General features: G+C 74.3%; 20 protein-coding genes and 1 pseudogene (2 of these 21 cut by a window edge). 13 read left to right on the plus strand and 8 right to left on the minus strand.

The genetic code is table 11. The annotated features are described in order from the left end of the window. The 4 genes from AB0N17_RS14350 to AB0N17_RS14365 all read right to left on the minus strand — a co-directional run. Positions 1–371, minus strand: partial view of an NHLP family bacteriocin export ABC transporter peptidase/permease/ATPase subunit gene (locus tag AB0N17_RS14350; RefSeq protein WP_366011596.1) — the beginning only. 1,849 nt of this gene lie to the left of the window's left edge; 371 of the gene's 2,220 nt are visible here — the first part of the coding sequence; the start codon lies at positions 369–371; its stop codon lies beyond the left edge, outside the window. Further along, positions 368–1,174, minus strand: coding sequence for an HlyD family efflux transporter periplasmic adaptor subunit (locus tag AB0N17_RS14355; RefSeq protein ID WP_366011597.1), 807 nt, complete (start codon positions 1,172–1,174; stop codon positions 368–370). Before AB0N17_RS14355 ends, AB0N17_RS14350 begins: the two co-directional genes overlap by 4 nt. Before the next feature lie 101 nt (positions 1,175–1,275). Next, positions 1,276–1,491, minus strand: coding sequence for a type A2 lantipeptide (locus AB0N17_RS14360; RefSeq protein ID WP_366011598.1), 216 nt, complete (start codon positions 1,489–1,491; stop codon positions 1,276–1,278). 428 nt (positions 1,492–1,919) lie between these two features. Next, positions 1,920–2,333 (minus strand): PaaI family thioesterase, encoded by a 414-nt coding sequence (locus tag AB0N17_RS14365; RefSeq protein ID WP_366011599.1) that lies wholly within the window; start codon positions 2,331–2,333, stop codon positions 1,920–1,922. A 199-nt stretch (positions 2,334–2,532) separates the two neighbouring features. Here AB0N17_RS14365 and AB0N17_RS14370 point away from each other — a divergent pair, with 199 nt between their 5' ends. Next, complete coding sequence (locus AB0N17_RS14370) at positions 2,533–3,990, plus strand: S1 family peptidase (protein ID WP_366011650.1); 1,458 nt, start codon at positions 2,533–2,535, stop codon at positions 3,988–3,990. Positions 3,991–4,054: 64 nt separating this feature from the next. Here the strand turns inward: AB0N17_RS14370 and AB0N17_RS14375 are convergent. Beyond that, positions 4,055–5,106, minus strand: a pseudogene (locus AB0N17_RS14375) (GAF domain-containing SpoIIE family protein phosphatase); the annotation flags it as partial. Positions 5,107–6,406: 1,300 nt separating this feature from the next. On the opposite strand from AB0N17_RS14375, the gene AB0N17_RS14380 reads away from it, so the two are divergent. The 10 genes from AB0N17_RS14380 to AB0N17_RS14425 all read left to right on the plus strand — a co-directional run bounded on the left by AB0N17_RS14380 (position 6,407) and on the right by AB0N17_RS14425 (position 54,650). Further along, a complete protein-coding gene (locus AB0N17_RS14380; protein WP_366011600.1) occupies positions 6,407–7,615 on the plus strand; it encodes a cytochrome P450 in 1,209 nt (402 codons plus the stop codon). 94 nt (positions 7,616–7,709) lie between these two features. After that, positions 7,710–9,062 (plus strand): serine hydrolase domain-containing protein, encoded by a 1,353-nt coding sequence (locus tag AB0N17_RS14385; RefSeq protein WP_366011601.1) that lies wholly within the window; start codon positions 7,710–7,712, stop codon positions 9,060–9,062. A gap of 163 nt (positions 9,063–9,225) precedes the next feature. Continuing rightward, positions 9,226–27,990, plus strand: coding sequence for a non-ribosomal peptide synthase/polyketide synthase (locus AB0N17_RS14390; protein ID WP_366011602.1), 18,765 nt, complete (start codon positions 9,226–9,228; stop codon positions 27,988–27,990). Between the two features lie 13 nt (positions 27,991–28,003). Further along, positions 28,004–47,992, plus strand: a complete 19,989-nt coding sequence (locus AB0N17_RS14395; RefSeq protein WP_366011603.1) for a non-ribosomal peptide synthase/polyketide synthase — start codon at positions 28,004–28,006, stop codon at positions 47,990–47,992. A 136-nt stretch (positions 47,993–48,128) separates the two neighbouring features. Then, complete coding sequence (locus tag AB0N17_RS14400) at positions 48,129–48,332, plus strand: MbtH family NRPS accessory protein (RefSeq protein ID WP_366011604.1); 204 nt, start codon at positions 48,129–48,131, stop codon at positions 48,330–48,332. Between the two features lie 129 nt (positions 48,333–48,461). Beyond that, complete coding sequence (locus AB0N17_RS14405; protein ID WP_366011605.1) at positions 48,462–49,043, plus strand: GNAT family N-acetyltransferase; 582 nt, start codon at positions 48,462–48,464, stop codon at positions 49,041–49,043. Further along, positions 49,040–50,293, plus strand: coding sequence for an MFS transporter (locus AB0N17_RS14410; protein WP_366011606.1), 1,254 nt, complete (start codon positions 49,040–49,042; stop codon positions 50,291–50,293). Before AB0N17_RS14405 ends, AB0N17_RS14410 begins: the two co-directional genes overlap by 4 nt. Positions 50,294–50,334: 41 nt before the next feature. Continuing rightward, positions 50,335–52,803 (plus strand): SpoIIE family protein phosphatase, encoded by a 2,469-nt coding sequence (locus AB0N17_RS14415; RefSeq protein WP_366011607.1) that lies wholly within the window; start codon positions 50,335–50,337, stop codon positions 52,801–52,803. A 69-nt stretch (positions 52,804–52,872) separates the two neighbouring features. After that, on the plus strand, positions 52,873–53,148 hold the full coding sequence (locus AB0N17_RS14420; protein WP_366011609.1) for a hypothetical protein: 276 nt from the start codon (positions 52,873–52,875) through the stop codon (positions 53,146–53,148). 71 nt (positions 53,149–53,219) lie between these two features. Next, entirely contained in the window at positions 53,220–54,650 is a 1,431-nt protein-coding gene (locus tag AB0N17_RS14425; protein ID WP_366011651.1) for a ubiquinol-cytochrome c reductase cytochrome b subunit, read from the plus strand. Here the strand turns inward: AB0N17_RS14425 and AB0N17_RS14430 are convergent. Together AB0N17_RS14430 and ctaD are read right to left on the minus strand one after the other, a co-directional pair. Further along, positions 54,586–54,969 carry a cytochrome c oxidase subunit 4 gene (locus tag AB0N17_RS14430; protein ID WP_366011610.1) on the minus strand — a complete coding sequence of 128 codons (384 nt, stop codon included), beginning with the start codon at positions 54,967–54,969 and terminating at the stop codon, positions 54,586–54,588. The two genes, AB0N17_RS14425 and AB0N17_RS14430, sit on opposite strands and share 65 nt — an antisense overlap. Next, positions 54,966–56,630, minus strand: a complete 1,665-nt coding sequence (gene ctaD, locus AB0N17_RS14435; protein WP_366011652.1) for a cytochrome c oxidase subunit I — start codon at positions 56,628–56,630, stop codon at positions 54,966–54,968. The genes AB0N17_RS14430 and ctaD overlap by 4 nt, the downstream gene beginning before the upstream one ends. Positions 56,631–56,744: 114 nt before the next feature. Between ctaD and AB0N17_RS14440 the strand changes: the two genes are divergently transcribed. Continuing rightward, a complete protein-coding gene (locus AB0N17_RS14440) occupies positions 56,745–57,116 on the plus strand; it encodes a DUF6479 family protein (RefSeq protein ID WP_366011611.1) in 372 nt (123 codons plus the stop codon). A 17-nt stretch (positions 57,117–57,133) separates the two neighbouring features. Then, positions 57,134–57,319 carry a hypothetical protein gene (locus AB0N17_RS14445; protein WP_366011612.1) on the plus strand — a complete coding sequence of 62 codons (186 nt, stop codon included), beginning with the start codon at positions 57,134–57,136 and terminating at the stop codon, positions 57,317–57,319. 118 nt (positions 57,320–57,437) lie between these two features. Here AB0N17_RS14445 and AB0N17_RS14450 read toward each other — a convergent pair whose 3' ends face one another. Then, a protein-coding gene (locus tag AB0N17_RS14450) for a hydrolase (RefSeq protein ID WP_366011613.1) crosses the window boundary here: on the minus strand, positions 57,438–57,671 show its end. Its footprint extends 351 nt past the window's final position; 234 of the gene's 585 nt are visible here — the last part of the coding sequence; its start codon lies off the right edge, out of view; the stop codon is at positions 57,438–57,440.

Raw genomic sequence — 57,671 nt, forward strand, 5'->3', positions numbered from 1 at the left:
AAGCGGCGGCCCATGCCGTCGTAGACGACGTAGTGGTTGAACTCCCAGAACAGGATGGCCGGGACCTGCACCTCGGCGAGGGCGGCCAGGTCCATCTGCATGCCCTTGGCGGTCAGGCCGTAACTGCGGGCCGCTTTGAGCAGGTTGGAGGCGCGTGAGCCGTCACGGGAGACGCCGCAGGCGATGCGCAGCTCCTCCAGCGGGACGTGCCGGCCGTGGTGGCCGAGCACCATGGCGAGGGAGGCGGCACCGCACTCGACGGCCTCCATCTGGAGCACGGTGGGCGTACGGACCGTGCCGGCCCGGGACTTGGGGACCGGCCGCTTGGCCGGGGCGGCCCGTCTGCGGCGGTTTTCCTGCGTGGTGGTCACGGGAGCAGCCAATCGACGGGGCGCTGGTCGGCGAGCCGGACGGAACCGGTGGCGAAGGTCATCGAGTCGAGCCCGAACGGCGGCCCGTCGGTGGTGGACCACCGGTAGCCGCTCTTCGTCGCCTTCGACCGCTCCAGCTCCACCAGGACGGCCACCGGCCGGCCCTTGCGGGTGAACTGCTCGCCGAGCTGGCTGTCGCCGAGGAACGCGGAGATCGACTGGGCGGACTGAGCGGTGCGGTCCACCGCCTTCACCCGGCCGCGCAGCACGCCGTACCGCTGCGCCGGGACCGAGGACACGGTGAGGTCCACGGTGGCGTGCGCCGGGATGGCGGCGGCGTTCTCCGCGGGGACGTACACGGTCGCGTACAGCGGGTCGGAGGCGTGCGCGACCCGTTCCACCGCGGCGACGTTCGTGCCGGTCTGGATGATCTGCCCGATGGTGGCGGCGAGGGTGGTGACGCGGCCCGCGGCGACCGTGCGGACCACCGAGTCGCCCTGACTCGTACGGACCTTGAGGACCGGGGCGTTCGCGGGCAGCCGCTCGCCCTGCCGGGCGAGGACGGCCGTGACCTGGCCGGCGACCGGGCTCTGCAGCAGATAACTGCCCTGCCCGTGTGTGAGGACGGCCTGCGCGCTCACCGTGGAGGCGACCGAACCGGTCACCGCCCATACGGAGGCCGCCGCCATGACGACGACGGTGATGCCGAGCGCGAGCCAGCCCTGGGGGCGGGCGAGCCGCACGGGGAGGTCCAGCTCCTCCGGCGACTGGAGCTTGGCGAGGGCCTGTTGGCGGAACTGCACGGAACTTCCCTCACCTGTGGGAGAGACGCTGGTGTTTCAGGGCATCCGAGAGTCCCGGAGCCGCGGGACGGCTCCGGGACTTCGGCGATGCCCGGGGGCGATCAGAGGCCGGCGACCAGGCCGGTGACCGGGGCGACGTTCAGGCCGGTGACACCCTCGACGGTGCCGATGGCCGTGTCCACCACGCCGGAGACCGGGGCAACGCCGTTCACGGCGCCGGTGACGGTGTTCAGGGCGTTCAGGGACAGACCGCCGGAGACGTTGTCCAGCTCGGCGTCCGAGATCTCGACGGTCTCAACCTGGGGGGTGGAGTTCATGGGGGAACTTCCCTTCGTATGGATATTTCACAAGGGGGAGAGCGGCCCCCTCTGGGAACAGACGGACCGCCACGACCGCCGGGGGGCGACCCCTGCGGTGCGATGGATCAAAGCACGCACGCGGGGCGCGCTTCCAATCAACCAGGGCTCTCACCAGGGCACTTGCGCTACGAAGAGACTCATCCGTGCAGGTGTGCGCACGGCACGTCGGCGACTCCTTCACATGCCGCACCGCATCGCCGCATCCGGCCTCTTGCCCGCCGCGCGGCGAATCCGGCACTCCGCGCCAAAGGCGTACCGGGGGGCGCACGATTGTGCAGATCCGCTGACGGCGGTGACTTGGTTGAGTATTCAATGTGCAGATTCCCTGAAGCAGGGATTCCGCCTTGTGTTCGCAGCTGACCGTTACCGACCGGTAGCCGAGCGTGTCAGCCCAGGATCGCGTAGACCGTGCTCGCGCGTGCCGCGAGCGCGCCCGAACCGGCGTCGCTGAGGGCGATGTCGGCGAACGCCGTCCGGCGGCCCAGCTTCGTCAGCACCGCCTCGATCAGGACATCGGATCCGGTCACCGCGCGCTGGAACGACGTCGATTGCTGCACCGTCGTCATCGGCACGAACGCGCCCCGCGCCGCCGACACCGCGATGACCGTCGCCGTGTCGGCCGCCGCCATCAGCGCCTGCCCCGACAGTCCCCCGCCGTCCCGGGCCAGCCGGTCCGACCAGGGCAGACGCAGCACGGCCCGGTCCTCGCCGAGCGACTCGACGGACAGGGCGAGGTCGAGCACCCAGGGGGCGAAGCGGTCGGAGAGGATCTTGTCGGCTTCGGCGGGGGTCATCGTCATATGGGGGATTGTTCCCGGCCGCCCGCCGCGACACGCGGAACGTGGCCGATTCGCCGCCGCGGTACGGCCGTTGGGAAACGGAATTGAACACACCGCGCGGCCGGTGCGTACCTACGGCCATCCAGGCGCCCCGATACGAACTGCCCGTGAGCGGCAGACCCCCGTCCCCAGGAGGTCGAGAAGTTTGAGTCACAAGCGAATGCCCAAGCGCAAGGCGGCGATAGCGGTGGGCGGTGTCGCGGCGCTCGGAGCGGCGGCTCTCCTGCTGCCCAACGCCCACGCGTCCCAGGACAAGGACCAGGCCGCGGACGGCGCCGGCACCGCGAAGACCCTGAAGGCCACCGAGGCCTCGGGCCTCGCCGCCCAGCTGCAGAAGGCCCTCGGCGACGCCTTCGCGGGCTCCTACTACGACAGCGGCAAGCAGCAGCTGGTCGTCAACGTGGTCAACGGCGACAGCAACACCGTCGTCCAGGCGAAGAAGGCGGGCGCGGTCGTCCGCCAGGTGAAGAACAGCACCCGCGACCTCAAGGCCGCGGCCGGGACGCTGAAGACGAAGGCGACCATCCCCGGCACCTCCTGGGCCGTCGACCCGCGCACGAACAAGGTCCTGGTCACCGCCGACTCCACCGTCACCGGCGCCAAGTGGAACAGACTGCAGTCGACCGTGCAGGGCCTCGGAACCGGCATGGCCACCCTGAAGAAGTCCGCCGGCACCTTCAAGACGTTCGTCTCCGGCGGCGACGCGATCTTCTCCCAGGTGCAGGGCGGGGGCGTGCGCTGTTCCCTCGGCTTCAACGTCACCGCCTCCGACGGCAGTCCGGCGTTCCTGACGGCCGGTCACTGCGGGGTGGCCGCCAAGGACTGGTCGGACTCGCAGAACGGCCAGCCGATCGCCACCGTCGACCAGGCGAAGTTCCCCGGCAACGACTTCTCGCTCGTCAAGTACAACGACGCCAGTACCCAGGCGCCCAGCGAGGTCAACACCGGCAACGGCCAGACCGTGCAGATCACCCAGGCCGCCGACGCCACCGTCGGCGAGACGGTCTTCCGGATGGGCTCCACCACCGGTCTGCACGACGGCCAGGTCACCGGCCTCGACGCCACCGTCAACTTCCAGAGCGAGACGGACCCGAACGGCGTCGACACCGTCAACGGCCTCATCCAGACGAACGTCTGCGCGGAACCCGGTGACAGCGGCGGCTCCCTGTTCACCCAGGACGGCGGCGCGGTCGGCCTCACCTCCGGCGGCAGCGGCGACTGCACCAGCGGAGGCGAGACCTTCTTCCAGCCGGTCACCGCGGCGCTCCAGGCCACCGGCGCGACGCTCGGCAACGGCGGCAATGGCGCAGGCGGCGGCAACGGCGCAGGCGGCGGCAACGGCGCGGGCGGCGGCAACGGCGCGGGCGACCAGTCGGGTTCCGCCGACCCGTCGGCCTCCGCGAGCGACCCGTCGGGCAGCGGCGCCGGTGACCAGTCCGGAGCCGGCGACCAGTCCGGTGCCGGCGCCGACCCGTCCGCCTCGGCCGGTGACCAGTCCGGCAGCGGCGCGGGTGACCAGTCCGGCAGCGGTACCGGTGACCAGTCCGGCAGTGGTACGGGTGACCAGTCCGGCACCGGTTCGTCGGACAACGGGTCGTCCCTGACCGGCAGCAACTGAGCCGGACTCCCCACGAACCGGCGACCGGTCCGGCCCTCCGGCGGGAGGGCCGGACCACCGCCGGTCAGCCGTCCGGGCGGGCCCGCAGCAGCAGCACCGCCACGTCGTCCCCCGCTGCTGGGCCGCCGCACTGTGCCGGACGACCTCGTCCGCCAGGTCCTGCAGCGGCCGGTCGCCGCACCGTCCACCAGGTCCAGCACCCGTACCCTCCCGTCCGGCCGCCGCAGCGGCGGCGGATGCCCCGCGCGCGCCGACACGGCCGCTCCGCGCGCGGGGTCGTGCCGCAGGTACGGGCAGCCGGCGAACAGGTCCGCACCGAGGTCGATGAGCAGCCGGTCGGTGCTGCCCATCACCTCGTGCGGTGCCTGCCCGACCGCGGTGTACGCGCGCACCCCGGTACGGATCTGCCCCATCAGCCCCGCCGCCGTCACGTTGTGCCCCTGCACGTCCCCGATCACCGCCGCCGCCAGCGGCCGGGTCGGCACCAGGTCGTAGAAGTCGCCGCCGATCTCCATGCCGTGCGTGGCCGGCAGACAGCGGGCCGCCGCCTCGATGCCGGGCGGCGGCGCCGGCGTGTCCGGCAGCAGCGCCTGTTGCGGCCCGTGCGCCGGCCGGTGCTTGGCGTCGTACAGCCGGGCCCGCTCCAGTGCCTGCGCGATCAGCCCGCCGAGCGAGGTCAGCACGGCCCGCTCGTCAACCGGGAAGACATGGGGCTCGGCGTACGCCGGCACACACGTGCCCACCAGCCGCCCGGACGCGATCAGCGGCAGATACGCCCAGGCCGCGAAGCCGTCCGGGGTCCGGTGCCGGCCCGGATACAGCCGCGCGAGATGGTCACCAGCCGGGCGGGATTGCCGTCCGGCCGCGGCGCGCCCCGGGTCAGCTCCTCACCGCCCGGGCCCGGCTGATGCGCACGCTCAGCCCCGTCGTGCTCGGGCAGAGCCGGGACGACAGCCAGTCGCCCGGTGGGCGCGGCGCCACGAACGACGTCACCTGCTGGCTGAGCGGCGCCGCCCCGTAACGGTCCTCGTGCACCGGGTCGTTCAGCCAGGGCACCGACACCCACGGCACCAGGCCGAGCAGCTCCCCGGCGGGTCTGCCGAGCAGCTCGGCGGAGCCCGTGCCGGCGAACCCCCGGCGTGCACCGCCATCTCCAGGACCGGCTCGTCGCGACTGAGCAGGTACACCGTGCCGGAGCGTGCCCGCACCTCCCTCAGCAGGGTGGCCTGCGCCGGCGACAGCACGGGCCGGGAGACCGGCGGCCCGTCGGCCACCGGTGCGCGGCCCGGCCCCGGCCCGTCGGACACGCCGACCACTTGCTCGTACGGCCGCGCGTCGCATCCCGGGGCAAGACTCTCCCGCGAGAGCGGCCCGCGCACGGCGAGCGCCCGGTCGCGGCGGCGTCCGCTACCCCGGTGTGCCGTGTTCACGCGTCCTGAGTCGATGCGCGGTGCGGCGTACGGACGCGGGGTGTGCGCCCTCGTGCGCCCGGATGGCCGATTCCGTGCGCAGGACGCCGAGAGCCGGCCTGGCCCGGCCCGGCACAACGGCGTGCCGCTGCGGGGTGCGGCTCCGGCCGGGCGACGGGGACGGGAAGACCCCGGGGCGCCGGCGCGTGGTGCCCTCGCGGTCCGGACAGACCGCGGCCCCGCCGCCACTGGTGGCTTCCGTCGGCGCAGATCAGCGGCCGGATCCGGTGTCGCACGGCCGTGTGCCCGGCGAGGCCTGGAGCGCCGCCGTCGGAACAGGCCGGAAAAGGCGGAGTCTTTTCCGGCGGTCACGGGTTTGCGGGGGGATCCCCAGGGCACACGCCGGGGCGGACATGCGGTCGCAGTCTTCCGCGTCCACATCCCGCCGAGTCGACGGGGCTGTGACGCAAAAGGATCGCCCAGGCACTCTCCGTTCAACTTCTGGGGGTTGCTTCTGGGAGGAGCCCTGTGAAGACTGTGGCCGAGTTCCATCGAAACGAAGGCGTGGTCGACCGTGTTTCTGCCATTCATGGGCAGTTATCGGTCGGTGGTACGTATTCTTTCGCTTCGTCTTGAGCGGTCGGAGCTGGGCCGCTGTTCCACCAGGAGCCGGGAGGGATCCGCGCGTCCGTCGCGCGGGAGGTCGCCAAGGGGGAAGAGATGTCGGACTGGTCCGCCGGAGCGCACATGGCGGAGTGGGGCCGTGCCCGCCGCCGCAGTCGGCGCGTCGTTCACCGGACGTGTTGAGGCGCCTTCCGTGTCCGACCGAACCGGCCGTCGGCCGACGATGCCTGAACCGTAGGCCGGCCGAAGGAGCTACGCGGGTCAACCGCCCCTGCCCGGCCGCACCCTCGGTGGCCCGAGTGTGTCCCGTTCCGCCGCCGGGCCCCGGCGCCGGGCCTGTGCGTGATCTCTCCGCGTCCGCGCGCCGCTATCAAGGAGACAAGGTGATCAGCAACCAACTGACGGGCGATCCGCTGCTGTTGGAGGTCTTACCCGGCCGCTGGCGGGACTTACGCGAGTCCGGACCCGTCCGCCACGACGAGGCCCAGGGTGTGTGGCAGGTGCTGGACCACGAGACGGTGGCCACCGTGCTCGCCGATCCGGCGACGTACTCCTCGGACCTCTCCGCCCTGGCTCCCAGCCAGCCGGACTTCGACACCTTCACGCAGGGCAACTTCGTGGGCATGGACCCACCGGAGCACCGCAAGCTCCGCACGCTGGTCAGCCAGGCGTTCACACCGCGGGTCGTGCAGGGACTCGGGCCCCGGATCGAGGCCGTGTCCGCCCGCTTGCTGGACGCCGTCGCGGACCATGACCGGTTCGACCTGGTCGACACGCTGGCCTACCCCCTCCCCATCATCGTGATCGCCGAACTCCTCGGCATCCCCGCCGAGGAGCACCGCCTCTTCCAGGAGTGGGCGAGCGTCCTGTTCGGCGGTGACCAGCTCGGCGAGGCCCCGGACATGGCCGACCTGGAGCGGGCGCTGGAGGCCATCGCACCCACGGTGCGCGAGATGAACGGCTACATGCTGGAGCACATCCGTCACCGCCGCGCCCACCCGGGGGACGACCTCACCAGCCGGCTCATCGCCGCCGAGGTGGACGGCGTCGGGCTGCGGGACCAGGAGATGGTCGGCTTCGTCGCCCTGCTGCTGGTCGCCGGGCACATCACCACCACCGCGCTGCTGGGCAACGCCGTCGTCACCTTCGACCGGCACCCCGGCACGAACGCCGCCCTGCGCGCCGACCCCGCCGGGCTCCCCGACGCCATCGAGGAGGTGCTGCGCTGGCTGCCCCCCTTCCCCGAGCTGGGCCGCCGCGTCACCCGTCCGGTGGTCCTCGGCGGTCATGAACTCCCCGCCGACGCGCTGCTGATGGCGCACCTCGGCGCCGCCAACCGTGACCCGGCCCGTTTCGAGGCGCCCGACGTCTTCGACGTGACCCGTCGCCCCAACCCGCATCTGACCTTCGGTCACGGAATCCACTTCTGCTTCGGGGCACCGCTGGCCCGGCTGGAGGCGCGGATCGCGCTGCGCATGCTGCATAAACGATTCCGCAGGCTGGCGGTCCCGTCCTACGAGGACGTCACCTTCCAGAATCCGGCCGTGATCATCGGCGTCCGTCACCTGCCGGTCGAGGTCGGCAGAGCGTAAGGCGGCGCGCACGCGCCCCGGTCGCCCGCGCACCGCTCGCGCTGGGCCGGCCGTCACCCGCACATGAGACCCACGCAACGGGAGTCCCCTTCTCATGCCGTACACCGCCCCCATCGCCCCGGCCGTGTCCTGGGCGTCGTCCCTGTTACGCCAGCAACTGCAGGAGCGTCTCGACCTCCTCGCCCACAGCCACCGGGTGCCCGGCGCACAGCTGCTCCTGGACACCGGCACCGAGGTGCTCACCCTGCACACCGGTACGGCCGACGCCACCACCGGCGCCCCGTTCGCCGCCGACACGGCCGTTCCGCTGGGATCGCTCACCAAGCCCTACACGGCCGCCCTCGTCCTGCTCCTCGCCGACGACGGCGACCTCGACCTCGACGAGCCCGCCGCCGGACATCTGCGCGAACTGCGGGACGTTCCGAGGGTGACCGTGCGCCATCTGCTCAGTCACACCGGCGGCCTGCCCACGGGCCCCGACTCCGACACCGCTGCCGCCCTCACCGGCGCCCGTTACCTGCAGACCGTCTGCACCGCCCGCGACGCCCTGTTCGCGCCGGGCACCGACTTCTCCTACTCCAACGCCGGCTATGTCGCCGCCGGACGGCTGGTGGAGGCGGTCACCGGCATGCCGTGGCAGGAGGCGTTACGGGCGCTGCTCCTCGAACCCTTGGGCGTCACCGCCGCCTTCACCGGTGACAGGCACCCCGCCCGCCCGGTCGCGGCGGGGCACGCCGTCAACACGGCCACCGGGCAACTGCGTCCGGCCACGCAGACCCTGGCACCGGTGGAGGCGCCGGCCGGCGCGCTCCTGGGAAGCGCCGTGGACCTCGCCGCACTGGGCAGGGCACTCGTCGGCCGCTCGGACGTGCTGCCGCCCGCCGTCGCCAAGGTCATGCGCCACGCGGAACCCGCCGCCCGTCCGGGTGCCCTCGCCGACGGATGGGCACCGGGACTGGCCCTGTACCGGCAGGGCGACCGCTGGTGGTGCGGTCACGACGGCAACGCGCAGGGCACCTCCTGCCACCTGCGGGCCGACCCCGAGAGCGGCGTGGTGGTCGCCTTCACGGGCAACGCGGGCGGCGCCACGGCGCTCTGGCGCGACCTTGCCGACGACCTGTCCCGCATCGCCGGCGTGCGCGTGCCCGCCACCGTCCGCCCTGCGCACCGCGGCCGGCCCGTCGAGCTGCCCGACTGCACGGGCACCTACCGCAACGGCGCCACCACCTATCGCGTCGCGCCGGGGCCCGACGGCTCACCGGCCCTCTCCGTGGACGGCGACCTGCCCCTCCCGCTGGTCTGTCACGCCGATCTGTCGTGCGATCTGCTCGACCCCGCCACCGGCCGCCCGGAGCCGGGTGGCCGGTTCCACCGCGACCCCGTCACCGGCAGGATCGACCGGGTGCAGATATCCGGGCGCACGGCCCGCCGTAGCGCCGACGGCTGAGCCGCACGTCTCACCGGACCACCCGCTTCCGCGGCCCCCGCAGCCGCCGCCGGGCCCCGGCACCTCCCGCGCCCCCTCCCCGCATCGCCCCGGCGGGGCCGAGGGCTGCCCGCGCGACCGCGCGGCCCGCGTCGTACCGTCCCCCTCCCGAAGGACTTCACCCATGACGGACCCGCACGACCAGCCCGCACCGGCGTCCCCCCTGCCGCGCGCCGAGCACCCGGACGGCGCGCCGGAGGGCGCCGTGGCACCTGGCCGCCCGACGCTCGGAGCGCTCTTCGCCTCGTGGGTGCGCCGCACCCCGGGCGCCCCGGCGCTCACCGACGGCCGACGGACCTGGACCTACCGGGACCTCGCGGCCCGCGCGGACCGGCTGGGCCGCCACCTCGCCGCACGAGGCGCCGGGCCGGACCGGGTGGTCGCGCTGGTCCTGCCCAGGTCCATGGAGCTGGTCGCGGCCGAGCTGGCCGTCACCCGGGCGGGCGCCGCCTTCCTGCCCGTGGACCCCGCCTACCCCGCCGAACGGCGTGCGCTGATGCTCGCCGACTCCGCGCCGGCGGTGATACTCGACGATCCGCGAGAGGTCCGCGCTCTCCTGGAGAGCGAGGACAGCGCCGTCGGCGCCGCGTTCCCCGCCACCACCGACACCGCGGCCGGCGACGGCACCCCGGTCGCCGGTGACGGCGGCCCGGACGCGCGGGCCGCCGGTCCGGCGGACGCCCGTGCCACCACCGGTGCCCGGACCCCGCTCGGCCCGGCGGACGATCCGGCAGCCGGTCCCGACGCCGATCATGCCGCCTACGTGATCTACACGTCCGGTTCCACCGGCACCCCCAAGGGCGTGACCGTCACACACCGGGGCATCGGCGGCTTCACCGCGGCCGCCGCCGAACGGTACGCCGTGGCGCCCGGCGACCGCGTGTTGCAGTTCTCCTCGCCCAGCTTCGACGCATCGGTGCTGGAACTGTGCGTGTCCGTCCTGTCGGGCGCGACCCTCGTGGTCCCGCCGGACGGCCCCTGGCTCGGCGGCGAACTCGCCGCCGTCCTGGACGAGTACCGGATCACCCACGCCCTCGTCCCACCGGCCGCCCTGGCCACCCTGCCCGACCCGGCGGAGGGCACCGCACGCCATCTGCGCACGCTCATCGTGGGGGCCGAGGCCTGCCCGGCCGGACTCGTCGACCGCTGGGCCCCCGGCCGCCGGATGATCAATTCCTACGGACCGACGGAAGCCACCATCGTCGCCACCTGGACCGGACCGCTCACCGCCGGCCGGGGCGCGCCCACGATCGGCACCGCCCTGCCGCACACCCGGGTGTACGTCCTGGACGCCGGGATGCGGCCCGTACCGCCCGGAGCGGACGGCGAGTTGTTCATCGGCGGAGACGCGGTGGCTCGGGGCTACCTGGGCCGTCCGGGCCTGACCGCCGCCCGCTTCGTCGCCGACCCCTTCGGGCCGCCCGGCGCCCGGCTGTACCGCACCGGGGACCGGGCCCGTCGGACCGCCGAAGGAGAGCTGGAGTTCCTCGGCCGACTCGACCGGCAGGTCAAGATCCGGGGCTTCCGCGTCGAACCGGGGGAGATCGAGGCGGCCCTGCGCCGGACCGGCAGCGTCGGCGAGGCCGTCGTCGTCGTACGCGAGGACGAGCCGGGCCGTCAGCGTCTCGTCGGTTACGTCACCCCCGCAGGTCCCGCGCCGATCCCGGACCCCGCCGTACTGCGCTCGGCCGTGGCCGCCGCTCTCCCGGCCCACATGGTGCCGTCCGCCGTCGTCGTGCTGGACCGGATGCCGCTCACCGCCCAGCACAAGATCGACCGGAGGGCCCTGCCCGCTCCCGGCCGCACGGCCGCGCCGGGACAACTGCCCCCGCGAAGCCCCGAGGAGCGGGCCCTGGCAGAGATCTGGGCCGACGTGCTGGGCCTCGACGCGGTCGGTGCCACGGACGACTTCTTCGAGCTGGGCGGCGACTCGATCCTCGCCGCCCGCGCCCTGGCCAGGATCCGCGAGGATCTCGGCGTCCGGCTCACGGTGCGGGACGTCTTCACCGCGCGCACGGTCGCCGCGCTGGCCCCGCTGCTCGGTGACCCGTCCGCCGCCGCGCCGCCCGAACCGATCCCGCCCGCCCCCCGCGCGGACGCCTTGCCCCTGTCCAGTGCACAGCGGCGGCTGTGGTTCCTGGACGACCTCACCGACGGCGGCACCGAGTACAACACCGGCGTGTCCCTACGGCTGCGCGGCCCCCTGGACACGGACGCGCTGCGCCGGTCCCTGCACCGCCTCGCCACCCGTCACGACTCCCTGCGCACCACGTTCACCACGGTCGACGGACAGGGCGCACAGCGTGTCGGTCCGGAACCCGCGCTGCCGCTGCGGACGGCCGACGTCCGGCCGGTACCCGCGCCCGAGCGCGCCGAGGCGGCCGAACGCCTGCTCACCGAAGAACTGAGCCGCCCGTACGACCTGGCGGCCGGCCCGCTGACCCGGGCCCTGCTGGTCCGGTGCGACGACGACGAGCACCTGCTGCTGCTGGCCCAGCACCACATCGTCACCGACGGTTGGTCGGTGGGGGTACTCACCCGGGAACTCGCCGCCCTCTACCGGGCGGAGGTCACCGGAGGACCGGACGGACTGCCCGAACCCAGCGTCCAGTACCCCGACTTCGCCGTGTGGGAGCAGCGCCGGCGGGCCACGGACCAGGAAGCCGAGGACCTCGCCTACTGGGCGCGGCACCTGGCCGGCATCCAGCACCTGGAACTGCCCACCGACCGGCCCCGGCCGGCGGTCCGCCCCACCGCCGGTGCGGCACACCGGTACCACCTCCCGGCGGAGCTGGTGACCCGGCTGCGCGCCTTGGCCGGGGGCCGGGGAACGACGGTGTTCACGCTGTTCGCTGGAGCCTCCGCGCTGCTGTTCTCCCGCTACTCCGGACAGCGGGACGTCGCCTTCGGCACGATCACCACCGGCCGGGGCCGCAGGGACCTGGAGGACGTGACGGGCTTCTTCGCCAACACCGTGGTGCTGCGCGCGGACGTGGACGAGCGGGCCACCGTCGACCGGTTCGTGGAGTCCGTGCGGACGACGGTGCTGGACGCCTTCGCCCACGACGGTGTGCCGTTCGACCGGGTGGTCGAGGAACTCGCCCCGCCCCGTGACCCCAGCCGCACCCCGCTGGTGCAGGCCCTCGTCGTCCAGCAGACCGCGCTCGCCGTGCCGCCCCTCACCGGAGCCCTGCACTTCGAGGAACACCCGCTGCCCCGCCCGGCTGCCCGCTTCGACCTGGTCCTCGAGTTCCAGCCGGACGCCGCGGGCGGCTGCGCGCTGACGGTCGAGTACAGCACCGGCCTGTTCGAGGCCGCGACCGTGGCCCGCCTGGCCCGGCATCTGCACCGCCTGCTGGAGGGCATGGCCGACGGCCCGAATCGCACCCTGGCCGAGCTGCCCATGCTGTCGCAGGAGGAGCAGCGCACCCTGGTGGACTCCTGGAACCCGCCCGCACGCCACGCACGGCAGACCGGTCGGGACACCCTGCCCGAGCTGTTCCAGGCCCAGGTGGCGCGCACACCGGACCGTACCGCCGTGACGTGCGGTTCCGTCCGGCTGGACTACGCCGAGGTCAACCGGCGCGCCAACCGCTTGGCTCGGCTGCTGGTCGCACGCGGGGCGGGCCCGGAAGACCTGGTCGCACTCTGTCTGCCACGCTCGGCCGACCTGCTGCCCGTGCTGTGGGCGGTGTTGAAGTCCGGCGCCGGGTACCTGCCGGTCGACCCCGGATACCCGGCCGAGCGCATCCGCTACATGCTCGCGGACGCCCGGCCCGCCCTCGTCGTCGCCACCCGGGAGACCGCACCCGCGCTGCCCGCTGAGTGCTCCCCGCTGATCCTCGAGGACTGCGAGGACTGCGAGGACTGCGTGGATAGCGCGGACTGTGCGGACCCCGGTGCCGGACTCGCGTCGGCCGGGAGCGACCCGGCCGACGCCGACCTGACCGACGCCGACCGGATCCGGCCGCTCGCCCCCGGTCATCCCGCATACGTCATCTACACCTCGGGATCGACCGGCCGTCCCAAGGGAGTGGTGATCACGCACCGCAGTGTCGCCGCGCTGGCCGCCTGGGCCCGCGAGCGGTTCGGCGCCGGCCGGCTGGCGCACGTGATCGCCTCCACCTCGCTGAACTTCGACGTGTCGGTCTTCGAGCTGCTCTGCCCGCTGCTGGCCGGCGGCGGCGTGGAGGTGGTCACCGACCTCCCGGCGCTCGCCGACTCTCCGGCGCTCGCCGACACCCTGGGGCCACGGCGGACCGGGCTCGTCAGCGGCGTACCGTCCGTGATCTCCCGCATGGTGGAGGGCGGAACCTCCCCCGTGACGGCGGACACCGTCGTCCTGGCCGGCGAGGCGCTGCCCGCCCAGACGGTGCGCGACCTGCGCGCCGCCCTGCCCTCCTGCGAGATCGCAAACATCTACGGCCCCACTGAGGCCACCGTCTACGCGACGGCCTGGTACGCCGGTGACCGGCTCCCGGATCAGTCACCGCCGATCGGCAGACCGCTGGCGCTCACCCGCGCCTACGTACTCGACCACGCCCTGCGTCCCCAGCCGCCCGGCGTCACCGGCGAGTTGTACCTGGGTGGCGGCGGCCTGGCCCGCGGCTACCTGAACCGCCCTGGGCTGACCGCCGCGAGGTTCGTCGCCGACCCGTTCGGCGCGCCGGGGGAGCGCATGTACCGCACCGGTGACCTGGTGCGCTGGTCGGCCGACGGCGAGCTGGAGTACGTGGGCCGGGCCGACCAACAGGTCAAGGTCCGTGGTTTCCGCATCGAACTGGGCGAGGTGGAGGAGGTGCTGCGCCGCTGCCCGGGCGTCGCGGAGGCGGCGGCCGTCGCCACCGAGACCGACGGGCACCGGCGCCTGGTCGGCTATGTCGTCCCGGCGGCCGGGGAGCACGTGGAGCCGGAGGCGGTGCGCAGGGTGCTCGGCCGCACGCTGCCCGACTACATGGTGCCCTCGACCGTCCTGGTGCTGGACGCCCTCCCGCTGAACCCCAACGGGAAGCTGGACCGCGGCCGGCTCCCCGATGCCGGTCCGGCCTCGCGCGCCGTCCACCACGTCGCGCCGCGCACCCCCACCGAGCGCACGCTCGCCGCAATCTGGGCGGACGTGCTCCACGTGGAGCGGGTCGGCGTCGACGACAACTTCTTCGAACTCGGCGGCGACTCCATCCTCAGCATCCAGGTGGTGGCCCGGGCCCGGCAGGAGGGTCTCACGGTGACCTCCCGCGACGTCTACCGGCACCAGTCGGTCGCCGCGCTGGCCCGCGTCGCGGACACCGCGACGCGCCGGCGGCAGGCCGTGCCCCCGCCCGAGGCGCCCACCGGAACGGCGCCTCTCACCCCCATCCAGCACTGGCTGTTCGGGGCCGCCGGCGAGCGGGCCGGCCACTTCGCCCAGGCCCTGTCCTTCGAGCTGCCCGATGACCTGGACCATGCGGCGCTCGAGGACGCCCTGAACGACCTGGTCGCCCACCACGACGCCCTGCGCTCCCGCTTCGTGACCGGTGAGGGCGCCGCCGAGGCCGACTGGCACATCGACGCGGCGGCACCCCGGATCACGCTGGCCCACCACACCGGGCCGGACACCGACAGCCCCCACTTCGGCTCGTTCGACCTCGTCCGGGGACCGCTGATCCGCGCCGTCCTGCACGACCGAGGCCCCGGACGGCCGCCCGTCCTGCACCTGTCCGTGCACCACCTCGTGGTCGACGGGGTCTCCTGGCGGTTGCTCCTGGAGGACCTCGACCGCGCCTACCGGGCCCGCCGCGCGGGCGCCGACGGCACCGCGGTGCTGCCCGCGAAGTCCTCGCCGCTGCGGCAGTGGGCGCGTCGGCTGCACGCATACGCCGTGGAAGGCGGCTTCGACGACGAACGGGCGTACTGGACGCAGGCCGTGCCGGACGGAGAACCTCCCCTCCCCGCCGACCTGACCGGCGCCGACACCTACGCCTCGGCGCGCGCGGTGACCGTACGCCTGAGCCCCGAGGACACCTCCGTCCTGCTGCGCACCCTGCCCGACACCTACCGCACCCAGGTCAACGACGTGCTGCTCAGCGCCCTCGGCAGAGTGCTGTGCGCCTGGAGCGGACGCGACCGGGTGGTCGTGGACGTCGAGGGACACGGCCGTGAGGAACTCTTCCCCGACGTGGACATCAGCCGCACCGTCGGCTGGTTCACCACCCGCCACCCCGTCGCCCTCACCGTCCCGGAAAAGGCCGGCTGGGACGCCGTGCTCAAGCAGGTCAAGGAGCAGTTGCGGGCCGTACCCCGGCACGGCATCGGCCACGACGCGCTGCGCCACCTGGCCGGTTGCGAGGCGGCACCGCGGACGCCGGCGGCTCAGGTCAGCTTCAACTACCTGGGCCGGATGACGCCGCCTGACGGAGCGGACGGGCTGTTCCGCCGCGCCTTGCGGCCGCTGGAGTTGGACGCCGACCCGCAGGCGGCTCGCCCGCACGCCCTGGAGGTGGTCGGCCGACTCGACGGGGAGGCCCTGGAGTTCACGTGGTTCTACTCCGACCGGGTGCACCGGGAGGCCACCGTCGCGCACCTGGCGGAGCGGTTCGCCGACGCACTGGCCGGGCTGGCGCGTCACGCCGCCGGGCCGGGCGCCGCCGGGCGGACACCGTCCGACTTCCCGCTGGCCCGGCTCGACCAGCGGGAAGTGGACCACGTCGTCGGGGCGGACCCCGGCGCGGTCGAGGACGTCCTGCCGCTGACGCCGACCCAGGCCGGGATGCTTTTCCACGGCCTGGCCCAGGACGACCGCGGAGTCTATCTCCAGCAGCTCACCTTCGTCCTGGACGGCGTGACCGACCCGGGCGCCCTCGCCGCCGCCTGGCAGCACGTCACCGACCGCACCGAGGTGCTGCGCGCCCGTGCGGTGTGGCAGGACGTGCCCGAACCTCTGCTCGTGGTGCAGCGCCGGGCGACCGTGCCGGTCACCCACCTGGACTGGCGGGACCTGAGCGATCAGGAGCGCCGCGACCGGCTGCACGATGTGCTCGACCGCGACCGTGCGGACGGCATCGACCTGACGAAGGCCCCGCTCCAGCGCCTGGTGCTCGTGCGTCTCTCCGCCGACGAGGTGCGCGTGGTGTGGTCCTTCCACCACCTGCTGCTGGACGGCTGGAGTCTGTTCCAGGTCCTGTCGGACGTCTTCGCCCGCCATGCGGGGGCCGGCGACGCGACCCTGCCCGACCGCCGCCCGTACCGGGACTATCTGGCCTGGCTGCGCGAACGGGACCCGGCCGAGGCCGAACGGCACTGGCGGCGCCGCCTGTCCGGGCTGACCGAGGCCACGCCGCTGCCGTACGACCGCGAGCCGCGCGAGACGCATCGCGCCCAGTCCACGCAGGCGGTACGCGCCACGGTTCCCGCCGCCACCACCAGGGCGCTGCAGGACCTCGCACGGACCTCGGGCCTGACCCTGAACACGCTCGTCCAGGGCGCCTGGGCGCTGCTGCTGGGCCGCCAGGCGGGCCAGGACGACGTGGTGTTCGGCACCACCGTGTCCGGGCGGCCGCCCGAGCTGCCCGGCGCCGAGGCCATGACCGGCCTGTTCATCGCCACCCTTCCGACCCGGGTGACCGTCCCGGCCGACGGCACCCTGCTCGACTGGCTGCGCCGGCTCCAGCAGGACCAGAGCGAGGACCGGCGATTCGACCACGTGCCCCTCACCCGGATGAAGACGTTCACCGGACTCCCGGAGCGGGCGAATCTGTTCGAGAGCATCGTCGTCTTCGAGAACTATCCGGTCGACGGCCACCTCGCCGCCGCCCACGGGCTGCGGCTGAGCGACCTGGACGGCGTCGAGACCACCAACTACCCGTTGAGTCTCGTCGCCTACCCGGGCGTCGAGATGACCCTGCGCCTGGGCTACGACCCCGAACTCTTCGACGCCGCCACCGCCCGGCGGATGACCGAGTACCTCAGGACCCTGCTGGACGGCATGGCCACCGCGGCGCACCTCCCGCCCGCACGGCAGAGCATGATGACGCCCGCACGCCGCGAGCAGGTGCTGCACCACTGGAACGACACGGACACCGGACTTCCCGAGGCCACGGCGGCGGAGCTGTTCGCCGCTCAGGTACGGCGCACCCCTGGGGCCGCCGCCCTGGAGTCCGCCGACGAGCGGATCACCTATCGGCAACTCGACATGATGACAGCAGAGTTGACGGAGCATCTGGCCGCGCTCGGCGTGCGTCCGGAACACCCCGTGGCCGTGCTGATGGACCGCTCGGTGCAGCTGATCGTCACCCAGCTCGCACTCGCCCGCACCGGCGGCGTGTACGTGCCGCTGGACGGCAGGGCACCGCGCGAGCGGCTGCGCCGGACGCTGATCGAGGCCGGAGCGGATCTGCTGCTCACGGACGCAGCGTGGGAGGAGACCGCCCGGGACGTGCTCCCCGACGGCGGCGTCCTGCGTGCCGACGGCCTCGTGTCCGCCGTCGGCGGGCACCCCCGTCCGGCGGCGTCCCGGCGATGGACGGTCGACCCGGAGCACGTGCAGTACCTGATGTTCACCTCCGGCTCCACCGGCACTCCCAAGGGGGTCGCGGTGCGGCAGCGGGACGTCGCGGCGCTCGCCCTGGACCGTGCGTTCACCGGGCACGACCGGGTCCTCGTCCACTCCCCGCACGCCTTCGACGCCGCCACCTACGAGGTGTGGGTACCGCTGCTGCGCGGAGGGACGGCCGTCCTGGCCCCGCCGGCCGACCTGGATGCCGCTCTGGTCCGGCGGGCCGTCGCCGAGCAGGGGGTGACGTGCCTCTGGCTGACCGCGGGCCTGTTCCGCCTCCTCGCCCAGGAGGACCCCGCCTGCCTGCGTGGTGCACGGGAGGTGTGGACCGGTGGTGAGGCCGTGCCGGGCGCGGTCGTACGCCGCGTGCTGGACGCCTGCCCCGGACTGACCGTCGTGGACGGCTACGGCCCCACGGAGACCACCACCTTCGCCACCCGGCGGGTCTTCCGCTCCGGCGACCCGCTGCCCGCCGTGCTGCCGATCGGGCGCCCGCTGGACAACACACGCGTGTACGTCCTCGACGGCGCCCTGCAGCCTCAACCACCTGGCATTCCCGGGGAGTTGTACATCGCCGGTGCCGGGCTGGCCCGGGGGTACGCGGGACGCCCCGGTGCGACCGCCGCCCGCTATGTCGCCGACCCCTTCGGTCCGCCCGGCGAGCGGATGTACCGCACCGGTGACATCGTGCGCTGGAGTGCCGACGGCGAACTGCACTTCGTGGGCCGCGCCGACGACCAGATCAAGATCCGCGGCTTCCGCGTCGAACCCGCCGAGATCGAGGCCCGGCTCACCGCGCACCCGGACCTCGCCGAGGCGGTGGTCTCCCTGTACGAGGACGGCGGGCGCAAGCGCCTCGCCGCCCACCTGGTACCCGCCGCCGGGGCCTCCGTGCCGCCCGCCGCCGACGTGCGCGCCCATCTTGCCGCCGACCTGCCCGACTACATGCTGCCCGCCGCGTTCGTCACCGTGCCGGAGCTGCCGCTGACGGCCAACGGCAAGGTCGACCGGCGGCGGCTGCCCGCACCCGACTGGACGGCGGGCGGCGACCGCGCCCACCGGGCCCCGCGCACCGAGGCCGAGCGCGTCCTCGCCGGGATCTGGGCCGATCTGCTCGGCGCGGAGCGGGTCGGCGTGGACGACGACTTCTTCATGCTGGGCGGCGACTCCATTCTCAGCATCCAGGTCGTCTCCCGTGCCCGGGCAGCGGGCCTCGCCCTCACTCCCCGCGACCTGTTCCGGCATCCCACGGTGGCCGCGCTGGCCGCCGTCACCGGTGCCGCCGCCTCCGTCGCCGGCACCGAACCGGTCAGCGGTGAAGCCGGCCTCACCCCCATCCAGCACTGGTTCCTCGACCCGCGTCCGCCGCACGCCGGCTTCTTCGACCAGTCCGTCGTCGTCGAGACGGCCGGCACCGTCGACCCCGAGGCCCTGCGCCGCGCCCTCACCGCCCTGTGGACCCACCACGACGCCCTGCGCTCCCGGTTCGTCCTCGACGGTGACGGCACCTGGCGCCAGTACGTCACTCCGGCGGACGCACCGGCACCGGAGCTGCTCCAGGTCTGTGACCCGGCGACGGAGGCCCGCGTCACGGCGGCCGCCCACGCCGGATTCCGGCTGGACAGCGGTCCCCTGTTCACCGCCCGGCTGTTCACCGCCGACGGTGCCCGGGCCGCCCGGCTGCTACTGGTCGTGCACCACCTGGTGGTCGACGGCGTCTCCTGGCGGGTCCTGCTGGAGGACCTGCAGACCGGCTACGGGCAGGCCGCGGCGGAGCAGCCGGTGCGGCTGCCCGCCCGGACCACCTCCGCCCGGGAGTGGGTCCGCCGACTGCGTGACCGTACCGACGGCGGTGGCTTCGCGGACCAGCGCTCCTACTGGGCGGACGCCGCCCGCCACTGCGCCGAACCGCTCCCCGTCGACGGCGACGGCCCGAACACCGCGGCCGACGTCCGCGCGGTGACCGTCCGGCTCGACCGGGACAGCACCGACGACCTCCTGCGCACGGTCCCCGGGGTCTACCGCACCCGGGTCGACGACGTCCTGCTCACCGCGCTGGGCCGGGTGCTCGCCGACTGGACCGGACGCCGTACCGTCGCCGTCGGACTCGAGGGCCACGGCCGCGAGGACCAGCTGTTCGAGGACGTCGACCTGTCCCGCACGGTCGGCTGGTTCACCTCCCTCTTCCCGGTCGCCCTGCACGTCCCGGCAGGAGACTGGGGGAGCGCGCTGAAGGCGGTGAAGGAGCAGCTGCGGGCCGTCCCCGACCGGGGCCTCGGCTACGGCGCCCTGCGCCACATCGCCCGCGACGAAGCCCTCACCGGTACCCCGATGCCCGGCATCAGCTTCAACTACCTGGGCCGCTTCGACTGGTCCTCCGACGGCGGTGCCCTCATCGGCGCGGTGCCCGGCGGTCTCGGCGGCGCGGAGGCCCCCGGCACCAAGCGGCCCCACCTGCTGGACGTGGTGGCCCGGGTCGAGGACGACCGGCTGGAGATCAGCTGGTACCACAGCACCGGCCGGCACCGCGAGGAGACCGTCACCGCCCTCGCCGAGGGCATGCTCGGCGCTCTGCGGGACATCGTCGCCCACTGCGCCCGGCCGGACGCCGGCGGCCGTACCCCGTCGGACTTCCCGCTGGCCCGCCTGGAGCAGCCGGCCGTGGACCGGATCGTGGGGGACGGGCGCGCAGTGGAGGACGTCCTCCCGCTCGCGCCGATGCAAGCGGGCATGCTCTTTCACAGCCTGCTGGACCCCGACGGCCGCACCTACGTCAACCAGGTGCAGCTGGTGCTGTCCGGCGTCACCGACCCGCACGCGCTGGCCGAGGCCTGGCAGTACACGGCGGACGCCAATCCGGCCTTGCGCACCCGGCTGGTGTGGCAGGACACCCTCCAACCTCTCCAGGTCGTGCAGCACCGGGCCACCGTGCCCGTCACCCACCACGACTGGTCCGGACGGTCCGCCGAGGAGGGTGAGCGCGACCTGGACGAGCTCCTCGCCGCGGACCGGGCGGCTGGGATCGACCTCGGGTCGGCACCGCTGATGAGACTGACCCTGATCCGGCTCCCGGCGGACCGGGTACGGCTCGTGTGGACCTTCCATCACGTGCTGCTCGACGGGTGGAGCGCGGCCCAGGTCTTCGCCGAGGTGTGCGAGCGGTACGCCGCCCTGACCGCCGGGCGCCGTGCCGAGGTGCCCGAGCGCCGGCCCTTCGCGGACTACCTGGGCTGGCTGGCCGGGCAGGACACCGGCCGGGCCGAGCGCTACTGGCGCGACCTGCTCGCCGGGTTCCGCGCCCCCACCGAACTGCCGGCGGACCGGCGGCCAGCCGGGGCCCACCGCAGCTCCTCCTCGGAATCGGTGCGGGTCAGCCTCGACACCGTCGTGTCGGCACGGCTGCGGGAGGCGGCCCAGCGGGCGGGCCTCACCCTGAACACCGTCCTGCAGGGCGCCTGGGCGCTGCTGCTGTCCCGCTACGGAGGCGGCGAGGACGTGGTGTTCGGCACGACCGTCTCCGGGCGGCCCGCCGAACTGCCGGGTGTCACCTCGATGGTCGGACTGTTCATCAACACCCTGCCCACCCGCGCCCGGATCGACGGACGGCGCCCGCTGTCGGCCTGGCTGCGTGAGCTGCAGGCCGCCCAGGCGGAGGCCCGGCGGCACGACTTCGTCTCGCTGGCCCAGGTGCAGGCATGGAGCGAGGTGCCGGGCGGCACCGTCCTGTTCGACTCCATCGTCGTCTTCGAGAACTACCCCTTCGACGAGGAGGCGCCGGCCCGGCACGGCCTGGGCCTGGAACAGGAGCGGGACCTGGAGCCGACCAACTACTCACTCAGCGTGGTCGTCGCTCCCGGGGACACTCTCGACGTCCACCTCGACTACGACCCCGCCCTGTTCGACGCCACGACGGTGACCGGGATCGGGGAGAGTCTGCGCACGCTGCTGACGCGGATGGCCGCCGACCCCGACTGCCGCCTGGCCGACCTGGCCCTGCTGGATCCGGGGCCGGGGCGTGACCTCGTCGGCCGCTTCGCGGGGGTGGTGACGCGAGCGCCGCGGGGCACCCTGCCCGAGGCGTTCGCACGGCAGGCCGCCCGCACCCCTGATGCCCCGGCCGTCGTGCACGGTGAGGACCTCCTGACCTACCGGGAACTGGACGAACGCTCCAACCGGCTGGCCCGCCTGCTCATCGCGGCCGGTGCGGGCCCCGAGCGCTTCGTCGCCCTGTGTCTGCCCCGCACCGCCGACCTGATCGTGGCCCTCCTGGCGGTGCTCAAGAGCGGTGCCGCCTATCTGCCGGTCGACCCCCAGTACCCGGCCGAGCGCGTCGCCTTCCTGTTCGACGACGTACGGCCCGACGCGGTGATCACCAGCGCGGAGACCGCCAGCCGGCTGCCCGACGGGCCGTTCACCCGGATCCTGCCGGACGGCCCCGCACTCCTCGCCGCCTCGCCGGACCCGGTCGGCGACGACGAACGGCACGGCACGCTGCTGCCGGACCACCCGGCCTACGTCATCCACACCTCCGGCTCCACCGGCCGCCCGAAGGGCGTCGTGGTCGCCCACGCCTCCGTGCTGGCCCTGACCGAGTGGGCCGCGGCCGCGTTCACCGGCCGCGGGCTGGAGCACGTCGTGGCCTCCACCTCCCTCAACTTCGACGTGTCGGTGTTCGAGATCTTCTCGCCGCTGCTGTCCGGCGGCCGGGTGGAGGTCGTCCGCGACCTGCTGGCCCTGGCCGAGCGCCCCGAGCCCTGGCGGGCCGGGCTGCTCAGCGCGGTCCCCTCGGCCCTGGGCAGGCTCCTGGCGGAGGACGCCGTGCACGTCACCGCAGACACGGTGGTCCTCGCGGGCGAGGGCCTGCCCGCCCGCACCGTCCGCCAGGTGCGCGCGGCGATCCCCGGCTGCCAGGTCCGCAACATCTACGGCCCCACCGAGGCCACCGTCTACGCCACCGCCTTCTCCTGCGACCCGGCCGACCCCGACCGTGACCCGCCGATCGGCCGGCCGGTCGGCGGCGCCCGTGCCTACGTGCTGGACGACCGGATGCGACCGGTACCGATCGGCGCGCCCGGCGAACTGTTCCTCGGCGGCACCGGCGTGGCCCGCGGCTATCTGCGCCGCCCCGGCCTGACCGCCTCCCGCTTCCTGCCGGATCCCTTCGGGCCGTCCGGCGGCCGCATGTACCGCACCGGCGACCTGGTGCGGTGGACGGCCGACGGCGACCTGGTCTACCTGGGGCGCGGTGACGATCAGGTCAAGGTGCGCGGCTTCCGCATCGAACTCGGTGAAGTGGAGGCCGCGCTGGCCCGCCACCCCGCGGTGGCCGCCGCGGCGGCCCGGGTGGTCGAGCATGACGGCCACCGCCGGCTCGTCGGCTACGCGGTGCCCCGCGGCACCGGGCTCCCGCAGCCGGCCGAGCTGCGCGCCTTCCTCGCCCAAGGCCTGCCCGACCACATGGTGCCCGCCCTCGTCGTGCCCCTCGAGCGGCTGCCGCTCGGCGCCACCGGCAAACTGGACCGGCGGGCCCTGCCGGAGCCGGAGTGGGCGGCCCCGGCCACGGGCGCCACCCGGCCGCCACGCGCCGGGGCGGAACAAATCCTCGCCGCGATCTGGGCCGAGGTGCTCGGCGTGCCCGAGATCGGCGCGGACGACAACTACTTCGCGCTCGGCGGCGACTCCGTCCTGGGCATCCAGATCGTCTCCGCCGCCCGCCGCGCCGGTCTCGCCCTGACCCCACGGCACCTGTTCACCCATCAGAGCCTCGCCGAACTCGCCCTTGCGGCCGAAGAGCTGACTGCGTCGCGGGCCACCGCCGTCGCCGAGCAGGGCCCGGTGACCGGCGAGGCCCCGCTCACCCCCGTACAGCACTGGTTCTTCGACACGCTCACCGACGGCCCCGGCGACTTCAGCCAGACGGTCTCCTACGAGCTGACCGAGGACGCCGACGAGACGCTGTTGCGGGCCGCCCTGGCCGTCGTACTGGAGCATCACGACGCCCTGCGGCTGCGCTACGAGCCGGCCGTCGAGGGATCATGGCGGCAGCACGGCACCGCGCCCGGCCAGGCCCCGCACCTGGAGGTGCATCGCACCGCGCCGTCACGGGAGATCGCCGACACCCTGGCCGCCGGCTTCGACCTGGCCGCAGGACCGCTGCTGCGGGCCGCGCTGTGCCGCCCCGACGGCGGCGGACGGCCGGTACTGCTGCTCGCCGCGCACCATCTGGTCGTGGACGCGGTGTCCTGGCGGCTGCTCCTGGAGGACCTGGACACCGCCTACCGCGCCCTGCGCGTCGGCGACCGGCCCGGCCCGGGCCCGAAGAGCACCTCGTTCCGCACCTGGGCCGAGCGCCTCGCCACCCACACGGCCGGCGGCGGCTTCGACGGGGAACTCGCCCACTGGAGCGGGCTCGACACCGGGGCCGACCTGCCCACCGACGACCCCGGCGGCACCAACACCGCCGCCGACGAGGAGACCGTGACCCTCGGCCTGGACACCGAGGACACCCGGCGGCTGCTCCAGGACGTCCCGGACGCCTACCGCACCCGGATCAACGACGTCCTCCTGTACGGGCTGGGCCGCGTCCTGGCCCGGTGGACCGGCCGGGACCGGGTGGCGGTCACCCTGGAGGGCCACGGCCGCGAGGAACTGCTCGCGGACGTCGACCTGGCCCGGACGGTCGGCTGGTTCACCACGATGCACCCGGTCGTCCTGGACGTGCCCCGCGACGCGGACACCGGCACCGCGCTGAAGTCCGTCAAGGAGAACCTGCGGGCCGTACCGCACGGCGGGCTCGGCTACGGCGCCCTGCGGTACCTGCACCCCACGGCCGGCCGGGAGCTGCCGGACCTGCCGCAGATCTGCTTCAACTACCTGGGCCGGCAGGACGGGCACCCGGCCGCTCCCGGCGCACTGCTGCACGGCCCCCGCGACGGCCTCTCCGGCGGCATGGCCGGCACGGGAGCCCGGCCGTACCTGCTCGACGTACTGGGCCGGGTCACCGGCGGCGAACTGCGGTTCACCTGGTCCTACTCCCGCGAGGTCCACCGGCGCGAGACGATCGCCCGCCTGGCGGCCGAGCTGACGGACGAACTACGCGCCCTGGTACGGCACTGCGCCGAGCCCGGCGCCGGCGGCCGCACCCCGTCCGACTTCCCCCTCGCCCCCCTGGACCAGCCCGCCGTCGACCGGCTGGTCGGCACCGGCGCGGACGTCGTGGACGTGTACCCGCTCACGCCCACCCAGACCGGCATGGTCCTGCACGGCATGGACGAGGCCGCCCACGGCCTGTACGTCGAGCAGATCACCTGCGTGGTGGACGGCGCCCACGACCCGCGGCTGCTGGCCGCCGCCTGGCAGCACGTCGTGGACCGCACACCCGTCCTGCGCACCTCCGTCGCCCTGCACGACGTACCCGTGCCGCTTCAGGTCGTCCACCGGGATGTCGTCCTGCCGGTCACCGAACACGACTGGACCGCGCTGCCGGCGCGGCGACGCGAGGCCGAGCTGGAACGGCTCCTCGCCGACGAGCGGGCCCGGGGCCTCGCCCTGGACCGCGCTCCACTGCTGCGGCTCGCGCTGGTCCGGCTCGGGCCGGACGCGGTGCGCATGGTGTGGACCTTCCACCACGTCCTGCTGGACGGCTGGAGCGTCTTCCACGTCCTGTCCGACGTCATGGCCGCGCACGCCGCGCTCGCCCGGGGCGAGCGGCCCCGGCTGCCCGAGCGCCGGCCGTTCGCCGAGTACGCCGCCTGGCTCGCCGCCCGCGACACCGGCCGGGCCGAGCAGCACTGGCACGACGTCCTGGCGGACCTGGCCACCCCGACAGCGCTGCCCTACGACCGCAGGCCCGCCCCGGGCGGCACGGCCCGCTCCGGCACCTGGCTGTCCCAGCGGCTCGGCGTCGACGCCACCCGCCGGCTGCAGGAGTTCGCGCGCCGGCACCGCCTCACCCTCAACACCCTGGTGCAGGGCGCCTGGGCGCTGCTGCTGGCACGCTGGAGCGGCGAGCGGGAGGTGTGCTTCGGCACCACGGTCTCCGGACGCCCCGCCGATCTGCCCGGCGCGGACGGCATCACCGGTCTGTTCATCACCACTCTGCCCGCCCGCGTCACCGTCGACGGCGCCGCCGGCTGCGCCGCCTGGCTGCGCGCGCTGCAGGAGGACCGCGCCGACGACCGCCGCTTCGACCACGTGCCCCTGAGCACCCTGCACGGCCTCACCCGGCTGCCGTCCGGTACGCCGCTGTTCGACAGCCTGGTGGTCTTCGAGAACTATCCGGTCGGTGATGCCACGGCCGGCGCGCACGGCCTGACGCTGCGGGACCTGGACGCCCGGGAAGCCACCAACTACCCGGTCACCGTCGTCGTCTCCCCGGGTGACGAACTGGCGGTGGAACTCGGTTACGACCCGAGGTACTTCGACGAGGCCACTGCCGGATCGCTCGCCGCGCAGCTGCTGCACACGCTGCACACCCTCGCGGCCTCGGACGGCACCGCCCGTCTGGACGCCGTGGACGTCCTGCCGCCCGGACAGCGGGCCGCACTGCTGCGCGGACCCTCCCGCCCGGAACTCGGACCGGTCCCCGGGGCCACCCTTCCCGCACTCGTCGAGGCCGCCGTCGACCGGTGGCCGACCGCGCCGGCGCTGGAGGAGTCCGGCCGGGTGCTGACCTTCGCCGACCTGGAGGCCACAGCCAACCGGCTCGCCCACCGGCTCATCGCCCGGGGCGCGGGACCCGGGGGCCTCGTCGCGCTCCTCCTGCCCCGCTCGGCGGACATGGTGCTGGCCCAGCTGGCATCGGCGAAGGCAGGGGCCGCGTTCCTGCCCGTGGACCCCGCCTACCCGGAGGAGCGGATCGCGCTGATGCTCCGGGACGCGGATCCCGCCCTGGTCCTCGACGCCAAGGAGATCGCCGGGCTGCTGGCCGCACCGGCGGACGACGTGCCCGGCCACCGGCCCACCGACGCCGACCGGAGCCGCCCGCTCGACCCGGACGACCAGGCGTACGTCATCTACACCTCGGGCTCCACCGGCACCCCGAAGGGCGTCGTCGTCACCCACCGCGGGCTCGCCGCGTTCTCCGCCGCCGAGGCCGCCCACTACCAGGTGGCCCCCGGCGACCGGGTGCTGGCGTTCGCCACGCCGAGCTTCGACGCCTCCGTTCTGGAGCTGTGCATGACCCTGCCGCACGGTGCCCGCCTGGTCGTACCCCCGCCCGGCCCGCTGCTCGGCGCGGAGCTGGCCAAGGTGCTGCGCGAGGGGCGCATCACTCACACGCTGCTGCCCCCGGCCGCGCTCGCCACCGTGCCCCCGGACACGCCCGGCACCCTGCCGGACCTGAAGACGCTGATCGTCGGCGCCGACGCGTGCGGTGCCGAACTCGTCGCCCGCTGGGCCCCGCACCACCGTATGGTCAACTCCTACGGGCCCACCGAGGCCACCGTCGTCGCCACCTGGTCCGCCCCCCTGGAGCCGGACGGAGCGGCGCCGCCCATCGGCCGCCGGCTGCCCGCGACGGGCGCCTACGTCCTCGACACCCGGCTGCGCCCGGTCCCGGACGGCGTGCCCGGGGAGCTGTGGCTGAGCGGGCCGGCCCTCGCGCGCGGCTACCTCGGCCGCCCCGGCCTGACCGCGGCCCGCTTCACCGCCGACCCGTTCGGGCCGTCCGGCACCCGCATGTACCGCACCGGCGACCTGGTGCGCCGAGACGCCCACGGCGAGCTGCACTACCTGGGGCGCACCGACCACCAGCTCAAGCTGCGCGGGCACCGCATCGAGGCCGGGGAGGTCGAGGCGACCCTGGTCCGCCATCCGGCCGTGCTGGACGCCGTGGTGACGGTACGCGAGGACGAGCCGGGCACGCCGCGGCTGGTCGCCCACCTGCTCACGGTCCCCGGCGCCGAGCCACCCACCGGCGCGGAACTGCGGTCGCTGGCCGCCCGTTCACTGCCCGGGCACATGATCCCCTCGGCGTTCGTGGTCCTCGACCGCTTCCCGCTCACCGAGAACGGCAAGACCGACCGGGCCGCCCTGCCCGCTCCGGCACCCGCGGAGGAGCGGCGACCGACCGTGCGGGTGGCACCCCGCACGCCCACCGAGGAGGCTCTGGCCGCCATCTGGGCGGAGATCCTGCGGAGCCCCGTGGGCGCCGAGGACGACTACTTCCTGCTGGGCGGCGACTCGATGCGCGCCCTGCTCATCGCCTCCCGCGCAGGCGAGGCGTTCGGCGTCCCGCTCACCCCGCGTGACGTCCTGGTCTCCCGCACGGTCGCCGCCCTGGCGGAACTGGTGGAGGAGCAGGTGCTGGACGAACTCGAAGACGCCGCGCACGGCGGCCACGACCACGACGAACGGTGAGGACCCGACGACCATGACGTCTTCGAACCCTTCGAACCCGCCCCGGCCCGCGCGGCCCTCCCGGCGGGACCGCGCCGAGGCCCTGCCCGAGGACCTGCGGGAGGCGCTGCGCCGACGGCTGTCCGGACGGGCGGGCGGCGCGGCCCCGGGAGCGGCGCACGGTATACCGCGCGCCGACCGTGACCGCCCGCTGCCGTTGTCCTTCGCCCAGCAGCGCCTGTGGTTCCTGGACCGGCTGCGGCCCGGCGACGCCCGTTACAACAGCGCCGTGGCGGTGCGGCTCACCGGCGCGCTGGACCGGGCCGCGCTGGAAGCGGCCCTGGCCGCCGTCGTGGGCCGCCACGACGCGCTGCGCACGACGTTCGAGGAGACCGACGGCAGGCCGGCCCAGACCGTGCACCCGGCCGGACCGATGCCCCTGACCGTCCGGGAGGCGGCGGACGGCGTCGACGCCGCCCTGCTCGAGGAGTACTCCCGCTCCTTCGACCTGCTGCGGGGGCCGCTGCTGCGTGCCGCACTGCTGCGCGAGTCGACGACCTCGCACGTCCTGCTGCTGACGGCCCATCACATCATCGTCGACGGCTGGTCGATGGGTATCGTCCTGGACGAGCTGTGCACCGCCTACGACGCCCTCGCCCGGGGCGCCGCACCGGACCTGCCCGCGGTGCCCACGCAGTACCCGGACTTCGCGGTCTGGCAGCGCGAGCAGCTCGCCGGCGCCCGGCTGGAGCGCCATCTCGCCCACTGGAAGGAGCGGTTGGCGGGCTCGGTGGCGCCGCAGCTGCCGCTGGACCGGCCGCGGCGCGGCGAGGAGGCGGGCGCGGGCGCGGTCCACACCTTCACCGTCCCCGCCCCGCTCACGGCACGGCTGCGCGACCTCGCGAGAGAACAGCACACCACCCTCCACACGGTCCTGGTCGCGGCGGCCCAAGCCTTGCTGGCCCGCTGGTCCGGCCAGGACGACATCAGCGTCGGCTCCCTGACCCCCGGCCGGTCGAGGACGGAGCTGGAGCGGGCCGTGGGCTTCTTCGTGAACACGGTGGTGCTGCGCACCCCGGTGGAGGCGTCCGGCTCCTTCCGTGAACTGCTGGCGAAGGCCTCCGACACCGTCAACGACGCCTTCGCGCACGGCGACACGCCGTTCGAGCGGATCGTGGAGGCGGTGGGCGCGCGCCGCGAGGCAGGCCGCAACCCGCTGTTCGACGTGATGGTCCTGCTGCACCCCGACCCGCCCGCCGCCACCACCGCGCACGGACTGAAGGCCGCCACGGTCGCCGTACCCCGGCGGGCGGCCACCTTCGACCTGAGCGTCGAGTTCGTCCCCGACGGGGACCGCCTGACCGGCCTGCTGGAGTACCGCACGGATCTGTTCGACCCGGAGACGGCCGAGCGGATGGCCGGACAGCTGCTGCGGCTGCTCCAGGGCGCCGCCACCGATCCGGACCGGCCGCTCGGCACTCTGCCCCTGCTGTCCGAGCAGGAGGTACGGCAGGTCACGCACGACTGGAACGCCACAGCGGTTCCGGTCGAGGACACCACCCACCCCGAGATCTTCGAGCGCAGGGCAGCCCTGACCCCGCACGCGCTCGCCCTGGTCGCCGGCGGCGAACGCCTCGACTACGCCACGCTCAACGCGCGCGCCAACCGGCTCGCCCACCACCTCATCGCCCTCGGTGCCGGCCCTGAACAGCTGGTCGCGCTGCGGTTGCCGCGCACCGCCGACATGATCGTGGCGATCCTCGCCGTCTGGAAGGCCGGCGCGGCCTATCTGCCCCTGGACCCGGCCCTGCCCGAGGAACGCGTCCGCCACCTCCTGGACGACGCCCGTCCAGCGGTGATCCTGGACGAGGCCGCCCTGCGCGAGGTGCCCGGCACGGCACCGGACACCGACCCCACCGACGCCGACCGCCGTGCCCCGCTGCACCCGCAGCACATCGCCTACGTCATCTACACCTCCGGCTCCACGGGGCGGCCCAAGGGCGTCGCCGTCGCACACCGCTCGGCCGTCCACCTGCTGGCAGCCCACCGCGCGGGGTTCGTCGCCGACGCGGGCGGCGGCCCGCTGCGGGTCGCCCTCACCGCGTCCTTCTCCTTCGACACCTCCCTCGAAGGCGTGCTGCTGCTGGCCGACGGCCACCCGCTGCACCTGGTGGACGAGGTCACCCGGATGGATCCGGCCGCCCTGGTCGAGTACGTCGTGGAGCACCGCGTCGACTTCCTCGACGTGACGCCCTCCTATCTGCGGCAACTGCTGCCCGCCGGGCTGCTGACCGACCCCCGGCACCGCCCGCGGGTGCTGATGCTCGGCGGCGAGGCGGTCACCCCGGTCCTCTGGCGCGAGCTGGGCGCGCACCCGGACGTAGCCGCCTACAACTTCTACGGCCCCACCGAGTGCACGGTCGACGCGCTGGCCTGCCGCATCGAGGGCGACGGCCGCCCCCTGGTGGGCCGTCCCCTGCCGAACGTGCGGGCCTACGTCCTCGACGACCGGCTCCGGCCGGCTCCGGTCGGCGTCGGCGGCGAGCTGTACCTCGCGGGGGAGCAGCTGGCCCGGGGCTACGCCCGCCGCCCCGGCCTTACCGCGGCGAGGTTCCTGCCGGACCCGTTCGGCCCGCCCGGCACCCGCATGTACCGCACCGGCGATCTCGCCCGCTGGACGGCGGACGGGCGCCTCGACTACCTCGGACGCGCCGACGACCAGGTCAAGGTACGCGGGCATCGCATCGAACCCGGCGAGATCGAGGCGGCCCTGCTCGACCTGCCGGAGGTCGGCGCGGCGGCGGTGGTCGCCGTGACCGACGCGCACGCCCACACCCGGCTGGCCGCCTACGTCGTTCCCGCGCCCGGGGCGCTCCGTCCCACCCCCGCGGACCTGCGGGCGGCCCTGCGATCCGTCCTGCCGGACCACATGGTCCCGTCGTCCTTCACCGCGCTCGGCACACTGCCGCTCACCACCAGCGGCAAGCTGGACCGCCGTGCCCTGCCCGCTCCGGACCCCGAAGGAGCCGAGTCGCAGCGGGAGTTCGTCGCCGCGCGCACACCTGCCGAGGAGACCCTGGCCGGGATCTGGGCCGAGGTGCTCGGCGTGGCACGAGTCGGCGTCACGGACAACTTCTTCGAACTGGGCGGCGATTCGATCCTGAGCATCCAGGCCGTCTCCCGGGCCCGCGCCGCAGGCCTGCACCTCGCCTCACAGGACGTCTTCCGCCACCAGACGGTCGCCGGCCTGGCCGCGGCGGCGACCCGCCGCACGACCCCCGTACCCGCGCTCCGACGTCCGCACGCCGACGGACCCGCGCCGCTGACGCCGGTCCAGGAGTGGTTCTTCGCCACGCACGGCCCGTTGCGGCACTTCAGCATGTCGATGCTGCTCGACCTGCCGTACGACCTCGACATACCGGCGCTGGAGCGGGCGCTGGAGGCGGTCGTGGTCCGTCACCCCGCGCTGCGCACCCGGTTCACCCGCGACGAGGACACCTGGCAGCAGCACCCGGGCCAGGGGCCGGCCACCGGACTACTGGCCCGGCCCGCCCCGGGGACCACGCCCACCGAGGCCGCGGACGCCGCCCGCACCGCCCTGGACCCGGTCACCGGGGCCCTGCTGCGCGCGGCTCTGCTCCCCGGCGGCGAGCGGCACCAGCTGTTCCTCGCGATCCATCACCTGGTCGTGGACAGCGTCTCCTGGCGGGTACTGCTGGCCGACCTGGAACGCGCCTACCGACAGGCGGCGGCGGGCGAGGACCCGCGACCGGAGCCCGAAGGGACCCCGTTCACCCACTGGTCCCGGCGGCTCGCCGAACGGGTGCGCGCCGGCGACCTGGACGACGACCTGCCGTACTGGACCGCCGAGGCCGCCGTGGAGCGCACCCCGCTGCCCGTGGACCTGCCCGGCGTCCCGCTCGCCGGGTCCGTCCGCACCGTCCGCACCGGTGTCGACCGCGCCACCACAGAGGCGCTGCTGCGGCGGGTGCCGGGCGTGTACCGCACCCAGGTCAACGACGTCCTGCTGAGCGCGCTCGGCCGGGTGCTCGTCGACTGGACGGGCGCCGGCCGGGTGACTGTCGCCCTGGAGGGTCACGGCCGCGAGGAGGACCTGGTCGAGGGCGCCGATCTCTCCCGGACGGTCGGCTGGTTCACCACCCAGTACCCCGTCACCCTCACCCCGACGGACCCGGGCGACTGGGGCGCCACCCTCAAGGCCGTCAAGGAGGGGCTGCGCGCCGTGCCGCGGCGCGGCCTGAGCTACCAGGCCCTGGCCCACCTCGGCTCACCGCGTCCGGAGGCCCGTGCCCTGCGGGACCTGCCGCTGCCGCAGGTCTGCTTCACCTACCACGGGCAGTGGGAGGCCGCGGACGGCCGGGACTTCACTCCCGCCGCCGACGTGCCCGGTCGGGACATCGACCCCGCGGAGCCCCTGGACCACCTCCTGGACGTCTCCGCCGCGGTCACCGACGGTCGGCTGGAGATCACCTGGCACTACAGCGACCAGGTGCACCGGGCGGAGACGGTGCGCGCGCTGGCCGACGGGATGGTCCGGGCCCTCGCCGCCATCGTCGAGCACTGCGCCCGGCCCGGAGCCGGCGGCCGTACCCCCTCCGACTTCCCGCTGGCCCGCCTGGACCAGGCGGCCGTGGACGCTCTCGTCGGAGACGGGCGGGACGTGGAGGACCTGCTGCCGCTCACCCCGCTCCAGGAGGGCATGCTCTTCCACCGTCTGGTCGGCGGGCCGGACGACGTGTACGTCGACCAGGCCGCGTTGCTGCTGGACGGCGTGAACGACCCCGCCGCCCTGGCCGTGGCCTGGCAGCGGGTGACCGACCGCACGCCCGCGCTGCGCACTTCGGTGGTGTGGGAGGGCGTCCCCGTGCCTCTCCAGGTCGTCCACCGGGAGGCCCGGCTCCACGTCGAGCAGGTGGACTGGCGCACGCTCGCGCCGCGAGAACGGGCCGAGCGGCTCGACGGGCTGCGCGCCGACGATCTCGCGCGCGGACTGGACCTCGGCAGCGCGCCGCTGATGCGGCTCACCCTCGTCCGGCTGCCCGACGCCCGCGTGCAGCTGCTGTGGACCTCCCACCATCTGATCCTGGACGGCTGGAGTCTGGCCCAGGTTCTCAGCGAGGTCTTCGGCGAGTACGCCGCTCTCACCTCCGGCAGCGAACCGCGGCCCCCGGCGCGGCGCCCGTTCGGCGACTATGTGCGCTGGCTGGCCGACCAGGACGGCGACGCCGCACGCGCGTACTGGCGGGACGTCCTCGAGGGCTTCGCGACCCCCACCCCGCTGCCGGTCGACCGCGTCCGGCGACCCGGACACGAGAGCCGCTCGGCGGCCGTGCACACCGCCGCACTGCCCGACGAGGTGTCTGCCCGGCTGACCCGCACCGCCCGGGCCGCCGGGCTGACCCTCGGCACCGTGGTGCAGGGCGCCTGGGCACTGCTGCTGTCCCGCTACAGCGGAGAGCGGGACGTGCTGTTCGGGACCACGGTCTCCGGCCGTCCCGACGACCTGCCCGGCGTCGAGTCGATGGTGGGCATGTTCATCAACACCCTGCCGACGCGCGTGCGCGTCGACGGCGCCCGTGCCGCCACCGCCTGGCTCAGGGAGCTGCAGGAGGCACAGGCCGCGGCGCGGCGGTTCGCCGCGGTGTCGCTCGCCGAGCTGACCGGTCTGAGCGAGGTGCCCGCCGGCACCGCCCTGTTCGACAGCATGGTCGCCTTCGAGAACTACCCCTTCGACGAGGCCGGTTCCGCCGGCTCGGGCATCCGCCTGGCCGACGTCTCCTCCCGGGACGCCACCAACTATCCGCTCGTGCTGCGGGCCTACCAGGGCGAGCGTCTCGGCTTCGACCTGGCCTACGACCCGAAGCTGTTCGACGCTGCCACCGTAGGCGATCTGGCCGAGCGGCTCTGCCTGCTCCTCACCGGCCTGGCCGACGATCCCGACCGTCCGCTCGCCCGCCTCGCCTGGACGACCGCCTGCGAGGAAAGGCGCATCCTCCGGGACTGGAACGGCACCGAGGAGGGCCGGCCGGCCGACACCCTGGTGGACCTCTTCGAGGCACAGGCCGCCCGTACCCCGCACGCCGAAGCCGTGGCCTGCGGCGACGACCGCCTCGACTATGCCACGCTGGACAGCCGGTCCAACCGGCTGGCCCACCGGCTCGCCGAACTGGGCGCCGGCCCCGAACGGTTCGTGGCCCTCGCGCTGCCCCGCTCCACCGACCTGGTGGTGGCCGTCCTCGCCGTCCTGAAGACCGGCGCCGCCTATCTGCCCATCGATCCGAAGCTGCCCGCAGAACGCGTCGCGCACCTGATCGCCGACGCCGGGCCGGCCGCGCTGGTGACCGCGTCCGGGGCCACGGCCGGCCCGTCGGTGCCCCTGGTGCGCCTGGACGACCCCGGCGTGCGCGCCGACCTGGCCCGGCGACCGGCCACCGGGCCGGCGGACCCGGCCCGCCGCCCGCTGCCCGAAAGCCCCGCCTACGCCATCTACACCTCCGGCTCCACCGGCCGCCCCAAGGGCGTCGTCGTGCCGCACGTGAACGTGGTCCGGCTGTTCACCCGCACCGCGCACTGGTTCGGCTTCGGCGCCGACGACGTGTGGACGCTGTTCCACTCCTATGCCTTCGACTTCTCGGTGTGGGAGCTGTGGGGCCCGCTGCTGCACGGCGGGCGGCTCGTCGTCGTCCCCGACGACACCGCCCGCTCCCCGGAGGACTTCCTGCGCCTGCTCGCCGACGAGCGGGTCACCGTCCTCAACCAGACCCCGTCAGCCTTCTACCCGCTGGTGGGCGCCGACGTCGAACACCCCGAACTCGCCGCCCGGCTGGCGCTGCGCACGGTGATCTTCGGCGGCGAGGCGCTGGACGTGGCACGGCTGGCCGACTGGTACACCCGCCACCCGGACACCGCACCACGTCTGGTGAACATGTACGGCATCACCGAGACCACCGTGCACGTCACCTACGCCCCGCTGGAAGCCGGCACGGGCCGCCACGGTGGCGCGAGCCCCATCGGCACCGGCATCCCCGACCTGCGCGTCTACGTCCTCGACGAGGCGCTCAGGCCCGTGCCGGCCGACGCCGTGGGCGAGATGTACGTGGCGGGCGAGGGCCTGGCGCGCGGCTACCTGAACCGGCCCGGCCTGACCGCGACCCGCTTCGTCGCCGACCCGTTCGGCCGTCCCGGCACGCGCATGTACCGCACCGGGGACCGGGCCCGATGGCGGGCCGACGGCACCCTGGAGTACCTGGGCCGGGCCGACCAGCAGGTGAAGATCCGCGGCTACCGCATCGAACCCGGCGAGATCGAGGCCGCCCTGCACACCCACCCGGGCGTCGGCGCGGCGACCGTGGGTGTGTACGAGGACCCCTCCGGCACCCGGCGGCTGGTGGCCCACGTCGTCGGCACCGGCAGCGGCGACCGCGCCGCGCCGCCACCGCCGGCCGCCGCGCTCCGTGCCCACCTGGAGCGGTCGCTGCCCGCGCACATGGTGCCGGCCGCCTATGTCCCGATGGCGGCCCTGCCACTCACCGTCAACGGCAAGCTGGACCGCCGGGCCCTGCCGGCACCGGGACCGGACGGCTTCGCCACCGGTGCCGAGCGGACCGCGCCGCGCACACCCGCCGAGCGGCTCGTCGCCGCCGCCTGGACGGACGTCCTGGACACCGACGAGGTCGGCGCCGGGGACGACTTCTTCGCCCTCGGCGGGGACTCCCTCCTCGCCGTCCGGGTCACCTCCCGGTTGCGCACTGCCTTCGGCCAGGATGTCTCGCCCCGCCTGCTGTTCACCCACTCCACACTGGCGGACCTCGCGGCAGCCCTCGGCGACCCGCCCGCCGAGCCCGGCGCCGAGGACGACCTCATCCCGGCCACCGGCCCGGAGACACCGGCGCCCTTGTCGTATCCCCAGCAACGGCTGTGGTTCCTCGACCGGTTCGAACCCGGGAGCACCGAGTACACGACCCTGTCCGTCCTGCGGCTGCGCGGTCGGCTCGACGTCTCCGCCCTGCGGACGGCCCTGGACGGCCTGGTCACCCGCCACGAGTCGCTGCGCACGACGTTCGTCGAACACGACGGACAGGCACGTCAGGTCGTCCACCCGCCGAGCCCCATGGACCTCCGCGTGGAGGAGACGGCCGACCGCGCCGCCCTGGACGCCCTCCTGCGCGATGAGGCCGCCACGCCCTTCGACCTGACCACCGGGCCGCTGCTGCGCGCCCGCGTGGGCCGCCTCGCTCCCGAGGAGCACGTCCTCGTCCTGGCACTGCACCACATCGTCACCGACGGCTGGTCCCTGGGAGTGTTGGGCCGCGACCTCACCGAGCTGTACACGGCGGCCCTCGAACACCGCACCCCGGACCTGCCCGCGCTGCCCGTCCGCTACGCCGACTACGCCGCCTGGCAGCGCACCCGCACCGGACACGCCGAGGCCGACCTCGCCCATTGGCGCCGGGTGCTCGACGGAGTCACCCCGCTGGAGCTGCCCACCGACCGGCCGCGTCCCGCCGTCCGCACTCGCGAGGGCGCCCTGGTCACCTTCACCGTGCCGGCGGCCCTCACCGAGCGACTGATCGAGCGGGGCCGGCAGGCCGACTCCACCCTCTACATGATCCTGCTGGCGGCCTGTCAGGTGCTGCTCGCCCGCTGGGCCGGTCAGGAGGACCTCACCGTCGGCACCGTCACGGCGGGCCGGGAGAGGCACGAACTGCGGGACGTGGTCGGCATGTTCGTCAACACGCTGGTGCTGCGCGCCCGAGTCCGTCCCGAGCTGCCGTTCCACGAGCTGCTGGCCCAGGTGCGCGAGACCGTCCTGGACGCCTTCGCGCACCAGGACGTTCCCTTCGAGCAGGTGGTGGACACACTCCAGCCGGAGCGTGACACCAGCCGCACCCCCCTGTTCCAGGTCATGGTGGCCCTGCACAACCTGGGCACCGAGACACCCCGGCTGCCGGGCCTGGAGGCGGAGCCGGTGACCCCGCCGGTCCGCAACGCCACGTTCGACCTCGCCTTCGACTTCGTGGAACGGGACGGTGGCCTCACCGGCTACCTGGAGTACAACACCGGCCTGTTCGACGCGGAGACCGCCGAGCGTGTGGCGGGCCGCCTGGGAATCCTGCTCCAGGCCGTGGCCGACCACCCGGAGCGTGCCGTGGGCGACCTTCCGCTGATGACCGACGCCGAGCGCCGGCAGGTGCTCAGGTATGGAGAGGGCAGCCGGCTGCCCTGGCCGGACACCACCTTCCCCGCCCTGTTCGAGGCGCAGGCCGCGCGTACCCCGCACCACACCGCCCTGGTCGCCCGCGACATCACCCTCGACTTCGCGGCGCTGAACGAGCGGGCCAACCGGCTCGCCCACCACCTCGTCGCGCTCGGCGCCGGCCCCGAGCGTGTGGTCGCGGTACGGCTGCCGCGCACCGCCGACCTGGTGGTGGCGGTGTTCGCGGTCCTCAAGGCGGGCGCCACGGTGCTCTGCATCGATCCCGAACTCCCGCAAGAGCGCGTGGAGTTCCTGCTCCAGGACGCCAGACCGCACACCCTGCTGACCGGGCTCGGCGAGGTGCCCTTCGACCGGCTGCCCGCCCACGACCCCACCGACGACGACCGGATCCGGCCCCTGCTGCCGCAGCACACCGCCTACATCGTCTACACCTCGGGCTCCACCGGCCGCCCCAAGGGCGTCGCCGTCGAACACCGGCAGCTCGTCAACCTCTGCCACGACCACCGAGCGAACCTGCTCTTGCCGCACGTCTCGGACGGGCGGCGCCTGCGGGCCGCTCTCAGCGCCTCCTTCTCCTTCGACACCTCCTGGGAAGGGCCGCTGCTGCTCGCCCTCGGCCACGAGGTGCACCTCGTGGCCGAGGACGTGCGCCTGGACCCGGAGGCGTTCTGCACGCAGGTCACCGAGCACCGCCTGGACCTGGTGAACGTCACCCCCACCTTCCTGCGTGAGCTTGTCTCCGCCGGTCTGCTCGCGCCCGGCCGGCACCGTCCGGGGCTGCTGCTCGTCGGCGGCGAGGCCGTCACCACCGCGACCTGGCGGGAACTGGCCGACGCCGAGAGGGACTCGGGAGTCATCGCGTACAACATGTACGGGCCGACCGAGTGCACCGTCGACGCCGTCTACGGCCGCTGCGCCGACCACCCCGACCGGCCGGTCATCGGCCGTCCCGGCGGCAACCTGCGGGCCTACGTGCTCGACGACGCCCTGCGCCCGGTACCGCCCGGTGTCCCGGGCGAACTGTATCTGGCCGGGGCCCAGGTGGCCCGTGGCTACCTGAACCGGCCCGGCCTGACCGCCGCCCGTTTCCTGGCCGACCCATTCGGCGCGCCGGGAGAGCGGATGTACCGCACCGGTGACCGGGCCCGCTGGGACCGGAGCGGGCTGCTGGAGTTCCTCGGCCGCGTCGACGAGCAGGTCAAGATCCGCGGGTTCCGCATCGAGCCCGGCGAGGTGGAGGCCGCGCTCCTCGCGCACCCGGACGTGGCGGACGCCGCCGTGGCCGCGCGCGAGCACGCGGGCCGTCCGATGCTCGTCGCCTATGTGGTGCCCGCCGACGACCGCGTCCCCACCGGTGACGCACTGCGCGCGGAGCTGCGCCGCACCCTGCCCGACCACATGGTGCCCGCCGCCTTCGTCACCCTGGACCGCATCCCCCACACCACCAGCGGCAAGACGGACCGGCGCGCGCTGCCCGCCCCGCCCGACCGGCCCGACGACGCCACGCCGTACGTCGCCCCTCGCCCCGGCGCCGAGGAACGGCTCGCCGTGATCTGGGCAGAGGTGCTCGGCGTCGAAAGGGTCGGGGCACGGGACAACTTCTTCGCGCTCGGCGGCGACTCCATCCTCAGCATCCAGATCGTCTCCCGTGCCCGGCAGGCCGGACTCGCCCTCAGCACCAAGGACGTCTTCCGGCACCAGACCGTCGCCGAACTCGCCCTGTGCGCGGGCCGGCCCGCCGCGCGCCCCGCCGCCACCGGCGACGCACCGCCCTGCGAGGCGCCGCTCACCCCCATCCAGCACTGGTACCTCGACGGCCGTGACCCCGCCGGAAAGCTCCGCTTCAGCATGACCCAGCGGCTGTCGTCCGCCCCGGGCACCGACCCGTCGGCCCTGCAGCGGGCGGCGGAGGCCGTCGTCGGCCGGCACGCGGCCCTGCGCACGCGCTTCACTCACACCGGCACCGGCTGGCTCCAGGAGGTTCTGGCCGGCCCACCGCAGACGGTCTTCACCCGGCACGACGTGGCTGCACTGGACGGCCCGGCGCTGGAGGAAGAGGCCCAGCGGCTCACGGAGGAGGCGCAAGCCGCGCTCGACCCCCACACGGGCCGGGTCGTGCGGATCCTGTTCCTCGACCGCGGCCCCGACCGCTGCGGACAACTCGTCGTCAGCGCACACCACTTGGTGATCGACGGCGTCTCCTGGCGCATCCTGCTGGCGGACCTGGAAGCCGCGTACCGGGCGGCAGCCGCCGGACGGCCCGTGGAGCTTCCGCCCGCGGGCACCTCCTACGGCCACTGGGCCGAACGGCTCGACGCGCACACGCGAGCCGGCGCTCTGGACGCCGACCTGCCGTATTGGACGCGCACCTGCGCGGCCCCGGCCGCGCTGCCCGCCGGCCGGCCCGGCCGCAACACCCACGCCACCGCAGCCACCGTCACGGTCACGCTCGACCCGGAGACCACCGACGCCCTTCTGCGGCAGGTCCCCGAGACCTACCGCACCCAGGTCAACGACGTCCTCCTGAGCGCACTCGGCCGCACCCTGACCCGCTGGTGCGGGCGGGACACCGTCCTGCTGGGGGTGGAGGGACACGGCCGCGAGGACCTCTTCGAGGACCTGGACCTGTCGCGGACGGTGGGCTGGTTCACCGCCGAGTTCCCCCTCGCGCTGCGCGTCGGCCCCGACGCCGGCTGGCACGACACCCTGCGCTCGGTGAAGGAGCAGCTGCGCGAGGTCCCGCTGCACGGCCTCAGCCACGGCGCCCTGCGTCACCTCGTGCCCGGCAGTCCGCTCACCGGTGCCCCGGCCCCGCAGATCGGCTACAACTACCACGGACGGTGGGACGCCGGGACCGGTGACGGCCTGTACCGCGCGTCACTGCCTCCGGCCGGCCGCGACACCGACCCCGACGAGGTGCGCCCCTATCTCCTGGACGTCACGGGCGTGGTCCAGGACGGGCGGCTCGAACTCGCCTGGACCTATCCGACGGAGGTCTACGACCAGGAAACCGTCGGCCGGCTGGCCGACGAGACGGTCGCGGCCCTGCGCGACATCGTGGCGCACTGTGCCCGCCCCGGTACCGGCGGCCGTACCCCCTCCGACTTTCCCCTGGCCGACCTGTCGCAGGACCAGCTGGACCGGCTCGTCGGCGACGGCCGCGCGGTGGAGGATGTCCTGCCGCTGACCCCGCTGCAGTCCGGCATGCTCTTCCACGGACTCGTCGGCACCGAGGGCGCCTACTTCGGCCGCACCGCCGTGCGGCTGTCCGGGGTGGCCGACCCGCGCGCGTTCGCCGAGGCCTGGCAGCAGGTCGCCGACCGCACTCCGGCGTTGCGGACCAGCGTGCACTGGCGGGGCCTGCCCCACCCGGTCCAGGTGGTGCACCGCCGGGTCGAGCTGCCCGTCACCCACCTCGACTGGAGGCACGTGGGCCCGGAACAGCGGGCGGAGGAGACCGAGCGGCTGCTGGCCGAGGACCGCGCCACCGGCGTGGACCTCACCACCGCACCCCTCACCCGCCTCACGCTGGCCGCTCTGCCGGGCGACGAGGTGCTGCTGCTGTGGTCCACCCACCACATCGCCCTGGACGGCTGGAGCACCGGGCAGCTGCTCACCGAGGTGTGCGAGCGGTACGCGGCGCTCACCGGCGGCACGCAGGCGCCACCCCCGGCGCGGCGGCCGTTCGCCGACTTCCTGCGCTGGCTGCGCGACCAGGACGAGACGGCCGCCGAACAGCACTGGGCCGACACCCTCGCCGGCTTCACCGCCCCCACGCCCCTGCCGTACGACCGCACGCCGGCCGAGGCGCACCGGTCCAGCTCCACCGCAGCCGTCCCTCGAGAGCTGGACGAGCGCGTCTCCCGGCGGCTGCGGGAGACCGCCGCCCGCGCCGGACTCACCGTCAACACGGTGGTGGAGGGCGCCTGGGCGCTGCTGCTCGCCCGCTCCTGCGGACGCGACGACGTGGTCTTCGGCACCACGGTCTCCGGCCGCCCGGCCGAACTGCCCGGCGTGGAGGGCATGATCGGCATGTTCATCAACACGGTGCCGACCCGGGTGCGGATCACCGGGGGAGGGGTGCTGCCGTGGCTGCGCACCCTGCAGGAGCGGCAGAGCGACGCCCGGCGCTTCGACTTCCTCGCCCTGCCCCGTATCCGGGCCACCGCCGACGTGCCGCCCGACGAGGCCCTGTTCGACAGCATGGTGGTGTTCGAGAACTACCCCGTCGACGCGTCGGCCACGGCCCGCACCGGCGTCCACGTGGTGGAGGTGCGCGCCGTCGACGCCACCACCTTCCCGTGGTGCCTGCGCGCGCACCTCGCCGAACGGCTCGGCTTCGACCTGGCCTACGATCCCGAGCTGTTCGACCAGGCCACCGCCGAGCGCGCCGCCGACCGGCTGACCGCGCTGCTCACCGCCCTGGCCGAAGGCGTCGACGGCTCCGTCGACGACCTGGACCCGCTCACCCGGGCCGACCGGGAGCTGCTGGCGTCCTGGAACACCACCGCCCGCCGGGCGGACCCGCGCAGCCCCGTGGAGCTGTTCGCGGAGCAGGCACGCCGCACCCCCGGCGCCGAGGCCGTGCAGGACGGCGAACGCCGGCTGACCTACCGTGAGCTCGCGGAGTGGTCCGGCCGGCTCGCCGCCCGGCTGCTGGCCCGAGGACTGGCCCCCGAGGACCGGGTGGCGCTCCTGATGGACCGCTCGGCGGAACTCGTGGTCGCCCAGCTCGCGGTCCTCGCCGCGGGCGGCGCCTACGTGCCCGTCGACACCCGTGCCCCCGAGGAACGCCGCCGTGAGCTGATCGCGCAAGCAGGCGTCACGGTCCGGCTCACCGCGGCCGACGTCAGCGCCGCGCGCACACCCGCCCCGGACGAGCCTGTGCCGGCCGCCGGGCCCCGGGCCGCCGCCTCCGGCACCGGCACCGGCACCGGCACCGGCACGGCGGGCGTGCAACCGCCGCCCGCCGATCCCGACCGGCTGGCGTACGTGATGTTCACCTCCGGCTCCACCGGCCGGCCCAAGGCCGTGGCGGTACGGCACCGCGACGTGGCGGCGCTGGCCACGGACAGCCGTTTCGCCGGCGGGGTGTGCGCACGGGTGCTGCTGCACTCGCCGGTGGCCTTCGACGCCGCCACCTTCGAGGTGTGGGCACCGCTGCTCACCGGCGGCTGCGTGGTCGTGGCACCCGGCGGCGGCGTGGACGCGGCGCTGCTGCGGCGCTCGGCCGCCGACGGGGGGCTGACGGCGCTGTGGCTGACCGCCGGTCTCTTCCGGCTGCTCGCGCAGGACGCACCGGACTGCTTCGAGGGCCTGCGGGAGGTGTGGACCGGCGGTGACGTCGTCCCCGCGGCGGCGGTGCGCCGGGTGCTCGACGCCTGCCCGGGCCTGACCGTGGTGGACGGCTACGGGCCCACCGAGACCACGACCTTCGCCACCTCCTACGCCCTCACGGACGCGGCGGCCGTCCCCGGGACCGTGCCCATCGGCCACCCGCTGGACGACGTCCGGGTGCACGTCCTCGACGCCCGGCTCCGGCCCGTCCCGCCGGGCTGCGCCGGCGAACTGTACATCGCCGGCGAGGGCGTGGCCCGCGGCTACCTGGGCCGTCCCGGCGACACCGCGGCCCGCTTCCTCGCCGACCCCTGCGGTCCGCCCGGCACCCGCATGTACCGCACCGGCGACCTGGCCGGACGCCGCCCCGACGGCACCGTCGAGTTCCTCGGGCGCGCCGACGACCAGGTGAAGATCCGTGGTTTCCGGGTGGAGCCCGGTGAGGCCGAGGCCGTGCTCGCGGCCCACCCGGAGGTCCGGGACGTCGCCGTGCTGGCCCGCGAGGACCGGCCCGGCGCCAAGCGGCTGGTCGCCTACGTCGTCGGCCCGGCCGGTCAGGACCCGGAGGAGCTGCGCGCTTTTGCCGCCCGCGTCCTGCCCGACTACCTCGTGCCCTCCGCGTTCGTCCCGCTCGACGCCCTTCCGCTGAGCGGCAACGGCAAGGTCGACCGGGCGGCCCTCCCGGCGCCGGAGTCCCTCGCCGGGCGCGAGCGCGTCGAGCCCCGCACCGGGGCCGAGCGGCACGTCGCGGAGATCTTCGCCGAGGTCCTGGGCACCGAACCACCCGGCGTGGAGGACGACTTCTTCCAGCTGGGCGGCGACTCGATCCTCAGCATCCGGCTCGCCTCCCGTCTCGCGGAGGCTTTCGGCACCGACCTCACCCCGCGGGAGGTGTTCACCCTTCCCACACCGGCCGCGCTGGCCGAGCTGCTCACCGAAACGCGCGGCACCGCAGGCCGGGCCATCGTGCCCGTCACCCGCGACGCCACGGCACCCATGTCGTACGCCCAGCAACGCCTGTGGTTCCTCCAGGAGTTCGCCCCCGGCGGCGCCGAGTACGTCACCGCGCTCGCGCTGCGCCTGCGCGGCACCCTGCGCACCGATGCCCTCGGAGCGGCCCTCACCGCCCTGGTTGCCCGGCACGAGTCGCTGCGCACCACCTTCGACAGCGTGGACGGCCACGGCATCCAGACCGTCCACCCGCCGCACGCCGTACCGCTGTCCCTGAGGGACCTGTCCCCCCTGCCGGGGGACGAGCGCGAGCCGGTCCTGCGCCGGGTGCTCGCCGACGAGCGCACCCGCCCCTTCGACCTGCGCCAAGGCCCGCTGCTGCGCGCCGGACTGGTCCGGCTGGCCGCCGACGACCACATCCTGACCCTCACCCTGCACCACATCGTCACCGACGGCTGGTCGACCTCGGTGCTGCTGGGCGACCTGGCCCACCTCTACCGCGCCGAACTGGGCGTCGCCGAGGGCGAGCTGCCCGCGCTCGAGGTGCAGTACGCCGACTACGCCCACTGGCAGCGCACGGCCGGTGACTCCGGCACGGACGAGCAGCTGGGCTACTGGAAGGAGCGACTCGCCGGCATCGAACCGCTGGAGCTGCCCACCGACCGGCCCCGGCCGCCGGTGCGCACCAGCAACGGTGCGACCGCCCGGCTGGTGGTGCCCGCGCGGACCGCCCGGCGCGTCACCCGGCTCGCCCGTGACCGGGGCACCACTCTGTTCACCGCACTCGTCGCCGCCGTGCAGGTCTACCTGGCCCGGCTGTCCGGCGGGCAGGACATCGCCGTCGGCACCGTCACCTCGGGCCGGGACCGGCCGGAGACCCAGGCACTCGTCGGGTTCTTCGTCAACACCCTGGTGCTGCGCTCCCGGGTCGACGCCGAACGGCCGTTCACCGATTTCCTCACCGAGGTGCGGCAGACGGTGCTGGACGCCTTCGCCCACCAGGACGTGCCGTTCGAACGGGTGGTGGACGAGGTGCAGCCGGCCCGCGACACCAGCCGCAGCCCGCTCTTCCAGGTCATGGTCGTCCTGCAGAACACCCCGGCGGCCGGTTTCGAGCTGCCCGGCCTGCACGTCACCGACGTAGAACCCGACTCCGAACAGGCAGCGTTCGATCTCACGCTGGAGTTCGCCGAGACCGGCACCGGAGCGCTGCACGGCCTGATCACCTACAACACCGACCTGTTCGACGCCGCCACCGCCGAGCGGATCGCCGGCCAGCTGGGCGTCCTGCTCGCAGCCGTCGCCGAGGACCCCGGGCGTCCGCTCGGCGCCCTGCCGCTGACGTCCGACGACGAGCTGAAAGGCCTGCTGGACCAGGGGCGGGGCACCTTCCGCCCGGTGCCCGAGACGACCCTGCCCGCCCTGTTCCAACAGCAGGCGGCCCGCACCCCGGACGCGGTGGCGCTGGTGGACGGCGACCGCGAACTGACGTACGCGCAGGTCGACCGGGCCGCCAACCGGCTGGCGCACCGGCTCATCCGGGACGGCGTCGGACCGGAGCGGGTGGTGGCGCTCGCCCTGCCCCGCTCGGCGGCGACGGTGGTGGCCCAGCTCGCCGTCACCAAGGCCGGCGGCGCCTTCCTGCCCGTCGACCCGGACTATCCCGCGCCGCGCAGGGAGTTCATGGTCCGCGACGCGCACGCCCACCTGGTGCTCGACGACCCGGCCGGGATCTGGGCCGCCGACGGACCGGACACGGCGCCCACGGACGCCGACCGCGGCGCAGCGCTCACCCCCGCCCACCCCGCCTACGTCATCTACACCTCGGGCTCGACCGGCACCCCCAAGGGCGTGGTGGTGACCCACCGGGGTCTGGCCTCCTTCGCCGCGGCCGCCGCCGAGCAGTATGCGGCGGGACCCGGCGACCGGGTCCTGCAGTTCGCCTCGCCCAGCTTCGACGCCTCCGTGCTGGAGCTGTGCGTGTCCCTGCTCAGCGGAGCCGCGCTGGTGACAGGGGAGGAGGGGCCGCTGGTCGGCGAGCGGCTGGCCGAGGTGCTCGCCGAACGGCGCATCAGCCACACCCTGATCCCCCCGGCGGCCCTGGCCACCGTCCCTGCGGAGACCGCCGCCCTGCCCACGCTGCGCACCCTGATCGTCGGCGCCGAGGCCTGCCCCGCCGACCTGGTCGAGACCTGGGCGCCCGGCCGCCGGATGATCAACTCCTACGGCCCCACCGAGGCCACCGTCGTCGCCACCTGGACCGGCCCGCTGTCCCCGGGTGCGGGCGCCCCGCCCATAGGCCGCCCCTCCGGCAGCACCCGGGTGTATGTCCTCGACGCCGCCCTGCGTCCCGTACCGCCGGGCGTGACGGGGGAGTTGTACGTCGCCGGGCCCGGCGTGGCCCGCGGCTACCTGGACCGGCCGGGACTGACCGCCGGGCGGTTCGTCGCCGACCCGTTCGGCGCGCCCGGGGAGCGGATGTACCGCACCGGCGACCTGGTGCGCTGGACCACCGACGGCCGGCTCCGGTTCGCCGGACGCGCGGACGACCAGATGAAACTGCGCGGCTTCCGCATCGAGCCCGGGGAGGTCGAGAGCGCGCTGCGCCGCAGCCCCCTGGTGCGGGACGCCGTGGTCACCGTGCGCGCGGACGCGCAGCGGGACGGGGCGCCCGCCGGCCCCGCCCGGCTCGTGGCCTACCTCGTCCGGGCGGAGGCGTCCGGTGACGCGGGCCTGCCCGTCGGGGAGCTGCGGCAACACCTGGGCGCGCTGCTGCCGCCGCACATGGTGCCCTCGGTCTTCGTGCCGCTCGCACGGCTGCCGCTCACCCCGAACGGCAAGACCGACCGACGTGCCCTGCCCGCCCCGGGACCCGCGCAGGCCGCGGACGGGTCGCGCACCCCTGTACGCACCGACACCGAGCGCCGGATCGCCCGGATCTGGTCCGACGTGCTGGGTGTCGAGGAGATCGGCGCCGACGACAACTTCTTCGCCCTCGGCGGCGACTCCATCCTGAGCATGCAGGTGGTGTCGCGACTGCGCCGGGACGGCCTGCATGTGGCGACCCGGGACCTGTTCACCCACCAGACCGTGGCAGAACTCGCCGGCGTCGTCCGCACCGCGCCCCGGCGCACCGAGCACGGACCCGTGACCGGCGAGGTGCCGCTCACCCCGATCCAGCGGTGGTTCCTCACCACTCCACGCGCCGCCCACCACCACTTCAACCAGTCCGCCCTGCTGGAACTCGACGGTGTCCCCGACATGGCCGCGCTGCGCGCGGCGCTCGACGCCCTGCCGGAGCACCACGACGCCCTGCGCATGCGGTTCACGCGCAAGGAGGACAGCTGGCGCCAGTTCAACCCGCCGCCCGCCGGGCACCACGGCATCCTCGTCCACCACGACCTGGCGGGCCTGTCCGCCGAAGAGGCCGACGCGGCGATGGAGAAGGCCGCCGACGACCTGCACACCGGCTTCGACCTGTCCGCCGGCCCGAAGCTGCGGGCGGCCCTGTTCACGGGTGACCCGGACCGGCCGGTGTTCCTCCTCCTCGTCGCCCACCACCTGGTCGTCGACGCCGTCTCCTGGCGCATCCTGCGCGACGACCTGGAGACCGCCTACCGGCAGGCGGCCGACGGCGGCCCGGTGGACCTCGGGGAGCGCAGCACCAGCTTCCGTGACTGGTCCCGAGGGCTGGCCGCGCACGTCGCCGAGGGCGGTCTCGACCACGAACTGCCCTACTGGGAGGAGGCGGTGCGCGCCGAACCCGGCCCCCGGGACCTGGCGCCGGGCCCCGAGGCGGCCCCGACCGCCGTGGTGAGCGTCGAACTCGCCGAGGAGGACACCACCGCCCTGCTGCGCTCGGCCCCGACCGCCTACCGCACCCGGGTCAACGACGTGCTGCTCGCCGCGCTCGCCCTCGCCCTGGCCCGCTGGACCGGGCGCGACCGGGTCCGCCTCGACCTGGAGGGGCACGGCCGTGAGGATCTGCTCGACGGGGTCGACCTGTCCCGCACCGTCGGCTGGTTCACCACCGTGCACCCGGTCGTCCTGCGGGTCCCCGACCCCGAAGACCTCGGGCCCGGCCGGGACTGGCGGTCCCTGGTGAAGTCGGTGCGCCGGCAGCTGCGCGCCGTACCGGGCAACGGCATCGGCTTCGGCGCGCTGCGCACCTTCGGCCCGCCGGAGGTGCGCGAGCGCCTCGCCGGCACCGCGCACGGCCAGGTGGTGTTCAACTACCTCGGCCAGTGGGACGCCCGCGCCGAGAACGCGGACGGCGGCCTGGTGCGTGCCGAGCACGGCTCGTTCGGACAGGACCACGACCCCCGCGACCCCGGCTCCCACCTGGTCGAGGTGGTGGGGGCGGTGCAGCACGGCCGCCTCGCCTTCACCTGGCACCACCGGCCCGGCGTCCACGACACGGCCACGGTACGGCGCACAGCGGAGGAGTTCGCCGCGGCCCTGCGGCACATCGCCCGGCACGCCCGAGGAGGCCTGTGACGAGCTGCCGGGCGCGGCGGGGACCGGGACGCGCGGCACGGTCCGGCCCGCGGGCACCACGCGCCCCGAACCGCGCACGGCCGTACGCCCTGCCCCACCCGCACCGAACACCGACCCTGACGACGGAGGAACAGACATGGACGAGAACACCCGCTACCAGGTCCTGCGCAACGACGAGGAGCAGTACTCCCTGTGGCCGGCCGACATCGAGGTGCCCGCCGGCTGGCAGACCGTCGGCAAGGAGGGCACGGAGGCCGAGTGCACCGCCTATGTCGACGAGGTCTGGACCGACATGCGGCCGCGGAGCCTGCGCGAGCGCATGGAGAACGCCGGAGCCTGACCCGCCGTGTGCCGGGCCGGCCACCGAGCGCCGGCCCGGCACCGGTCACCTCCCCCCGCGAGCTGCCGTACCGGCGCCCCACCGCCCTCGGCCCCACCACATCACCGCGTCCCTTCCGAGGAGCCCACCATGACCCCCGCACTGCGCACCGAACGCCTGGACTTCCTCCCCTACCGGGCCGAGGACGAGGACGTCTTCGTCGCCCTGCTGCGCAACGAGGAGGTGTGTCGTTGGATGGGCCAGGACCTGGTCCCCGAACCGGACCTGCGCGCCCTGTTCCGCGCGATCCTCACGGATGTCTACCCGCAGCGCCGCTTCGACGTGTGGGGCCTGTGGCTGAAGGGCGAGTACGTCGGCCACGCCGAGGTGAAGAAGACGGGCAACGTCGACGGCCACGAACTCGTCACCGCGCTCGTCCGCGAGCACTGGGGCCGCGGACTCGGCGGCGAGGTGGTGCGCGGCCTGCTCCGTCACGCCGCCGACCACCTGGGTCTACGGGAGGCCTACGGCATGGTGGGCGCCGAGAACACCGCGAGTCTGGTCATGTGCAGCCGCCTGGGGTTCCGGCATGTGCGGGACGTCGTCGCCGACGACGGTTCGGTGACGAAGATGCTCGTGATCCCCACGGCAGCCGCCGCGGTACCGCCGTCGGCCCCCGCGACCGCTCCCGCCCCCACGGGCGGCCCCGTCCACCCCGAGGACCCGGCATGACCACACCGCCGCTCGTCCCGGACGCCGCCGGTCTGCGGGGCCGGCCTCCGAGCCTGTGGCGCAACCGTGCCTTCAACCTGCTGTGGGCGGGCCAGTGCCTGTCGGATCTGGGCGGGGCCATGGCCGACCTGGCACTGCCCCTGCTGGTCCTGCAGCAGACCGGCTCCCCGGCGCGGGCCGGGCTCGTCGGGACCGTGGGGCTCGCCACCACCCTGGCGTGCCGCCTGCCGGCCGGTGTGCTCGCCGACCGGTACGACCGGCGTCGGCTGATGATCACCTGTGACGCCGCCCGGATCGCCGCCTACGCCGTCCTCGCCTGCGCGGTCGCCGCGGACGCCGCCGGTGTCGCCGTGCTCCTCCTGGTGGTGGCCGGCGGTGCGGCCGCGACCGCTGTCTTCAGCACCGCCGAGCACGCCGCGATCCGCAGTATCGTGCGTCCCGACCAGATCGCCACCGCGGTCGCCCGCAACGAGGCGAGGTCGTACGGCACCTCGCTGGCCGGTCCCCCGCTGGGTGGCCTGCTGTTCGGGATCGGGCGGTCCCTGCCCTTCATCGGCAACGCACTGAGCTTCCTGCTGTCCCTGATCGCCGTCGTGTGCATCCGCCGGCCCCTGCAGCAACGTCGTCCGGGCCCGGCCGAGAAGGCCGGGTCCGGCGGCGCCTCCGCCGTCCAGGGCCTGCAGTTCGTCCTGGGCCATCCCTTTCTGCGGGGCCTCCTCGTGATCGCGGCTCCGCTCAACACGGCCTTCACGGGCATGATCTTCGCCATGACCCTGGCGCTCCGGCGCTCCGGAGTCCCACCGTTCCTGGTCGGCCTCGCCGGTGCGATCTTCGCACTGGGCGGCTTCCTCGGCGCGCTGGCGGCCCCGGCCCTGCAGCGGTGGCTGAGCCTGCCCGCGCTGATCACACTGCTGTGCTGGGCCACCGCGGCGCTGATGGCCGTGAGTGCGCTGCTGTCCGCCACCGTCCTGGCCGCCGTACCGCTGGCGGCCGCGGTGTTCCTCGGCCCCACGGCGAACGCCGCCCTGTTCGGGCACCAGGCCGCCATCACCCCCGACCACCTGCAAGGACGCGTGGTCAGCGTGCTCCTCCTGGCCGCCGGCTCGACGGCGGCGCTCGCTCCCGCCCTGGCCGGGGCGCTGCTGGCCCGCTGGGCCCCGGGCACGGCGATGCTCGTCTTCCCCCTGCTGGTCACCGGCGCTGCGGTGACGGCCACGTTCAGCAGGGGCATCCGGACGACGTCCGCATAGCACGGTCACAGGGGCTGCGCGGGCGGCTCACACGCGCTGTAATGGCGAACGTGGTGAGTGAGGGCGCTGCGATCAGCAGAACGAGAGCGGAGCGTGCCGAAGCCGCCCTCGACACGCTCACCGCGTCGCCCGCAACGCCGGACCGGCTCCGCCGGGTCCTGGAACTGGCGCTCGTGTTCGCCGGCGCGGCCTTCGCCGGTGTGTACACGCCCGGCGACGATCCCACGCGGCTCGGCCTCGCCGAGTCGGCGGGTCTGCCGCGCACCCTGTACGGGCTGCGGGACGGCTACCCGGCGGCGGGCGGCTCCCCGGTCGCCGAGGCCCACCGCACCGGACGGCCGCGCTGGCTGGGCCCCGAGGAACTGGCGGGCTTCCCCGAGGCCCGGCGGACCCCGTCCCCGGACTTCTGCCTGGCCGTCCTGCCGCTCGGCCCCGCGGGCGGCGGCTGTCTGCTGGCCGTCGGCGAGCACCCCGGCGGCTTCGGCACCGACGACCGGGCCTGCCTGGAGCTGATCGCCCGCGCGATCACCGTCCCCGGCCGGTCCGGCACCGCCGCCGGCACCGCCCCGGACACCGCGGAGCTGGCCCCGCAGGCCTTCAGCCTGGCCATGGACACCGGCCGGGTCGAGATCGGCGACGGCATCCTGCGGCTGTTCGGGATCCCCCGCGAGGAGTTCGACGGCCGCGTGGAGACCCTGCTCGGCCTCACCGTGCCCGAGGACCTGCCCGCGCTGATGTCCGTCGTCGAGGCCGACCACATGTCCATCGGCGACCGCGAGCTGGAGTTCCGCGTCCTGCAGCCGTCCGGCCCGCCGAAGTGGCTGCGGCTGCGGGGCCGGCTGCTGCCCGGCGGCGAAGGCGGCCCGGCCCGGCTCGTGGGCACCGTCGCCGACGCCTCCACGCTGCGCTCCGACGTCACCGACGTGGCCCGCGTGCAGCGGCTGGCCGCCGCCCTCGCCACCGCCGGCACCGTCAAGGACGTCGGCCAGGCCGTCGTCGCCGCCCTGCGCGGCCCGCTGCAGGCCGACCGGATCGCGCTCGCCGAACTGGAGAACGACCGGCTCGTCGTCACCGTCCTCGACCCGCCCGAACCCGAGGCCTGGCCCGAGGTGTGGCAGAGCGAGTGGCGCAGCGAGTGGCCCGACGCGCCGGTGCGCGCCATGCCCACCCTGGCCGCCGCGCTGCGTGAGGGCCGGGCCCGGATCTGGCCGGCCGGCAGCCCGCTGGAGCCCGCCCTCGCCGAGGTCGGTCCCGGCGGCCTCGCCGTCCTGCCGCTGCCCGCCGCGGGCAGGATGGCCGGCGCCTGCCTGATCGGCTGGGACCGCCCGCACGAGTTCGCCGCCGACGAGCGCGCCCTGCTCACCGCCTGCGCCGGCCTGACCGGCCAGGCCCTGCTGCGCGCCCACGCCTTCGACGCCGAGCACGAGCTCGTCGGCATGCTCCAGCGCACCCTGCTGCCGCGCCGGCTGCCCCGGCTGCCCGGCGGGGTCGCCGTCGCCCGCTATCTGCCCACCACCGCCGGACTGGAGGTCGGCGGCGACTGGTACGACGTGATCCCGCTCGCCGACAACCACGTGGCCTTCGTCATCGGCGACGTCCAGGGCCACAACGCGGGCGCCGCCACCCTGATGGGCCAGATGCGCACCGCGCTGCGCGCCTACGCCGCCGAGGGACACGCCCCGGACGTGGTCGTCGCCCACGCCAACCGGCTGCTGCTGGAGATGGAGACCGACCTCTTCGCCACCTGCGCCTACGTCGACGTCGACATGGAGATGGGCACCGCCTGGTGCGTGCGCGCCGGCCATCTGCAGCCCGTGCTGCGCCACCCGGACGGCAGCGCCGAGATCGTGCAGGCCGAGGGCGGCCCGCCGCTCGGCGTGCTCGCCCAGGCCGAGTTCCCGATGACCCCGCTGCGGCTGACGCCCGGCACGGTGCTCGCGCTGACCACCGACGGCCTGGTGGAGGCGCCCGGAGCCGACATCGACGCCGGCATGGACCGGCTCACCCGCGAACTGTCCGCCGCCGACCCCGCGCACCTCGGCCTGGTCGCCGACGCCCTGCTCACCGGCGCCCACCGCGGCGACGACGTCGCCCTGCTGCTGCTGCGCTACGACGGCATGGCGGTCCGTCCGCTGCGCGAGAGCTGGACCGTGTGGCGGCTGCCCGAGGCGGTCCGGCACGCCCGCCGCTTCACCCGCCGCACCCTGCGCACCTGGGGCGTCCCGCAGGACACGATCGAAGCGGCCCTCCTTGTCGTCTCCGAACTCGTCACCAACGCCCTCGTGCACACCGGCGGCCCGGTCCGCCTCGACCTCAGCCTGGTCAACCACCGGCTGCGGCTCGCCGTCGCCGACTCCTCGCCGCGCAGCCCCGTCAAACCGGCCAGCATCGGCTGGGAGGCCACCGGCGGCCGGGGCATCCTGCTGGTGGAAGCGGTGTCGGCGGACTGGGGCACGATCCCCGTCAGCGGCGGCAAACAGGTCTGGGCGGACCTCGTCTGCGGCGGCTGACCGCCACACGGGTGCTTCGCGACAGGTTCGACAGGCGTATCCCGGACCGGGTGCCTAGGGTCGATTGGTGTGGCTCACACCTTCGAAGAACTGGTGCAGAAGCAGCGGGCGGCCGAGGCGGCGCACACCACGGTCGAGGACCTGCGGCAGACCTACGGCCCGCCGGCCGAACGCCGCATGACCGGCGCCCAGTCGGGCACCTACGAGACCGCCCTGCGCGCCTGGCGGGACCTGGCCCGCGAGGTGCAGACCGCGGTCAGCGAGTACGCCAAGGAGAGCGGCCGGCCCCGTGCCGAGGTCGAGGCGGAGGTGGAACGCGCAGCCGCGGCCCCGGACGAGACGTGAGAGGCGCCGCCCGACGCGGGGATCGCCGCGCCGAGCGCGTCGCCGGGGCCGTCGACGCGCGGCTGCCGCTGATGGAGGGCGGCTCACTGCTGCGCAAGGCATTCCCCGAGCACTGGTCCTTCCTGCTCGGCGAACTCGCGCTGTACAGCCTCCTGGTGCTGCTCCTCACCGGGGTGTGGCTGACGCTGTTCTTCAAGCCGGACATGCACGAGGTCGTCTACGCCGGTTCCTACGTGCCGCTCACCGGCGTGCGGATGTCGGAGGCCTACGACTCCACCCTGCGCATCAGCTTCGACGTGCGCGGCGGACTGCTGATGCGGCAGACCCACCACTGGGCGGCGCTGGTCTTCATCGCCGCCATCGGCGTGCACATGCTGCGGGTCTTCTTCACGGGGGCGTTCCGCCGGCCCCGTGAGCTGAACTGGGCCATCGGGGTGACGTTGTTCGTCCTCTCGATCGCCGAGGGCTTCGCCGGCTACTCGCTCCCCGACGACCTGCTCTCCGGGACCGGGCTGCGCATCGCCCAGGGCATCATGCTGTCGCTGCCGGTGGTCGGCACGTACGTGGCGTTCTTCGCCTTCGGCGGGCAGCCCCCCGGGCACGACATCATCACCCGCCTGTACCCGGTGCACATCCTCCTGGTCCCGGGCCTCCTGATCGCCCTGCTGACCGTCCACCTGATCCTGGTGTTCCACCTCAAGCACACCCAGTGGCGCGGACCCGGCCGCAGCAACCGCAATGTGGTCGGCAAGCCGCTCTTCCCGCAGTTCGCCGCCTCCTCCATGGGGCTCTCCCTCACGGTCGCCGGCGTCCTGGTGCTGCTCGCGGGCATCGCCCAGATCAACCCGATCTGGAACTACGGGCCGTACCGGTCCGACCAGGCGTCTACCGCCTCACAGCCCGACTGGTACGTCGGCTTCCTGGAGGGGTCGCTGCGGATGGTGCCCCCGTGGGAGACGAACATCGCCGGGCACACCGTCATGTGGAACGTGCTGCTCCCCGCCGTGGTGCTGCCCGCCCTGCTGTTCGCGGTCCTGTACGTCTACCCGTTCGTGGAGCAGCGCCTGACCGGCGAGTGGCAGCGTGAGCGGCATCTGTGCGACCGGCCGCGCGAGCGTCCCGTCCGTACCGGACTCGGCGTGGCGGGCACGGTGTTCTACGGCGTGCTGCTGCTGGAGGGCGGCAACGACGTCATCGCCGCGAGCTTCCGCATCTCGGTCGACGCCATCACCTGGGTGCTGCGCGTCGCCCTGATCGTGGCGCCCGTCGCCGCCTTCCTGGTGACCCGGTGGCTGTGCCGGGCCCTGACCGAGGCCGAACGCGAGCGCCTCGCCGAGGGCGTGCCGACCGGTGAGATCCGGCAGAGCGTCAGCGGTGGCTACGACGGCGGCCACGAACCCGTCGAGGACTTCCGGCCCGGCGCGCCGCGCCGACCGCTCACCGGCGCGCGTACTGGAACACCATCCCGAACACCCCGCGAGCCAGAATCCCCAGACCGATGAGGAACAGCCACAGCCCGAAGACCACCCCGCCGGCCGCCACGGCGAAGCCGAGCGCGGTGACGATCGGCCACGGGCTCTCGTCGGGGAAGAACGCCACCGGACCCGCCCCGTCCGCCACCTCAGCGTCCGTGCGGTCCTGCGCGCGCGTGCCCCGGCGCCGGTACTGGATCAGACAGAAGAACGACACCAGCGCTGCCATGCCGCACGCGACCACCAGCGCGACCGTGCCCGTCGGGTCCCCCGACCACACCCCGTACAGCGCGGCGGACCCGCCGAAGAACAGCGCCACCCCGCCGAACAGCATCGCCTCCGCCTTCACCGGGCGCTCTCCTCCCCGGCCGGCTGTTCGGCCTCCGGGTGGTGCAGGTCGAAGGCCGGCGACTCCGAGCGCACCCGGGGCAGCGCCACGAAGTTGTGCCGCGGCGGCGGACAGGACGTCGCCCACTCCAGGCCGCGCCCCCATCCCCACGGGTCGTCCGCGGTGACCTTCTCGCCCCTGACGGCGGTGCGCCAGACGTTGTAGAGGAACGGCAGCGTGGAGATGCCGAGCAGCAGCGCGCCCGCCGAGGAGATGCTGTTGAGCAGCGTGAAGCCGTCCGTCGGCAGGTAGTCCGCGTACCGGCGGGGCATCCCCGCCTCGCCCAGCCAGTGCTGCACCAGGAACGTCATCTGGAAGCCCGGGAACAGCAGCCAGAAGTGCCACTTGCCGAGCCGCTCGTCGAGCATCTTCCCGGTGAACTTCGGCCACCAGAAGTAGAACCCGGCGAACATCGCGAACACCACCGTGCCGAACAGCACGTAGTGCAGGTGCGCCACGATGAAGTAGCTGTCGGTCAGGTGGAAGTCCAGCGGCGGCGAGGCGATCAGCACCCCGCTGAGCCCGCCGAGGAGGAACGACACCAGGAAGCCCAGCGACCACAGCATGGGCGTCTCGAACGAGAGCGAGCCGTGCCACGTCGTGCCGATCCACGCGAAGAACTTGATGCCCGTGGGCACCGCGATCAGGAACGACATGACGGAGAAGAACGGCAGCAGCACCGCGCCGGTGGCGAACATGTGGTGCGCCCACACCACCGCCGACAGCATGGTGATCGCGATCGTCGCCCCGATCATCGGCAGATAGCCGAACAGGGGCTTGCGGGAGAACACCGGGAGGATCTCGGAGACGATGCCGAAGAACGGCAGCGCCACGATGTAGACCTCCGGATGCCCGAAGAACCAGAACAGGTGCTGCCACAGCAGGGCGCCGCCGTTCGCCGCGTCGAAGACGTGCGCCCCGAACTTGCGGTCCGCCTCCAGCGACAGCAGCGCGGCCGTCAGCACGGGGAACGCGGGCAGGATCAGGATCGAGGTGAACAGCACGTTCCAGGTGAAGATCGGCATCCGGAACATGGTCATGCCCGGGGCGCGCAGGGACACGATCGTGGTGATGAAGTTGACCGCGGTCAGGGTCGTGGACACACCGCTCACCACCAGGCCCATCGCCCACAGGTCACCGCCCGCGCCGGGGGAGAAGTAGGAGCTGTTCAACGGCGCGTACGCGAACCAGCCGAACGCCGCCGCGCCGCCCGGCACCAGGAACCCCGACACCACCATCAGCCCGCCGAACAGGTACATCCAGTACGACAGCGCGTTCAGCCGGGGCAGGGCCAGGTCGGGGGCGCCGATCTGCAGCGGCATCACCGCGTTCGCGAACCCGGCGAACATCGGCGTCGCGAACAGCAGCATCATGATCGTGCCGTGAATCGTGAAGAACTCGTCGTAGCCGTGCTCGCTCAGGAACTGCAGTCCCGGCCGGGCCAGTTCCGCGCGCATGCCGAGCGCCAGCAGCCCGGCGAGCAGGAAGAAGCAGAACGCCGTGACCATGTACAGCCGGCCGATCACCTTGTGATCGGTCGTGCCGGCCCAGCGCAGCAGGGCGCGGCCGGGCCGCGGGGCGGGGGCCGTGTACCGTACGACGATCTCGTGGGTTTCCGACATGTCCGGTAGTTCGGTCATCTCGGGCGACGTTACTCGCGGTGACCAGTGGCGCGCCCGCGCCACGCCCTGCGCGCAGCCGGTCGTATCCGTCGCCCGGATGGGTACCCGGCACTCATGGACACCACCTACCACGTAGCCGCCGGGGCCGGAACGGGCTTCGGCTACCTCGCGATCGTCGTGGCGGGCGTCGCCGTCACGGCCGCCCTGGTCTGGGCGGTCCGGCTCGGCATGCGGGTACGCGGCCGGGAGCACAGCCACATCGGCGCCGGCCCCGGTCCGAGGCCGCCGCGCGGCGGCCCTGTGCGCGAGACGCACGAGATGCGCGAACCCGACGAGGTGCCCCGCGCGGCCGACGAGAGCGAACGGCTCACCCCCTATCAGATGCACTCATCCGGCAGCAAGCGCGCCGAGGACCAGACCCGCCGGCGCTGGGAGCCGGGCTCCAGCGGCTCGTTCGGCGGTGGCGGTGGCGGCCGTACCAAGTGAGACCCAGCAGAAGGAAGATGAGCGACGTGACCGTGCACACCGGCGACAAGTCACTGCCGGACCGAACAGAGACGGGCTGGGCCCAGGCCCGCCACCTGCGGGGGAAGGGCATGCGCACCTGCCGGCCCGCCGTCCTGGACCGCACCGGCGCCGAGGCGCAGGGCACGCCGGCCGAGGACAACATCGTCCGGGGCGAGGACTGAGCGGCGGGGAGGTGCGTTGCCCTGCGTGGCACTGCGCGCTTGGCCGCATGCCGGCCCGGCCCCTTGCGTGAACGGGTGTGTGCCCGCGCAAGGGGCCGGGCCGTCGGTCCGTTACGGGTCAGTTGCGGGTCTTGGCGAACAGCTCCAGGACCTCGGCGGTCGTGCCGCTCTCGCCGAGCCGCGGGAAGATCCGCTCGACGCTGTTCGCGTGCGCCTCGGCATCGGCGTCGGCCATGGCGTCCGTGGCGAGGGTGACGTGGTAGCCGTGGGCGTAGGCGTCGCGGGCGGTGGACTCCACGCCGATGCTGGTGGCGATGCCGGTCAGCACGATCTGGGTGATGCCGCGCCGGCG

This window comes from Streptomyces sp. NPDC051133, assembly GCF_040682635.1.
In the GTDB taxonomy this organism is placed as follows: domain Bacteria; phylum Actinomycetota; class Actinomycetes; order Streptomycetales; family Streptomycetaceae; genus Streptomyces.

Bases quoted from the DNA above. Each gene is read 5' to 3' on its own strand.
- AB0N17_RS14405 (WP_366011605.1), top strand. From the start codon at position 48,462: ATGACCCCCGCACTGCGCACCGAACGCCTGGACTTCCTCCCCTACCGG.
- AB0N17_RS14360 (WP_366011598.1), bottom strand. From the start codon at position 1,491: ATGAACTCCACCCCCCAGGTTGAGACCGTCGAGATCTCGGACGCCGAG.
- AB0N17_RS14440 (WP_366011611.1), top strand. From the start codon at position 56,745: ATGGACACCACCTACCACGTAGCCGCCGGGGCCGGAACGGGCTTCGGC.
- AB0N17_RS14410 (WP_366011606.1), top strand. From the start codon at position 49,040: ATGACCACACCGCCGCTCGTCCCGGACGCCGCCGGTCTGCGGGGCCGG.
- AB0N17_RS14400 (WP_366011604.1), top strand. From the start codon at position 48,129: ATGGACGAGAACACCCGCTACCAGGTCCTGCGCAACGACGAGGAGCAG.
- ctaD (WP_366011652.1), bottom strand. From the start codon at position 56,630: ATGTCGGAAACCCACGAGATCGTCGTACGGTACACGGCCCCCGCCCCG.
- AB0N17_RS14365 (WP_366011599.1), bottom strand. From the start codon at position 2,333: ATGACGATGACCCCCGCCGAAGCCGACAAGATCCTCTCCGACCGCTTC.
- AB0N17_RS14370 (WP_366011650.1), top strand. From the start codon at position 2,533: ATGCCCAAGCGCAAGGCGGCGATAGCGGTGGGCGGTGTCGCGGCGCTC.
- AB0N17_RS14395 (WP_366011603.1), top strand. From the start codon at position 28,004: ATGACGTCTTCGAACCCTTCGAACCCGCCCCGGCCCGCGCGGCCCTCC.
- AB0N17_RS14415 (WP_366011607.1), top strand. From the start codon at position 50,335: ATGGCGAACGTGGTGAGTGAGGGCGCTGCGATCAGCAGAACGAGAGCG.
- AB0N17_RS14385 (WP_366011601.1), top strand. From the start codon at position 7,710: ATGCCGTACACCGCCCCCATCGCCCCGGCCGTGTCCTGGGCGTCGTCC.
- AB0N17_RS14445 (WP_366011612.1), top strand. From the start codon at position 57,134: ATGAGCGACGTGACCGTGCACACCGGCGACAAGTCACTGCCGGACCGA.
- AB0N17_RS14425 (WP_366011651.1), top strand. From the start codon at position 53,220: ATGGAGGGCGGCTCACTGCTGCGCAAGGCATTCCCCGAGCACTGGTCC.
- AB0N17_RS14390 (WP_366011602.1), top strand. From the start codon at position 9,226: ATGACGGACCCGCACGACCAGCCCGCACCGGCGTCCCCCCTGCCGCGC.